The organism is Syntrophomonas zehnderi OL-4 (genome assembly GCF_000983115.1).
Lineage (GTDB): Bacteria > Bacillota > Syntrophomonadia > Syntrophomonadales > Syntrophomonadaceae > Syntrophomonas_B > Syntrophomonas_B zehnderi.
Window position 1 is genome coordinate 1 of record NZ_CGIH01000013.1, and the last position, 57,671, is coordinate 57,671.

Annotated in this window: 55 protein-coding genes and 3 riboswitches (1 of these 58 running past the window's edge); of the genes, 38 read left to right on the forward strand and 17 right to left on the reverse strand. The window is 45.8% G+C overall.

What is annotated here, in order from left to right:
• Positions 1–428 precede the first annotated feature (428 nt).
• From AAV90_RS04200 to AAV90_RS04215, 4 genes are all read left to right on the forward strand, one after another.
• Positions 429–1,577 (forward strand): aminotransferase class V-fold PLP-dependent enzyme, encoded by a 1,149-nt coding sequence (locus AAV90_RS04200; protein ID WP_198142810.1) that lies wholly within the window; start codon positions 429–431, stop codon positions 1,575–1,577.
• A 171-nt stretch (positions 1,578–1,748) separates the two neighbouring features.
• On the forward strand, positions 1,749–2,516 hold the full coding sequence (locus tag AAV90_RS04205) for an SDR family NAD(P)-dependent oxidoreductase (RefSeq protein WP_046496209.1): 768 nt from the start codon (positions 1,749–1,751) through the stop codon (positions 2,514–2,516).
• Positions 2,517–2,740: 224 nt separating this feature from the next.
• Positions 2,741–3,298, forward strand: a complete 558-nt coding sequence (locus AAV90_RS04210) for a response regulator transcription factor (protein ID WP_046496211.1) — start codon at positions 2,741–2,743, stop codon at positions 3,296–3,298.
• Positions 3,299–3,333: 35 nt separating this feature from the next.
• Complete coding sequence (locus tag AAV90_RS04215) at positions 3,334–4,206, forward strand: methionyl aminopeptidase (RefSeq protein ID WP_046496213.1); 873 nt, start codon at positions 3,334–3,336, stop codon at positions 4,204–4,206.
• A gap of 82 nt (positions 4,207–4,288) precedes the next feature.
• Here the strand turns inward: AAV90_RS04215 and AAV90_RS04220 are convergent, their stop codons facing one another.
• Both AAV90_RS04220 and AAV90_RS14000 read right to left on the reverse strand, forming a co-directional pair.
• Positions 4,289–4,516, reverse strand: a complete 228-nt coding sequence (locus tag AAV90_RS04220; RefSeq protein WP_046496216.1) for a small acid-soluble spore protein Tlp — start codon at positions 4,514–4,516, stop codon at positions 4,289–4,291.
• Between the two features lie 84 nt (positions 4,517–4,600).
• Positions 4,601–7,321: a glycosyltransferase gene (locus tag AAV90_RS14000; RefSeq protein ID WP_052729595.1), complete on the reverse strand. Its 2,721-nt coding sequence runs from the start codon at positions 7,319–7,321 to the stop codon at positions 4,601–4,603.
• Positions 7,322–7,537: 216 nt separating this feature from the next.
• Here AAV90_RS14000 and AAV90_RS04230 point away from each other — a divergent pair, with 216 nt between their 5' ends.
• From AAV90_RS04230 to AAV90_RS04250, 5 genes are all read left to right on the forward strand, one after another.
• Positions 7,538–8,608 carry a pyridoxal-phosphate-dependent aminotransferase family protein gene (locus tag AAV90_RS04230; RefSeq protein WP_046496219.1) on the forward strand — a complete coding sequence of 357 codons (1,071 nt, stop codon included), beginning with the start codon at positions 7,538–7,540 and terminating at the stop codon, positions 8,606–8,608.
• A gap of 68 nt (positions 8,609–8,676) precedes the next feature.
• Entirely contained in the window at positions 8,677–9,921 is a 1,245-nt protein-coding gene (locus AAV90_RS04235; RefSeq protein WP_046496222.1) for a DUF1015 domain-containing protein, read from the forward strand.
• Between the two features lie 422 nt (positions 9,922–10,343).
• Positions 10,344–10,859 carry an NADH-quinone oxidoreductase subunit NuoE gene (nuoE, locus tag AAV90_RS04240; RefSeq protein WP_046496348.1) on the forward strand — a complete coding sequence of 172 codons (516 nt, stop codon included), beginning with the start codon at positions 10,344–10,346 and terminating at the stop codon, positions 10,857–10,859.
• Entirely contained in the window at positions 10,847–12,703 is a 1,857-nt protein-coding gene (gene nuoF / locus AAV90_RS04245; RefSeq protein ID WP_046496224.1) for an NADH-quinone oxidoreductase subunit NuoF, read from the forward strand. Before nuoE ends, nuoF begins: the two co-directional genes overlap by 13 nt.
• A gap of 21 nt (positions 12,704–12,724) precedes the next feature.
• Complete coding sequence (locus tag AAV90_RS04250) at positions 12,725–14,452, forward strand: NADH-dependent [FeFe] hydrogenase, group A6 (RefSeq protein WP_046496225.1); 1,728 nt, start codon at positions 12,725–12,727, stop codon at positions 14,450–14,452.
• Positions 14,453–14,551: 99 nt separating this feature from the next.
• Here the strand turns inward: AAV90_RS04250 and lysA are convergent, their stop codons facing one another.
• Both lysA and mntR read right to left on the reverse strand, forming a co-directional pair.
• The gene (lysA, locus tag AAV90_RS04255; RefSeq protein ID WP_242847480.1) at positions 14,552–15,766 is read right to left on the reverse strand and encodes a diaminopimelate decarboxylase; all 1,215 of its coding nucleotides are present in this window, start codon (positions 15,764–15,766) and stop codon (positions 14,552–14,554) included.
• A gap of 109 nt (positions 15,767–15,875) precedes the next feature.
• A complete protein-coding gene (gene mntR, locus AAV90_RS04260; RefSeq protein ID WP_046496230.1) occupies positions 15,876–16,379 on the reverse strand; it encodes a transcriptional regulator MntR in 504 nt (167 codons plus the stop codon).
• 369 nt (positions 16,380–16,748) lie between these two features.
• Between mntR and AAV90_RS04265 the strand changes: the two genes are divergently transcribed.
• Positions 16,749–18,428, forward strand: coding sequence for an ATP-binding protein (locus tag AAV90_RS04265; RefSeq protein ID WP_052729596.1), 1,680 nt, complete (start codon positions 16,749–16,751; stop codon positions 18,426–18,428).
• A gap of 45 nt (positions 18,429–18,473) precedes the next feature.
• Here the strand turns inward: AAV90_RS04265 and AAV90_RS04270 are convergent, their stop codons facing one another.
• Entirely contained in the window at positions 18,474–19,496 is a 1,023-nt protein-coding gene (locus AAV90_RS04270) for a glycosyltransferase family 4 protein (protein WP_046496232.1), read from the reverse strand.
• Positions 19,497–19,619: 123 nt separating this feature from the next.
• A complete protein-coding gene (locus tag AAV90_RS14005) occupies positions 19,620–20,696 on the reverse strand; it encodes a VanW family protein (RefSeq protein WP_052729597.1) in 1,077 nt (358 codons plus the stop codon).
• 319 nt (positions 20,697–21,015) lie between these two features.
• On the opposite strand from AAV90_RS14005, the gene AAV90_RS04280 reads away from it, so the two are divergent.
• The 4 genes from AAV90_RS04280 (at position 21,016) to AAV90_RS04295 (ending at position 26,210) form a co-directional block, all read left to right on the forward strand.
• Positions 21,016–22,374 (forward strand): acetyl-CoA hydrolase/transferase family protein, encoded by a 1,359-nt coding sequence (locus AAV90_RS04280; RefSeq protein WP_046496233.1) that lies wholly within the window; start codon positions 21,016–21,018, stop codon positions 22,372–22,374.
• A 309-nt stretch (positions 22,375–22,683) separates the two neighbouring features.
• Positions 22,684–24,264: a DEAD/DEAH box helicase gene (locus AAV90_RS04285; protein ID WP_052729598.1), complete on the forward strand. Its 1,581-nt coding sequence runs from the start codon at positions 22,684–22,686 to the stop codon at positions 24,262–24,264.
• 490 nt (positions 24,265–24,754) lie between these two features.
• Entirely contained in the window at positions 24,755–25,399 is a 645-nt protein-coding gene (locus AAV90_RS04290; RefSeq protein WP_052729599.1) for an ABC transporter ATP-binding protein, read from the forward strand.
• A 16-nt stretch (positions 25,400–25,415) separates the two neighbouring features.
• Positions 25,416–26,210, forward strand: a complete 795-nt coding sequence (locus AAV90_RS04295; protein ID WP_046496235.1) for an ABC transporter permease — start codon at positions 25,416–25,418, stop codon at positions 26,208–26,210.
• A 43-nt stretch (positions 26,211–26,253) separates the two neighbouring features.
• Here AAV90_RS04295 and AAV90_RS04300 read toward each other — a convergent pair whose 3' ends face one another.
• The 3 genes from AAV90_RS04300 to AAV90_RS04310 form a co-directional block, all read right to left on the reverse strand.
• Positions 26,254–26,499 (reverse strand): spore coat protein, encoded by a 246-nt coding sequence (locus AAV90_RS04300; RefSeq protein WP_046496357.1) that lies wholly within the window; start codon positions 26,497–26,499, stop codon positions 26,254–26,256.
• A gap of 25 nt (positions 26,500–26,524) precedes the next feature.
• A complete protein-coding gene (locus tag AAV90_RS04305) occupies positions 26,525–26,713 on the reverse strand; it encodes a hypothetical protein (RefSeq protein WP_046496237.1) in 189 nt (62 codons plus the stop codon).
• Positions 26,714–26,974: 261 nt separating this feature from the next.
• The gene (locus AAV90_RS04310; protein ID WP_046496239.1) at positions 26,975–28,693 is read right to left on the reverse strand and encodes a methyl-accepting chemotaxis protein; all 1,719 of its coding nucleotides are present in this window, start codon (positions 28,691–28,693) and stop codon (positions 26,975–26,977) included.
• Between the two features lie 651 nt (positions 28,694–29,344).
• Here AAV90_RS04310 and AAV90_RS04315 point away from each other — a divergent pair.
• The 3 genes from AAV90_RS04315 (at position 29,345) to AAV90_RS04325 (ending at position 33,174) form a co-directional block, all read left to right on the forward strand.
• Positions 29,345–31,408 (forward strand): thioredoxin domain-containing protein, encoded by a 2,064-nt coding sequence (locus AAV90_RS04315; protein WP_046496241.1) that lies wholly within the window; start codon positions 29,345–29,347, stop codon positions 31,406–31,408.
• A 93-nt stretch (positions 31,409–31,501) separates the two neighbouring features.
• Positions 31,502–32,062: a nitroreductase family protein gene (locus tag AAV90_RS04320; RefSeq protein WP_046496243.1), complete on the forward strand. Its 561-nt coding sequence runs from the start codon at positions 31,502–31,504 to the stop codon at positions 32,060–32,062.
• A gap of 152 nt (positions 32,063–32,214) precedes the next feature.
• Positions 32,215–33,174 carry a L,D-transpeptidase family protein gene (locus AAV90_RS04325; protein ID WP_052729600.1) on the forward strand — a complete coding sequence of 320 codons (960 nt, stop codon included), beginning with the start codon at positions 32,215–32,217 and terminating at the stop codon, positions 33,172–33,174.
• Between the two features lie 131 nt (positions 33,175–33,305).
• On the opposite strand, the gene AAV90_RS04330 is transcribed toward AAV90_RS04325, so the two are convergent.
• Positions 33,306–34,919: an acyl-CoA carboxylase subunit beta gene (locus AAV90_RS04330; protein ID WP_046496245.1), complete on the reverse strand. Its 1,614-nt coding sequence runs from the start codon at positions 34,917–34,919 to the stop codon at positions 33,306–33,308.
• Positions 34,920–35,266: 347 nt separating this feature from the next.
• On the opposite strand from AAV90_RS04330, the gene AAV90_RS04335 reads away from it, so the two are divergent.
• From AAV90_RS04335 to AAV90_RS04360, 6 genes are all read left to right on the forward strand, one after another.
• Positions 35,267–35,407: a hypothetical protein gene (locus AAV90_RS04335; RefSeq protein ID WP_046496247.1), complete on the forward strand. Its 141-nt coding sequence runs from the start codon at positions 35,267–35,269 to the stop codon at positions 35,405–35,407.
• 114 nt (positions 35,408–35,521) lie between these two features.
• A complete protein-coding gene (locus AAV90_RS04340) occupies positions 35,522–36,634 on the forward strand; it encodes a sodium ion-translocating decarboxylase subunit beta (RefSeq protein ID WP_046496250.1) in 1,113 nt (370 codons plus the stop codon).
• 61 nt (positions 36,635–36,695) lie between these two features.
• Positions 36,696–36,908 carry a biotin/lipoyl-containing protein gene (locus AAV90_RS04345; protein WP_046496252.1) on the forward strand — a complete coding sequence of 71 codons (213 nt, stop codon included), beginning with the start codon at positions 36,696–36,698 and terminating at the stop codon, positions 36,906–36,908.
• 263 nt (positions 36,909–37,171) lie between these two features.
• The gene (locus AAV90_RS04350) at positions 37,172–38,188 is read left to right on the forward strand and encodes a ketopantoate reductase family protein (protein ID WP_242847481.1); all 1,017 of its coding nucleotides are present in this window, start codon (positions 37,172–37,174) and stop codon (positions 38,186–38,188) included.
• 197 nt (positions 38,189–38,385) lie between these two features.
• Complete coding sequence (yedF, locus tag AAV90_RS04355; RefSeq protein ID WP_046496255.1) at positions 38,386–38,976, forward strand: sulfurtransferase-like selenium metabolism protein YedF; 591 nt, start codon at positions 38,386–38,388, stop codon at positions 38,974–38,976.
• Positions 38,977–39,274: 298 nt separating this feature from the next.
• Positions 39,275–39,550 carry a DUF4342 domain-containing protein gene (locus AAV90_RS04360; RefSeq protein WP_046496257.1) on the forward strand — a complete coding sequence of 92 codons (276 nt, stop codon included), beginning with the start codon at positions 39,275–39,277 and terminating at the stop codon, positions 39,548–39,550.
• 281 nt (positions 39,551–39,831) lie between these two features.
• On the opposite strand, the gene AAV90_RS04365 is transcribed toward AAV90_RS04360, so the two are convergent.
• The 7 genes from AAV90_RS04365 to AAV90_RS04395 all read right to left on the reverse strand — a co-directional run bounded on the left by AAV90_RS04365 (position 39,832) and on the right by AAV90_RS04395 (position 45,275).
• Positions 39,832–40,257 (reverse strand): Fur family transcriptional regulator, encoded by a 426-nt coding sequence (locus AAV90_RS04365; protein WP_046496258.1) that lies wholly within the window; start codon positions 40,255–40,257, stop codon positions 39,832–39,834.
• A 14-nt stretch (positions 40,258–40,271) separates the two neighbouring features.
• The gene (locus AAV90_RS04370) at positions 40,272–41,111 is read right to left on the reverse strand and encodes a metal ABC transporter permease (RefSeq protein ID WP_046496260.1); all 840 of its coding nucleotides are present in this window, start codon (positions 41,109–41,111) and stop codon (positions 40,272–40,274) included.
• A 2-nt stretch (positions 41,112–41,113) separates the two neighbouring features.
• Entirely contained in the window at positions 41,114–41,911 is a 798-nt protein-coding gene (locus AAV90_RS04375) for a metal ABC transporter ATP-binding protein (RefSeq protein WP_046496262.1), read from the reverse strand.
• Positions 41,911–42,858 carry a metal ABC transporter substrate-binding protein gene (locus AAV90_RS04380; protein WP_046496264.1) on the reverse strand — a complete coding sequence of 316 codons (948 nt, stop codon included), beginning with the start codon at positions 42,856–42,858 and terminating at the stop codon, positions 41,911–41,913. The genes AAV90_RS04375 and AAV90_RS04380 overlap by 1 nt, the downstream gene beginning before the upstream one ends.
• A gap of 201 nt (positions 42,859–43,059) precedes the next feature.
• Positions 43,060–43,719, reverse strand: a complete 660-nt coding sequence (locus AAV90_RS04385; protein WP_046496267.1) for a formate dehydrogenase subunit gamma — start codon at positions 43,717–43,719, stop codon at positions 43,060–43,062.
• 11 nt (positions 43,720–43,730) lie between these two features.
• The gene (locus tag AAV90_RS04390) at positions 43,731–44,090 is read right to left on the reverse strand and encodes an iron hydrogenase small subunit (RefSeq protein ID WP_046496269.1); all 360 of its coding nucleotides are present in this window, start codon (positions 44,088–44,090) and stop codon (positions 43,731–43,733) included.
• 15 nt (positions 44,091–44,105) lie between these two features.
• Positions 44,106–45,275, reverse strand: coding sequence for a [FeFe] hydrogenase, group A (locus AAV90_RS04395; protein ID WP_046496270.1), 1,170 nt, complete (start codon positions 45,273–45,275; stop codon positions 44,106–44,108).
• Positions 45,276–45,514: 239 nt separating this feature from the next.
• A riboswitch (molybdenum cofactor riboswitch) is annotated at positions 45,515–45,636 on the reverse strand.
• A 315-nt stretch (positions 45,637–45,951) separates the two neighbouring features.
• Between AAV90_RS04395 and AAV90_RS04400 the strand changes: the two genes are divergently transcribed.
• The 15 genes from AAV90_RS04400 to hypF all read left to right on the forward strand — a co-directional run.
• Positions 45,952–46,377 (forward strand): DUF3842 family protein, encoded by a 426-nt coding sequence (locus AAV90_RS04400; protein WP_046496272.1) that lies wholly within the window; start codon positions 45,952–45,954, stop codon positions 46,375–46,377.
• Positions 46,378–46,425: 48 nt separating this feature from the next.
• Complete coding sequence (locus tag AAV90_RS04405) at positions 46,426–47,013, forward strand: FmdE family protein (RefSeq protein ID WP_052729601.1); 588 nt, start codon at positions 46,426–46,428, stop codon at positions 47,011–47,013.
• An 18-nt stretch (positions 47,014–47,031) separates the two neighbouring features.
• Entirely contained in the window at positions 47,032–47,835 is an 804-nt protein-coding gene (locus AAV90_RS15585) for a CooT family nickel-binding protein (RefSeq protein ID WP_076982605.1), read from the forward strand.
• A gap of 323 nt (positions 47,836–48,158) precedes the next feature.
• Complete coding sequence (cbiM, locus tag AAV90_RS04415) at positions 48,159–48,881, forward strand: cobalt transporter CbiM (protein ID WP_046496274.1); 723 nt, start codon at positions 48,159–48,161, stop codon at positions 48,879–48,881.
• Positions 48,874–49,188, forward strand: a complete 315-nt coding sequence (locus AAV90_RS04420; RefSeq protein ID WP_046496276.1) for a PDGLE domain-containing protein — start codon at positions 48,874–48,876, stop codon at positions 49,186–49,188. Before cbiM ends, AAV90_RS04420 begins: the two co-directional genes overlap by 8 nt.
• Before the next feature lie 26 nt (positions 49,189–49,214).
• Entirely contained in the window at positions 49,215–50,099 is an 885-nt protein-coding gene (cbiQ, locus tag AAV90_RS04425) for a cobalt ECF transporter T component CbiQ (protein WP_046496278.1), read from the forward strand.
• A 64-nt stretch (positions 50,100–50,163) separates the two neighbouring features.
• Complete coding sequence (locus AAV90_RS04430) at positions 50,164–50,940, forward strand: energy-coupling factor ABC transporter ATP-binding protein (RefSeq protein ID WP_341363010.1); 777 nt, start codon at positions 50,164–50,166, stop codon at positions 50,938–50,940.
• Between the two features lie 213 nt (positions 50,941–51,153).
• A riboswitch (molybdenum cofactor riboswitch) is annotated at positions 51,154–51,275 on the forward strand.
• Between the two features lie 112 nt (positions 51,276–51,387).
• Positions 51,388–51,508, forward strand: a riboswitch (molybdenum cofactor riboswitch).
• A 123-nt stretch (positions 51,509–51,631) separates the two neighbouring features.
• On the forward strand, positions 51,632–51,985 hold the full coding sequence (locus AAV90_RS04435; RefSeq protein ID WP_052729602.1) for a hydrogenase maturation nickel metallochaperone HypA/HybF: 354 nt from the start codon (positions 51,632–51,634) through the stop codon (positions 51,983–51,985).
• Positions 51,985–52,650 carry a hydrogenase nickel incorporation protein HypB gene (gene hypB / locus AAV90_RS04440; RefSeq protein ID WP_046496282.1) on the forward strand — a complete coding sequence of 222 codons (666 nt, stop codon included), beginning with the start codon at positions 51,985–51,987 and terminating at the stop codon, positions 52,648–52,650. The genes AAV90_RS04435 and hypB overlap by 1 nt, the downstream gene beginning before the upstream one ends.
• A gap of 90 nt (positions 52,651–52,740) precedes the next feature.
• On the forward strand, positions 52,741–53,799 hold the full coding sequence (locus AAV90_RS04445) for a hydrogenase small subunit (protein ID WP_046496284.1): 1,059 nt from the start codon (positions 52,741–52,743) through the stop codon (positions 53,797–53,799).
• Positions 53,799–53,990 carry a nickel-dependent hydrogenase large subunit gene (locus tag AAV90_RS15705; RefSeq protein WP_242847487.1) on the forward strand — a complete coding sequence of 64 codons (192 nt, stop codon included), beginning with the start codon at positions 53,799–53,801 and terminating at the stop codon, positions 53,988–53,990. Before AAV90_RS04445 ends, AAV90_RS15705 begins: the two co-directional genes overlap by 1 nt.
• Complete coding sequence (locus tag AAV90_RS04450) at positions 53,904–55,238, forward strand: nickel-dependent hydrogenase large subunit (protein WP_278279295.1); 1,335 nt, start codon at positions 53,904–53,906, stop codon at positions 55,236–55,238. Before AAV90_RS15705 ends, AAV90_RS04450 begins: the two co-directional genes overlap by 87 nt.
• A gap of 11 nt (positions 55,239–55,249) precedes the next feature.
• Positions 55,250–55,891: a Ni/Fe-hydrogenase, b-type cytochrome subunit gene (cybH, locus tag AAV90_RS04455; RefSeq protein WP_242847482.1), complete on the forward strand. Its 642-nt coding sequence runs from the start codon at positions 55,250–55,252 to the stop codon at positions 55,889–55,891.
• A gap of 20 nt (positions 55,892–55,911) precedes the next feature.
• A complete protein-coding gene (locus AAV90_RS04460; protein WP_052729603.1) occupies positions 55,912–56,379 on the forward strand; it encodes a HyaD/HybD family hydrogenase maturation endopeptidase in 468 nt (155 codons plus the stop codon).
• Between the two features lie 222 nt (positions 56,380–56,601).
• Positions 56,602–57,671, forward strand: partial view of a carbamoyltransferase HypF gene (gene hypF / locus AAV90_RS04465; protein WP_046496286.1) — the 5' end (the start) only. 1,210 nt of this gene lie beyond the right edge of the window; only the first 1,070 of its 2,280 coding nucleotides appear in the window; its start codon is at positions 56,602–56,604; the stop codon falls past the right edge of the window.

A 57,671-nucleotide genomic window follows, 5' to 3' on the forward strand; every position in this document is an offset into this window, starting at 1 on the left:
GCTTACCTTTGTGCCATAACTATGATTGCATCTGTTATCGCAGTTAACCAAGATAGCAATACGCAGTCGCTGGCTGCATAACTTAAATCTATCGGGTTTTAAAAGAACAAAATACTTTGAAGGGGGTACTATGTCCTTTTTCGGAAATTGTCATAGTCTGACTGTTATATCTTAGCCAACATGGTAATAAATGTTATTGCTAATTATAACAGATAGCTTTGACTTATCTTTTTTCGAATATTTTTTTGAATTATGCAAAAGTCTCAATCAGCATGGCAACCAAACATGTATAACTTTTTTTCATTTCTATTATAAACAGTATAGTGATATACTTTTACTATATAGACTATTAGGAGAAGACATTAGCCTGCTTATTTGGCGATGGATGTCAGCCCCGTTGTTTTTTGAAATTAGAAAGGATAATACCAGTGACAGCTATTTATATGGATAATGCCGCAACTTCTTTTCCCAAGCCGGAAAGTGTTTACGAGGCAGTAGATCATTTTAATCGATACATGGGGGGCAATCCTGGACGGGGCAGTAATCAGCAGACGCTTGAGGCAGGGTCGGTTCTGCTTAATACCCGTGAAACCCTGGCCCGCTTTTTTAATATTAAGGATAGCGCTGATATCGCTTTCACATTAAACATTACCGAATCCATCAATACTGGCTTAAAAGGGATGCTGCGGGCAGGTGATCATGTGATAACCAGCAGTATGGAGCATAATGCCGTTGCCCGACCTCTTAATGTGTTACGCCAGCATGGCATTGAATGGACCCAGGTGGCCTGTAGCCAGGACGGCAGCTTAGATCCCGAGGACGTGCGCCGGGCTATAAAAAAGAACACCCGTATGATCTGTATCCTGCATGCTTCCAATCTCACCGGCACTATCATGCCCATTAGAGAGATAGGCCATATTGCCCGGAATGCAGGGGTCACATTTTTGGTGGATTCCGCCCAAACCGCCGGGGTACTACCTATTGACGTGGAACTGGATAATATTGACATATTAACTTTTACCGGCCATAAAGGATTACTAGGTCCGCAGGGAACCGGGGGAATCTATATAAGTCCCCGTATTCAGGTCAAACCATTAAAAGAAGGGGGTACCGGCTCCCTCTCCGAATACCTGGAGCAACCCGATTTTATGCCGGATATTCTGGAAAGCGGAACCCTGAATACACCTGGTATTGCCGGACTTGGTGCAGGCCTAGATTTTATTGCAGAACAGGGATTGGAAAAAATAAAAGCCCGGGAACAGCTTTTAACCAACCAGCTCCTAGATGGGTTGCAGCAGATACCAGGTGTCACCCTGTATGGTCCAGCAGATAGCAACCGGCGTACAGCTGTACTGGCATTTAATCTTGATAATATGGACTGTGGGGAGTTAAGTACTTATCTGGATTATGAATTTGGCATCACCACCCGTTCCGGATTGCATTGTTCACCATTGGCCCATCAGACCATAGGTACTCTCGCCCAAGGGGCCTGTAGACTTAGTCCGGGATATTTTACGGAGCACGCTGACGTTATTAAAGTATTAACGGCCATCGACCAACTGTCCAGACGGCTATAAAATTGGCTTACCGGTAATAACTCAAAGATTTGCACCACAACGAAACCTCGTTGGTGGTGCTTTTTTTGACCGGGTAAAATTATGAGCAAAAAGAAAATAGCACTTATCTTTTCTGGCATATATTGGTATAATATATATAGTTTTCCAAATACGTTAAGAGGGGGATTTAATATGGATATTAATGGATTGGTAGCACTGGTAACCGGGGGTGCATCCGGACTGGGTGCTGCGGCGGTGGAAATGCTGATTGAAAAAGGTGCTAAAGTTGTTATTGCGGATATGAATGAAGAAAAAGGCCAGGAACTGGCTGCCAAATTTGGAGACAAGGCCGTGTTTGTTAAGGATAATGTAACCGTAACCGCTGAAAATGAAGCTGCTGTAGCTGCCGCTATTGATAAATTTGGCAAACTGGATGTACTGGTTAATGCTGCCGGCGTAGGCAGTGCGTCTAAAATAATAGGCAAGGATGGCCCTACCGTGTTGGATTGGTTCAAGATGGTTATCGATATCAACCTGGTAGGTGGCTTCGATGTTATGAGACTGGCAGCCTGGCAGATGAGTAAGAATGAACCCAACGACAAAGGCGAAAGGGGCGTTTTGATTAACGTAGCTTCCGTAGCTGCCTTTGATGGGCAAATGGGACAGGCGGCTTACTCCGCCTCCAAAGCCGGTGTCGTTGGCATGACCCTGCCTATTGCCAGGGATCTTTCCCGGGAAGGCATCCGGGTTCTGACTATAGCACCTGGTATATTTGATACGCCCATGATGGCATTACTGCCTCAGGCGGCCCGCGATTCTCTGGGTGCTCAGGTACCGTTCCCGAAACGCATGGGTGATCCGGTGGAATTTGCTTCCCTGGTATGTCAGATGGTTGAAAACTCCTACTTAAACGGCGAAACCGTTCGTCTGGACGGAGCCATCCGCATGGGTATTAAGTAATCAATATAAGCTTAGCTTGTCAACGGTCGGGTGTTATACGCCTGGCCGTTTTTTATTGGTTTTAAAAAAAATAAGCGAATCACTTATTTTCCAAGCGGGACAGTCTCCTTAATCGCCTTTAATGCTATAATTAAACAGATCAGGTTTGCCGAAGTAGGATTTTGGGACTTTAAACCGAATATAAGGTTTAAGGGAATCAGCATTTTAAACGGAGGCTGGTCATCATGAGGAAAGTACTTATTATAAATGATTCTGGTTTTGAAAGGGTAGTATTAAGGGATCAGGTACAGAACCTGGGCTTTGAGGTTAAGGCAACCGATGAATTCGAGGGATTAAGGCTGATAAAAAAATATCAGCCGGACATAGTTATTGCCAACCTGACCATGACCGATATTACCGGAGAGCAGTTAATCGAACAGATTAAGTCAATCCAGCCTGACATTCGCTGCCTGCTTTCCACCTGCAGCCGAAACCGGCACGTAGCGAGCCAAGCCGTTGATGGGTTATTGGAAACCCCGGCAACGCTGGAGCAGCTCAGCAGGCTGCTAAGTGATCAACCTGATTCCGGTTCGATTCAAGTCAAAGAGAAAAAACCGGTAGTTAAACTAAACAATTCTCGCCGGGGAGATAGCCCGGATGAAAAGGAATTATACAATAAATCAGATATTGGGGAGCATAATATTATAATAAACGATTTTGCCTTTTGTCCTTATTGCGGCAAAGGCTTAGAAAGCAGCAAAACCAAGTATGTTTTTTGTCCATTCTGCGGAAGCCGTTTATAGATGTCAAGGGTCAGCCCTTTTGTAAAGAGAGGTAAATGAAAATTAGCAAGATTAATCGCAATGATCTCTGCTGGTGCAATAGCGGGAAAAAATATAAAAAATGCCACCTGGAACAGGACACCAGATTGGAAGAACTGGCCTTGGCCGGATATGAGGTGCCAAGCCGGGGAATGATTAAGACCCCGGAACAGATCGAGGGGATTCGCCGATCCAGTCAGTTGAGCAAGACAATATTAGACAACCTGGAGGAAATAATCCGTCCCGGTATTAGCACCGAGGAGATAGATCGTTACGTGCATGAATACACGCTAAGCTGCGGTGCCCACCCGGCACCCCTGAACTACAAAGGCTATCCGCGTAGTGTGTGCACTTCCATTAATGAAGTTATCTGTCATGGTATTCCCGATGACCGCCAGCTTAAGGATGGTGATATCGTTAATGTAGATGTCACCTGTATTTTAAACGGTTATTACGGAGATACCAGCCGCATGTTTCTAATCGGGAATCCATCTCCTAAAGCTCAGGAACTGGTAAAGGTGGCCCGGGAATGCCTTTATCTGGGAATAGAACAGGTAAAACCCTTTCATCGCATAGGCCATATCGCTTATGCGATCGAACAACATGCCAACAAATATGGCTTTTCAGTCGTTCAGGATTTTGGCGGCCATGGGGTAGGGATTGCGTTTCATGAGGAACCCTTTGTACAGCATTTTGGCAGCCAGGAGGATGGCATGGTTTTAGTGCCGAATATGGTGTTTACGATTGAGCCTATGATCAATGCAGGCAGTTATAAAACGAAAATTTTGGCAGATGGCTGGACCACAATAACCGTGGATGGATCACTGTCAGCCCAGTGGGAACACACCGTTCGGGTAACAGATACCGGCGTTGAGGTCTTAAGCTTATAACCCAGGGTATTACACAGGGGGACGCTTTTCTTGCAGGTCATTTAAATAACCTACAAAAAAAGCGTCCCCCTGTCTGGATTATTTATTCATATCCTTGCTCCCGGTCTTGGGCTTCATCTTGAATTTCTACACGCATGGAATTTAGTGCTTCTTCACGCCGTTCATTTTTTCTGGCCAGATTTTTTATCATAGCGGGATTGTCGGTTTGGGAGATGGCTTCTTCGGTTAACTCAATATTACGGATGGTGTTAGTAATATTTCGCTGGATTTTCTCTACATTGTCACTGCGGTCATCGGCTTGGCGTTTCATTAAAATCCCTCCTTTAAACTAACATAGAATTGCTTTGGCATAATTATTGTTTGAATATCGGGATAGTTTTATACGGCCAGGCTTTTACTCTGAGCAGCCCAGATCCAACACATAGACCTTGCGTTCTCCCTTATCCGTGGGATGCAAAGTCAGTTGGCAAGAAAAAGCCTCAATCCCCTGCGGTGACAATTGCGATTTTAGGGTTTTGTAGTTACTGGCACTGACAATACCTACAACTTTTTTGCCCTGATAGTCGGCGGGCAGGGCTGGGGCACCAGACGAGGAAAAAACCAGCAAATCAGTGTTGCTGACCAGATATGGTTGTTCCGCTATTGTAAGCAGATAGGGGAGAGGATCGTTTTCCAGCATCAGGTTTTTATCCAGTACTACCAGGGTAGAACGACGGTCACTTAGCTCCATGGCTTTTTGAAAGACCTGTAAAGCCAAGCGGTTGGATTGGTTGGTACCCGCTTTCTGGGCGCAATAGCTATAGAAGGGGATTATCTGTACTACCACCAACAATAAGAGGGCTGCATAAGCAGGAATCGTCAGATTACGTTTGTTGCCCATAAATTCGTAGATTTGTCGGCAACTGTGAACCAGTCCCAGGGATATCATCAACAAGGCACAAAGAATGACCGGCATAATATAACGGGTAGACAGGAAAAAGGAATAGCGTGCATTAATCCAGGGCAACACCAGAAAAGAGGCAGCCAGGATGTATAGGGGCAGATGTTTTTTACTCTTAAAAGCCCGGTAAGCACCCAGCAAAAGCAGCAACAGGGCCAGAGTAAACCAGGGATAACCCAGGTAATGCCAGGGTATATCTTGATGGGCATAGGTTGAACTTACTGAGCGCACCAGATCAATAAACATATTCTGAGTGTTTTTCAGATAAGACATTAATCCAGGGTCTTTCTCCAGCGCATATCCTTTGTATCTGAGCCACGCCAAACTGCCTCCCCGCGAGACTATATTGTAATAAATCATGTTGCTGTAAGCTGTCAGGAAACAGATCACGGCTGCCCAATAATACCTGGTCTTGATGGCAGTTTGACAACGAAAGTACGGGCGCAGAACATAGATGCTTACTGCCAGTACATAGATAATAGCCGAGGCATGGGTTTGCAGGGTTAAAGCCCATAGAATACCTGACAGTATCAACCAGGCTCCGCTCTTTTTTTCTTCAGCTTGCCCAAGAGCCAACCAGGCCAGGCAGAAGAAAAATGGAGTCGTGCAATTGGACCAGGCCATATGCGTGACCAGGATGTGCATACCATTGCCCAGCAATAGCAATGCTGCAACCATCCCCACCCAATGACCAAACATTTTTTTGGCAATGTAATAAAAAAGAACTACGGTCAAGGCAGAAGTAATCGCTACATATAGCCGGGGCCAATAGACGCTCACCCCCGCCAGCTTGAAAATTCCTGCCAGGATATAATTATGCAAAGCGCCAATATCATGGGCAGTATTATGAAGCGGCAGAACCTGACCCTGATAAATCTGATAGGCTAGCTGAACTTCCTTTAATTCATCAATATAACGGGGGATTTCCCACAGCCAGGGAATTCGCACCAGCAATGCCAGGATAAACAGGCTGCCTGCCGGTATCAAGCGTTTTGGCAAACTAACCATGTCGGGCAGGCCGTATAGGTTTAAAAACAAGGCTAATCTGATTCTAAGTATATCCCGAGCCATGGTCAAAGGAGCCAATATTCGATGTACCGTGGAACCGGGGCAATCCTTGGCGGTTACCGCAATTTGAGCAGTCGGCAGCTTAAGTGATTTAATTAGTGCCAGGAGTTCAACATCAAAAGCAAATCCCCGTATGCGCTGACGTGGAAAGATCTGGGCTGCAACCTGCTGATTAAAACCCTTTAAGCCGCACTGGGTGTCTTTGATACCGGGCAAGAGCAGTATTTGTACCAGTAAATTAAAGGCTTTGCCCTGTAAAAAGCGCCCAAGCGACTCACCAGCAACCCGTTTTCCGACCGCACCTTGACGGCAGGCAATAACGGCGGCATCTCCCTGAAGAAGTTTTTTGGCAAGCCTGATGATATGTTCCGGGGTAAATGTTGCATCCGCGTCAGTAAATATCAGATATTCACCGGCCGCGTGGCACATACCGGTGCGAACCGCCGCACCTTTTCCTTGATTGGTTTTATGCTGCAGGTAACGGATAAATGGGTATTGCTGCGTCAATTCCTCAACTATCTCCCGGGTGCGATCCTGGCTGCCGTCATCTACCACGACTATTTCTAAGAGGAAGTGCTCTAAAAGGGCGGGTGCCAATTGGCGCAGCCTTTGTGGCAAACGGTGTTCTTCATTATAGGCGGGAATTATTATGCTGACCATTCCGGGCTGGTAACCGGCGGGTTGGAAAATAGTTCTAGCTTCCCGATTGGCAAAAACCCAGTGGCGATAGGTCAGGAAATTCCAAGTAATGGATAGGATAGCCCCCATTATTTTGGCCCCATTTAAAAACAGATATGGTGACTGGGATATTAAAATAGGCAACGCGGTGATCAGTGCCACCGTACTGCTGTTGATGGCAATACCTATTAAAGAAGCGGTGATGAAACGTGTTATCTGACCTTTTCTATCAGGCGAGGTTGGAAAAGTCCAATTTTGGTTTAAAATAAAACTATTACACATGGCCAGGCTTACGGCCAGGGTATTGATCAACCCGATGCCTAATGGGCTTTGTGCCCCGGTTAGGTATACTAAAAAATTAAATACCCCGAAATCAATCAAGGTGTTTACTAATCCGGTTAGGGCAAATTTAGTAAATTGGGTCAGCAAAATAAAACATCATTCCTTATAAGCAGATAAAAACAGTTTTCCCCAAAAGTCATAAAATAACGGTGTGTTTTTAAAAACAGCCGGGCTAGTTATTCTTTTTGGGGCTTGATTTAAGCATGGAATTAAATTTGCTGGGTGAATTAAAAATGTTTTGATACAATGATGCTTAGGCCAAGTTGATACTCTATATCAGACAAAGTAATGGAGGTAAAAAAAGTGCATAAGAAGTTATTTATTCCCGGTCCGGTAGAGGTTAGACAGGAAGTGCTGGAAAAAATGGCTACCCCTATGATAGGACATCGGAGCAAGAATGCTTCCGATTTGCAGCACCGGATTAGTGATAAAATACGTCAGGTGTTTTACACTCAGGAAGAAATATTACTCTCCACCAGTTCGGGCAGTGGTTTGATGGAAGGAGCGGTGCGTTCCTGTACCCTAAAAAGGGCGGCGGTTTTCTCCGTGGGGGCTTTTGGCAAGCGCTGGTTTGAAATGGCTCAGGCCAACAATGTTCCGGCTGATCTGTTTGAAGTTGACTGGGGTCAGGCCACAACTCCCCAATTGGTGGAGGAAGTGCTTTCCACCGGTAAATATGACCTGATGACCATTACCCATAATGAAACCTCTACCGGTCTGATGAACCCGGTTGAAGAAATCGCGGACGTTGCTAAAAAATACCCCGAGGTGGTCTACTGCCTGGATGCGGTTAGCTCCATGGGCGGGACTAAAATTCAAGTCGACCAACTGGGTGTGGATATTTGCATTACCTCGACCCAGAAAGCCCTGGGTTTGCCGCCGGGACTGGCGATCTGCTCCATGTCAGCCAAGGCCGTAGAAAGAGCCGGGCAAGTTCCAAACCGGGGGTATTATCTAGATCTGCTGGCCCTGTATGATTACATTCAAAAGAAGGATTACCAGTATCCCTCGACCCCTTCCTTATCCCATATGTTTGCCCTGGACTATCAGTTGGATCTGATACTTAAGGAAGGTCTGGATAATCGTTTTCGCAGACATCAGGAAATGGCCGACTATGTACGCGATTGGGGACGCCGCCATTTTGGGCTTTTTGCTGACGAAAGATATCTTTCCAACACCGTGACCACTTTTAACAACAGCCGGGGAATAGATGTCGCTGCCTTGAACCAGGAATTGGGCAGGCGGGGTTTCCAAATATCGAACGGGTATGGCAAATTAAAAGACCAGACCTTCCGTATTGCCCATATGGCAGATTGCACCCTGGAGGAAGTAAAGGAACTGATTGCCCATATCGATGATATTTTAAAACTATAATTAGTGAATGCGTACAGGGGGATATCTCTTGAACGCAGCAGAACCAAGGGACAGGAGGATAAAAAAAGATGGCAATAATCAGACCATTTCGGGCCATCCGGCCCAGACCGGATCTGGCCCGACAGGTTGCGGCTTTGCCTTATGATGTAATGAGCACGCAGGAGGCCCGGGATATGGTTGCGGGTAACCCATACTCTTTTTTACATGTTGACAAGGCAGAAATTGACCTTGATCCCGGGATTGATTTATATGATCCGCAGGTATATCAGAAGGCCAAAGAAAATCTGCAGCAGATGATAGACGAGGGAGTTCTGCAAGAAGACCGCCAGGCTTGTTTATATATTTACCGTCAGACTATGCAGGGCAGGAGCCAGACCGGCATAGTGGCCTGCTGCTCCATAGACGAATACCTACAGAACAAAATAAAAAAACATGAATATACCCGCGCAGATAAAGAACAGGATCGTATCAATCATGTCAATATCTGTGACGCTAATACCGGCCCCATTTTTTTGACTTATCGAGGCCAATTTAAAATCAATCAAATCATTGCTGAATGGACTGAAAAGCTACCGGCCAACCATTTTGAAACAGAAGACGGGATTTTGCATACGGTTTGGTTGATAGATGAGCAGTCTACCCTTTCAAAACTTCAGCAGTTATTCCTTGAGGTTGAAGATCTTTATATCGCGGACGGTCACCACCGCTGTGCGTCAGGAGTAAAAGTAGGCCAGCTGCGGAGGGAAGGAAATCCTGATTATACCGGTGAGGAGGAGTTTAACTTCTTCCTGGCAGTAATTTTCCCGGATGAAGATCTGTATATAATGGATTACAACCGGGTCGTCCAGGATTTGAACGGGCTGACCCAGGAACAGTTTTTAAGTAGGCTAAAGACAGATTTTATTGTTAGCAGGGTTCAAAGCGATAAGCCGTACAGACCTCAGCAAATACATACCTTTGGCATGTATTTGGGTGGGCAGTGGTACAAACTGGAATCGCGAGCAGGCAGTTTTGATCAAAATGATCCCGTTGCCCGCCTGGATGTATCCATATTGCAGAATAACCTGCTTAAGCCCATCCTGGGCATTGATAATCCGCGAACCGACAAACGCATTGATTTTGTAGGAGGAATTCGCGGCCTGGGTGAACTGGAAAGAAGAGTGCAGGAGGGGATGCAGGTAGCCTTTTCCATGTACCCAACGACAATTCAGGAACTGATGGACATTGCCGATGCCGATCAGATCATGCCCCCTAAATCCACCTGGTTTGAGCCCAAATTACGCAGCGGACTGTTTATCCATAAGTTATCTTAGGACTCATAAAAAGACCGTTTAATAACGGCATAAAATATAATATGCCCCCCCACAGGCCGACATCAAAAGATGTTGGTCTGTTGTATTATGACATTTTAAAACTTCATTAGATCGAGCTAATTCTTTCCCGTGCAGATATTAGCGACAATCTAACTGTCCTTACCGGTTGAAAGAAAAAAATGTCGAAAAATGTTGACGCACTTAGTGAAAAAAGGTACAATCAAAACTGTAAAAAGCAGTGCATGGTTTCTGGTCAGACAGTATCGTGTAATTTATTCTCCCCTGTGGAAAATAAATATGAATGAAATAATTTGTGATTATTTTCACAGAATTTAATAAATCACCGGTTGGGAGCCAACCGCAGGAAAAATGCCGAGGAAAAAATAATTTATTAAGTCGGTTGAGGACGAGGAGGTAAAAAAATGTGCAGTTGTGGTGAAGGGATTAAGGATCTGCGATACACGGCCCTGGAAAAAATGTTGGAGAATTATCAGCATTGCCCAGAGAAAATAATTCCTGTTTTACAGGAGACTCAGGGTATTTTCGGATATATCCCGGCAGCGGCAATTCAGCAAATTTCAAACGCTCTGGATATGCCGTCCAGCGAAATTTTCGGAGTGGTTACTTTTTATGGTCAATTCCATCTTCAGGCTCGGGGAAAAAACATTATTCGTATTTGCAGTGGTACTGCCTGCCACGTACGGGGCGGAGGCCAGGTGCTGGACGCTATTGTTAAGGGGTTAGGTTTGATGAATGGCAGGACTACTACCGAAGATTTAATGTTTACGCTGGAACCGGTAGCTTGCCTCGGGGCCTGTGGTATGGCCCCGGTTATTATGATTAATGATGATACCTATGGTCGGATCAGTCCGCAGGAAGTTCCTGCCATATTGGCTCACTATAAAGAAAAAGAGGGTGGCCAGGTATGGGTAGCCTGAGTGAAATCAAAAAACAGTTTCAGGCCGAGCTCAAGGCGTCCCCAAAGCGGATTAAAGTGGTTGTCGGTCTGGGGACATGCGGAATTGCAGCGGGCGGAGAAAAGGTGTTTAAGGCCTTGGATAAATATATAAAGCAAAATGAACTGCAGGCAGATATAATGAGCACCGCCTGTATCGGTATGTGTTATGCGGAGCCTATTATGGAGATTCATATTCCGGACGGCCCCAGGATTATTTATGGCAATATGAAGCCGGAGACGGCAGTTGAGATTTTAAAAAACCATATTTATGAAGGTAAAATCAATGTCGGTTATGCTATTGCTCAGGAAACGCGGGGGAACCAGGTCATTGAGGATATTCCTGAACTAAAAGATATCCCATTTTATAGCAAACAGGTAAAAACAGTCTTGGGTCGCTGCGGTGTTATCGATCCCGAGCGGATTGAACAATATATTGCTGCAGACGGTTATGAGGCCCTGGAAAAAGCCCTGACGACAATGAGCCCGGTTAAACTGATTGAAGAAATTAAAATATCAGGTTTAAGAGGGCGGGGAGGTGGAGGCTTTCCAACCGGCCGTAAATGGGAAGCTGCCTATCAGTCAAACGACAGCAAAAAGTATGTGATCTGCAATGCTGACGAGGGGGATCCGGGGGCCTTTATGGATCGCAGTATACTGGAAGGCGACCCACATGCTTTGCTCGAAGGTATGGCCCTTTGCGGCTATGCGATTGGTGCTGATGAGGGATATATTTATGTGCGGGCGGAGTATCCGTTGGCGATTAGACGTTTGCGCAAAGCGATACAGGATGCAGAAAAAATGGGCCTTCTAGGCCAAAATATAATGGACAGCGGTTTTAATTTTAAAATAAACATTGCTGCCGGGGCGGGCGCATTTGTATGTGGTGAGGAAACCGCTTTGATGCATTCCATTGAAGGGAAACGGGGTATGCCCCGGGTGCGTCCTCCTTATCCAGCCCAATCGGGTTTATGGGGACATCCCAGTAATATTAACAATGTTGAGACATATGCTAATGTACCTGCAATAGTGCGCGCAGGCGGCTCTTGCTTTGCCGAAATTGGAAGCGCTAACAGCAAGGGCACGAAGGTATTTGCCTTGACCGGCAACATAAATCATACCGGGCTGGCTGAAGTTCCAATCGGAATATCGCTGCGGGAAATTGTTTTTGAGATCGGTGGCGGAATCCAAAATAACCATTGCTATAAGGCGGTTCAGATTGGCGGCCCATCGGGAGGCTGTATCCCGGAAGATTTATTGGATACGCCGGTTGATTATGACTCCCTTTTGGAGTTGGGTGCCATGATGGGCTCAGGGGGATTGGTGGTAATGGATGAATCCACCTGTATGGTTGATGTAGCCCGCTATTTTTTACAATTCACCCAGGAGGAATCCTGCGGGAAATGTACTCCTTGCCGGGAAGGTACCCGACAGATGCTTAAGATTTTGGAGCGTATATGTGCCGGGGAAGGAGAACCGGAGGATATCCCGACCCTGGAAAGACTATGTCGGGTGATTAAGGATACTTCCCTGTGTGGGTTAGGTCAGTCGGCCCCGAACCCGGTAATGGCAACTCTGCGTTATTTTCAGTCAGAATATGAAGCCCATATTTATGATAAAAAGTGTCCGGCGGGTGTATGTACCAACCTCCTTAAGTTCTGGATTGATGAAACCAAATGCAAGGGTTGCGCCTTGTGCGAGAATATTTGCCCGGTAAAAGCGATTAGCGGGGAACGTAAGCAAGTGCATTATGTTGATCAGGAAAAATGCATCCAATGTGGCAACTGTATGGCTGCGTGTAAGTTTGATGCAATCGTTAGAGCCTAGAACCGGGAAGGAGAATTCGATTTGGATAAAATAACTCTATCAATAAATGGAAATGCGGTTAGCGTTGCACCAGGTACCAGTATTTTAAGCGCTGCTCAGCAGGCGGGGGTTAATATTCCTACCCTTTGCCATCATCCGGATCAAGAGATCAAAGCCAATTGCCGAATTTGCGTGGTGGAGGTCAAGGGGTATGTCAATCTGTTGCCGGCCTGTGCCACATTGGTAAGCGAGGGCATGGAAGTTAAAACAACTACCGCCCGGGTTTTGGAAGCTCGAAGAACGATTCTGGAGCTAATTTTGGCGCGCCATCCCCAGGATTGCTTGCACTGCATGCGCAATGGCAACTGCGAACTGCAGAATCTGACCAGCGCCTATGATCTGCGCCAGACCGCTTTTTCCAAGGAACCCAGGCGACTGCCCGCTGACTTTTCCAGTCCGGCCATCGTTCGAGATCCTAATAAGTGTATTTTGTGTGGCCGCTGTACGGAGGTTTGCAGTACAACCCAGACAGTTCATGCTTTGGGTATGGCTTATCGTGGTTATGATGCTCTGGTCGTCCCTTCCCTGGGGCAGGATCTGCTGGCTAGCCCCTGTGTAATGTGTGGGCAGTGCATTCATGCCTGCCCTGTAGGCGCGATTGGTGAGCGTGAGCAGATCGGTGAGCTGTTAACGGCACTGGCAGACCCGCAAAAAATTGTGGTTACTCAGATAGCTCCGTCTGTTAGGCTGGCAATAGCGGAGGAATGGGGACGGGAGAGTGGATCTTTGCCCATGGAACAATTGGTAGCCGGCATACGAAACATAGGCTTTGATTACGTTTTAAATACCAATTTTACAGCCGATCTAACCGTAATGGAAGAGAGCCGGGAATTGCTGGAGCGTATCACCACCGGCGGCACTCTGCCCATGTTTACTTCTTGTTGTCCGGCATGGATAAGATTTGCGGAGATATTTTTTCCGCAGCTTTTGGGGCATATCTCAAGCTGTAAATCACCTCAGCAGATGTTTGGCGCTCTGGTGAAAACCTACTGGGCGGAGAAAACGGGTATTGACCCAGCTCAAATCTATTCGGTTGCCATCATGCCCTGTACGGCAAAGAAGTATGAAGCCCTGCGCCCGGAAATGAAGGATAGTGATTATCCGGACGTTGATCTGGTACTGACCACCCGGGAATTGGGGCGGCTCTTTCACATGACGGGAGTTAATCCATTTAACCTGGAGGGCAGCGATTTTGATTCCTGGATGAGCGAATACAGCGGAGCAGGAGTTCTTTTTGGAGCCAGCGGCGGTGTAGCCGAAGCAGCTCTGCGCACTGTCTGCCAAGCCGCTACCGGGCAGGAGCTGCCTCCTCTTGATTTTCAGGAACTAAGAGGGATGCAAGGTGTGAAGACAGCCGAGTTGAATCTAAATGGGGATATAATTAAGGTAGCTGCCGTGCATAGCTTAAGTAATGCCCGGGAATTGGCGGAAGCTGTAAAAGCCGGAGAATCACCCTATCATTTTATTGAGGTTATGGCCTGCCCGGGAGGCTGCATAGGCGGCGGCGGTCAAGCCTTTACGTCCAGTAATCAATTAAGGGCTTGCCGTATAGGTGAGTTATATAACGAAGAGAAAGGCAGGATTCTGCGTAACGCTCATGATAATAACGAAGTGAAGCATCTGTATGAGGACTACTTGCATAATTCCGATGAGTCAGCAGTTCATGAGTTGCTGCACACCCACTATAGCCCCCAACCTAAAGTATTATAAATTAGGCACTCTTTGCTATTACCTCCTGTAAGACAGCCTGGATATCATAACAAGATTACAGGCTGTCTTTTTGGGGTTAATGAGCCTTTAAACATCTGACTAGAGGTCTTTGAGGGATTGGGCTTTGCGAATGATGCGTATCTTGCCGTCTTTTTGTATCAGAACCTCAGCCGGCAAGGGACGGGAATTGTAATTGCTGGCCATGGCAAAGCCATAAGCCCCGGCATCATGAACAATTAAGCCATCACCCTCCCGGCAAACCGGCAACACCCGGTCATGGGCCAGTATATCTCCGCTTTCACAGATGGGACCTACCAGGTATACCGGTTGTTCATACTCCTGGTACTCACGATTTTGAGCCGGAACTACACTGATTTCATGATAACTGTCATACATAGCTGGACGTATCAAGGTATTAAAGCCGATATCACAGCCTACAAAATACGTATTATAATTATTTTTGACCGCGGTTACGGTTCCCAATATGATGCCGCATTCGGCCACTACGTAGCGACCCGGCTCAATGCGCACCATAATAGGCCAGTGCTTTTCAACCCAGGTGGCAATCAAATCATCCAGTTCCTGACCAAGTTTATGCAAATCCAGGCGGGTTTCCTCTTCGTGACGGTAAGGGATTCCCATGCCGCCTCCGAAATCCACAACTTGAACAGTCGGCAGAGTCGCAGCTATGTCTAAAAGCTGTGCCGCGGCCGCAACATAGGCTTCAGTCTCCAGAAAGAGGGAGCCGATGTGCTGATTTAGTCCGGTGATCGTCATGTCATAGCTGTCCGCAATCTTCTGGGCTTTGGGCAGATCTTCAATGGCAATGCCGAATTTGGCTTTTTTACCGCCGGTAACTACTTTCTCATGATGTCCAGCTCCAATAATCGGATTTATGCGCAGACAAACCTGACCGCCCCGGTTTATTTCGCCCAGTAAGGCCAGTTGGGAGAGGGAATCTACGGATATATAAATATTACGATCCACTGCGTATTGTAATTCGTCCCGGGAAACATTATTGCCGATAAACATTATGCGATCCGCTGTAAAACCAGCCTTCATCTCCAGGTACATTTCTCCGGGTGACATGGCGTCTACGTCCAGGCCTTCATCTTTTATGATTTTTAATAATTCCACATTGGTATTGGCCTTGGCAGAATAGTTCACTCTGAAATGGGGATATTTGACCAAAGTGCGCAACTCCCGGCAGCGGTTTCTTAATACTTCTTCATCGTAAACATACAAAGGGCTGCCATATTCCTTTAATAGCTGCAGTACATCTGCCTTGGCGAACGCCTGTTTTTCATACCCCACTTTATCCACTCCTTCTTAATTACGGCCTATCTATAGCTGATTTCTTATTTATATTATAAAATGCCTAAGCTGGCAAGGGGGGTGGAGTTATTTAGACACTGAGCGGCACTCAGATGTTATCGTCTGGTCGTAAAAAGGCTCGATTTTTAGAATACCGGGCGAATTGGTCTTTTAAGTGCGGCTGTTCTTCAAAAAAACTTAGCAGATGACTAATTTTAGTCACTGTTTCTTTGCTTAAACTGTGTTCGATCTTTTCGGTTGCTTCTAAAATTCCTTCTGTAACCCCTAACAGTTTAAGGAATCGTTCGATTGTAGCATGGCGGTACAGCAAATACTCGCCCAGTGTCTTGCCTTTTTCAGTCAGTTTAATCAAACCATATTTCTGGTAATGCACCAAGGAAGCATCTGCTAATCTTTGCACCATCTTACTGGCTGACGGTGGTTGCACATTCAAAGCAGCGGCAAGGTCACTGATACGGGTATAGCCTTTGGTTCCAACCAGACGGCAGATCATCTCTAAATAATCTTCCATGCTGGAAGTTAGTATTTTATCTTCCTGCCCAATCAATTCATAGCCGCGTACGGTATAAAACCTTCCCTGTTCATCCCCCATAATGCTCTCCTATTTTGCTTCTTTACTATTATCTTATGCAGGCAATAAGCGGGGATTGTCATTTAATAGCTGACATATTATGCGGGGCGTTGAATTATTTAAATTGACGATCGGTGGAGATGACACTATAATTTTACTTAACGGTAAGTAAAATACCTTTTTTTTCTATTAGCAAATTATCCTAAATATCGGATCCGGCTATTATTGGGCAGCAAGTGCCTGCCAGCAGTGAGAAATCCAATCTAATTAAAGGGGGGTGGTGTGGCAGGCGTTTAAAGAATTTTAGACGTTACAAGAAAGATCATTAATAAAGCAGGAAATAAAATTGATGTGTTATTTTGCGTGACCTTTAGACAAGGAGGGGAGGAAATGAGAATGAAAAATATACTGATCGCCAACCGGGGGGAGATAGCGATTCGTATTGCCCGGGCCGCAGCTGATCTGGGTCTGGGGGCCGTAGCCGTGTATTCGGCTGATGATGATCGTTCTTTGCACCGGCGGATAGCCGACCGGAGTTATGCTTTAACAGGCAGGGGAGCAGGAGCCTACCTGGATCTGGAACAGATTATAATTGCTGCCAAGGACACAAACTGTGATGCGATTCATCCCGGCTACGGATTCTTAAGTGAAAATGCAACTTTTGCCCGACGCTGTGCAGAAGAAGGATTAACCTTTATCGGACCGAGGCCCGACCTGCTGGAACTGTTTGGAGATAAAACCGCGGCCCGTTCATTTGCTAAGCGGTGTGGGGTACCTTTGCTCCCCGGAAGTGCAGGGCCGGTGAGTCTCGAGGAAGCCAGGGAATTCTTCTTAACGCTTGGCAGAGATGCGTCTGTAATGATTAAAGCCACCCTGGGTGGCGGTGGACGAGGCATGCGGCCGGTCTATAAATTGGCTGATCTTGATGAAGCCTATGCCCGTTGTCAATCGGAAGCCCGTTCGGCATTTGGCCTGGGTGATGTATATATCGAAAAGCTTATTCGCCAACCCAGGCATATTGAAGTTCAGGTTATCGGCGATGGTAAGCAGGTGATACACTTAGGCGAACGCGATTGTACCATGCAGCGGCGTAGTCAGAAAATCATTGAAGTGGCCCCGTCTAAGGCCTTAACGCCGCAGCTCCGGGACAAGATTACCACTGCTGCCCTACGTCTGGCTCAGGAGGCCCATTTCCTCAGCCTGGGCACTATTGAGTTTTTGTTGGAAGGAAACGGCGGGGACGAAGCGTTATTCGCTTTTATGGAAGTCAATCCCCGCCTGCAAGTTGAGCATACTATAACTGAAGAAATAACCGGGATTGATCTGGTTAGAGCGCAGATTGAGATTGCCGCCGGAAAATCACTGGCAGAACTCGGCTTAACAGATGACGTTCCCCGACCTCGCTGTTATGCAATGCAACTGCGTATCAATATGGAAACAATTGATTCAACCGGCCTCGCCAATCCAACGACCGGTACCTTGAATAGCTACGAGATACCCTCGGGACCGGGGATCAGGGTAGATGGATATGGTTACAATGGTTACACCAACAATCCGGCTTTTGATTCGTTGTTGGCTAAATTAATCGTTACTTCACGCTCACCGCATTATCAGGACGTGGTCACGAAGGCCTACCGGGCTCTGCAAGAATTTAAGATTGAAGGTATTGAAACCAATATCCCTTTCCTGCTTAACCTATTACGCAGGCCGGAGATGCTTGAAAATAATTACCATACCCGCTTTATAGAAGAAAATGCCAGTGAACTGGTATCTGCTGACAGGCCGGTCGAGGATTTTTCTGCCTCCAACCCTTCGACAGCTCCTGAGGGGACAGTTGCGCTTAAAGCCCCGGTGTTGGGGCGAATCGTTGATATCGCTGTAAATGTCGGGGATCTGGTGACTGAAGGGCAGATTGTTGTTGTAATGGAAGCGATGAAGATGGAATACGAAGTTCAGGCTGAGCAGAGCGGCTATGTAATGGCAGTCAATGTGGTTCAGGATGATGTGGTCTCCTCCGGTGATCCGCTAATTTTTATTGCGGCGGCGGATAGATTCAGGCATGTAAGCTGAATCCTTCCCGGCTGCTCCCCGGAATACCGGTTTGCGGGGGGCAGCTTAGGGGTGTTTTTTCTGTTCAAGTATCATTTGATAAACTTTAATATATTCTTCAACCATATGTTCCTGGCTGAAGTTTTTTTCTACCCAGCGGCGGCAATCGATGCGTTGGAGCAGGCTGATGCTGGCGAGTCGATTAACGGCTGCGTTAACATCTTCTACCAGGAATCCGCTCATACCGTCCTGAATAACTTCCGGCATGGAGCCGCGGGGGAAAGCTATGACCGGGGTGCCGCAGGCCTGGGCTTCTATAACACTAAGCCCGAAAGGCTCGTTAAAATTTATGGGATGCAGCAAGGCATAGGCTCCTCCCAAGAGCTTATTTCTTTGTTCAGGGCCGACTGATCCCAAATAAACAATTTTATCTTCTTCAAGATGTGGGGCCACAAAATGATTATAGTAGTCCTGATCTTGTATTATCCCGGCTATCAATAAAGGCATGCCGCAGCGGCGGGCTATTTCAATGGCTTCCGCCGTGCCCTTGTCCCGATGGATACGCCCCAAATAGAGCAGATATGAACCGGTCTCAGGCTGAAAGGTGAATTTATCAAGATCTATGCCGTGGTAAACATTGGCTATATAATCAAGTTCGGGATGACGGTCGGCATAACTGATGGACACATAGTGGGTATAACCGTTATATCTGCGATAAACCGGAATGATACGTGGTGAAGAAAAACCATGGATGGTGGTAACGAGCGGGGTTTTAACTAAACGGCTGTATGAAAGCGGCAAAAAATCATAATTGTTATGGATTATATCAAATTTATGCGCACTCTCAAAAAGATGCGCAATATGCAGGCACTCCCATACTTTAGGATCCAAATCCCGATCTTCTTCATAGGCATGCGGACAGACCCATTCCAAATGGCCGCTGGTGTAGGAATCGCCGGTTGCAAAAAGGGTAACCTGAAGCCCCTTTTGGGTTAAACCTTCCGCCAGCATGGATACAATCGTTTCCCAGGGCCCGTAATGCAGGGGTGGGGTTCGCCAGGCGATGGGGGAGAGAAGTGCTATTTTCATCTATCAATTATTCCTTTCCTGATAATCCCCGGCTTGCCCAAACGTTATGGGATACTAACCCCAGGTGTTGTCTATACTTTTGCCAAAAAACAGTTTTTCTATACCGAGCGATTATTGGGTGTATTAAAGGTTGGAAGGTATGGATGCCTGCTTTTCGGGTTCTGCCTTGACCATTGCTGCAAATACATAGCCTCCCTCTACCTTTAACATTAGTTTAATAGGAAAGTCTTGATTGTTTCGGAATTTAAAATCAGCACTGCCCCAGGAGATGGTAGCATCCCGCCCCGGAGGTGCATATGCCACCCGCATGGAATGGGGATAGCGTTCCAGAACCTGCAGGCCCGCTTCCAGGACTGCATTATAGATGGTGCTGGAGGTCTGGCATATGCCTCCCCCTATACCTGTGACCACTTTTTGACCGGCAAATATTTTGGCATCCCGGTAGCCGCTTTGAGCAGTGCGAGGCCCAACGGTTTGGTTAAAGGAGAACACCCCACCCGGAGGCAACACCGTATTGTTTATTTTGGATGATGATAACAAAACATTTGTTGTTCTTCCGGGCGATTTATCAATCAGACGGGTAAAATAACCCGTTATGACAGATTCTCCTTTCCATAATTCAGTCAATCCAGGTACGGTAAGTATATTTCCCCAGGTGGGCAAAGAATTATAATCAACCGTAACGGCTGGTTGGGCAGGGATTGGCTGCCCCGGGGCCAGCGGCTCATAACCGGGACTGTTAAGATACACACAGCGTCCGGCTTCATCATATATCACTGTGTAATCCAGGATTTCTGCAAGCGAGCGCAGGGGCAAAAACAGGGTGCCGTCCGCAGCTGTAAAAGGAGCTATTTCAAGCTCCTGAGGTAAGGAGTTGACCAGCATGATATCTTGAGCGGGGAAAAGCTGGATACGCTTTCCTTCGCATATCAAAACGAGTTCGCCTGCCGTTCCCCATTCACTCTGGCAGGGGAAGATGGTCTGCGCGGTTGGCAGGGAAATAACGGCACGACCCGAGACTAATTGGAGAGTGTTTTCTTCTGGATTAGCCTCTGCTCCATCAACAATCAGTCGGATAGGAGGGTGGCTGTTCAAGGCATCAATGCCATTGGCAACGTCCTGCCCATAGGCAGATGAATTTGAGAACCCAAGCAGGCATACCATTAAAATTAAAGAAACTAAAAAAGTTAAAATACGCACGATTATCTACTCCACTCCTTAGCTTGAAATTGCAGCCAACCCTGCAAGACAGATGGAGACAATCAGCCACAAAGACTGGATCTTTTCGGGTCAGCTGCTGCTATATTCATATGCCCGGAGATAGGAATTGATTACTGATAAGGTAGAAATAAAAACGCCAGCAGCCTGCATAGATGGAAATATCTTATAGGAAACGCTAAACTAATAATAGTAACAGGGTATCGGAACCGGAATCAGCTGGATCGTACATTCAAATCGTATTTTTATTTTCTGCCCGGTATTTTAATAAGCAGCGGCTTTTTTAAAAGGAGGAATTACTTTGGCCAGAACATACCATCAAGAGTATCAGGAAAAACTGATTAGTGCTGAAAAGGCAGCGGGATTAGTTAATAGCGGGGACAAGCTTCTTTATGCGGTTTTTTTAGGACGGCCGGTCGATTTTGATCTGGCTCTGGCTCAACGCAAAGAGGAACTCTGGGATGTACAGATAACGCAGTCGGCGGGCAATGTTCCCGGCAGCAGTAATAGTCCCTGGGTTGATCCCAGTAAGGAGCATTTTATCTCCAATAGTTGGTTTTTCGATGGAATCGACCGCAAATTACACGATCAGAACCTAATGTATTATAATCCGGTTCAATTCGGGCAACTGCAGGATATAATCGCCAGTGATCTGTTTCCCTACGATATTTATGTTCAAAAGGTCAGTCCCATGGATGAACATGGATTTTTTTCATTTGGTCTGGCCAATGTGAACAGTCTGGAATCCTGTCTGGGTGCGAATACGGTTATATTGGAAGTGAATGAGAATATGCCCCGGGTGCCGGGCGGATCGGAGGATTCCATACATATATCCATGGTAGATTATATAATAGAAAGCAGCCATACGCCTTTGTCGGTTTTGCCGCCTGCGCGTGAAGCCTCGGCAGCTGATAAAGCGATAGCCGAGTTACTGCTGCCGGAAATTCCAGACCGGGCCTGCCTGCAGCTAGGTATTGGGGCTCTGCCTAACCTACTGGGAGACCTGCTCTGTGAATCAGATCTTAAGGATCTGGGTATTCATACCGAAATATTCGTTGATTCAATGGTAAAACTATTTGAAACCGGGATTGTCACCAACAAATATAAAACAACGGATCGCTGCAAAATGGCCTTCACCTTTTCCCTAGGTTCGCGGGAGATGTATGATTTTATGCATGAAAATCCATTGATGGCTAGTCACTGCGGCCGTTATACTAATAATTCCCGTATAATTGCCTTAAATGATAATTTTATTTCCATCAATAATACCGTAATGGTAGATCTTTTCAGCCAGGCCTGTTCGGAAAGCAATGGTCCCCGCCAAATATCGGGTACCGGAGGACAACTCGATTTTATTAACGGTGCTTGGCATTCCCGGGGCGGCAAGAGTTTTCTGTGCCTGAACAGCTGCTATACCGACAAAGAGGGCCGGATTAAATCTCGAATCGTGCCGACCCTACCGCCCGGAAGTATCGTTACCACTGCCCGTACCTTCATTGACTATCTGGCTACAGAGTACGGCAAGGTACAGCTGAAAGGCAAATCGACCTGGCAGAGGGCAGAACTGTTAATAAGCATTGCCCATCCACAGTTCAGAGATGAATTGGTCCAAGCAGCAGCGGCTATGAAAATATGGCGCAGAAGCAATAAAATTGAATAAATAAGCCCTTATATTTTATATTGCTTTTTTGGAACTCAAAAGAAGCTGATTTTATAAACGAGATTAAATCAACCGGCACTTAACTTGCATAATGATCATGAGTACAATATATAATCTACTGATTGGAAATGTTAATTAACCGCAAGCATCGCAACTATATGGTATAATTATTAGAATTGCGTTAATGCGGTAATAAGGATTTAAACCGTGGCTTAAATCTCTGCTTATTTATTCGTCCACCGGGCAATGAGAACTCATCTACCGCCATTTTAATATATAGTTACGCTCAATCAAAGGAGGAAAACATTTTTGCATACCCATACATTCAATAGCATGGGACTTAAGCCCAGATTGCTGCAAACGATAGCAACCAAAGGATTTGAAAAACCGACTCCAATACAGATTCTGTCTATTCCCTCGGCACTGGCCGGACGGGATGTTATGGGACAGGCGCAGACCGGTACGGGTAAGACGGCCGCATTTGGGATACCGATGTTGAACAATATGGTTCCAGGTGGTGGATTACAGGGATTGGTAGTCTGTCCTACCCGGGAATTGGCTGTGCAGGTGGCCGGGGAAATAAACTCCCTGGGCAGAGGCATGAATCTAAAGGCTATGGCTGTTTATGGCGGGCAATCCATGGAACTGCAAATCAGGGCTTTAAGCCGAAAGCCGGAAATGATAGTCGGGACTCCGGGACGACTGATGGATCATATGGAGCGTGGTAATATAAATCTTGCCCAACTTTCTTTTGTGGTTCTGGATGAGGCAGACGAAATGCTGGACATGGGATTTTTGCCTGATATAGAAAAAATCCTGGAGCAATGTCCTAAGGAGCGCCAAACCTTTCTTTTTTCTGCGACTTTGGACGAAGATATTCAAATACTGGGCAGAAAATTCATGGTTGATCCTGAACTTATAGTGGTAGAATCACCGGAGCTGACCGTACCTCTAACCGAGCAATATTATTATGAGGTCAGCCCTCGCCATAAAATTGAAACCATATGTCGTATCATCGATGTAGATCGTCCTTCGGTTAGCTTGATATTCTGCCGAACCAAAAAGGGTGTAGATCAATTGGCCGGGGCTCTTAACCATCGGGGCTATGCTGCGGATGCCCTGCACGGTGATATGTCTCAGCGCGAACGGGACAGCGTAATGGAACGTTTCCGCAAAGGACATATCTCCATACTGGTAGCAACCGACCTGGCCGCCCGGGGGCTCGATATTGATATGGTAACCCATGTGTTTAATTTTGATATCCCCGAGGATCCGGACAGCTATGTGCATAGAATTGGCAGAACCGGAAGGGCTGGTCGGGACGGGGTTGCCATCACAATGGTGGAGCCCCGGCAGATCAAACAACTAAGGGTTATCGAGCATCACATCGGTAAAAAAATCTGCCGCCGCTCCCTCCCCTCCCTGAAGGATGCCATGGCAAGCAGACAGAGATTGCTTACCACCCGGCTAATGGAAGCAAGTCACGGGGATTTGAGTATCTATCAAAGTATTGCCGGTGAATTGATTCAACAAAACGATCCGCATACTATGTTGGCAGCTGCACTAAAACTGCTGGCGGATGGGGAGCCGGCCTTGGAATTGGCTGAGGTTGAAATCATTAATGCCGACACGGCTCATGTAGAATTACCGGTAGGAAAAATGCAGGGCATGCATCCACGGCGGCTGGTAGAATTCCTGACCGCAAATACTTCGCTGACCCCCAGGCAGGTAGGGGATATCGAGATTCAGAGTAATACCACTTATGTGGAAGTGCCTGTGACAAAGATAGATGAGGTTTACGAAGCATTCAAAAAATATGAGAGTAAACGTAAAAACAACCGTTCCCGCTTAGGCCTGCCCAAAACCGATCGTAATAAAAGGGCCAACTAAGTTCGGTTAATGAAAAATAGACACAGATAAATGCGGCAGCCTAAATTTTGCCCCGACAATTTGCAGGGAAGGCCTTTGCAGCTCCGATGCAGCGGAAGCTATAGCTTCCGGTGGGAAACTAAAGCTTCCCCATTTGCCAGCACGTAACCATTTTCATGTGTGTTTGTACCCTGCGGGCATGAGGGGTTGGTAGTATAATGAAATTAAGATATTGCATAATTCAAAAAACAACAAAAGATGCTTTGGAAAGCACAATATATAGCTCTCTCATATTCCTGAGGCTACTATATATTGATCGTCTTTTTGGAAAGAGTTAATTATGCAAAACTCTCAAATACAAATTTAAACAAGTGCTTATGGCACTTGTTTATTAATTCTGGGTTCTAAAAACCCGCCGGGCCAGAGAGGTTATGAAAACATCATTTTTTTAAAAAATTGGGATAATAATAAAATGCTCCCATAGGTAAATAAAGAGAAAGGGGAGAGGAATATGCAGTTACTAATGGAATTCAAGGATCTCACCCGTCGTTTCGAGCGGGACGATTATTTTTTGCAGGCATCAGGTTCACTGTCAGAGAATGAGACCCTGGCTGTACGGGGGCCTTCCGGTTCGGGAAAGTCCACCCTTTTAAAAATTCTGGCGCGCTTGCTGGCTCCAGATACCGGAAATATGTTCTATAAAGGAGAAGCCTATCGACAAATACCCCCGCAAAAATGGCGTCGGGAGATTCAGTATTTATCCCAAAAACCAGTCGTTTTTGCCGGGAGTGTACAGGATAATTTACGATTGCCCTTTAACCTAAACTGCAGCCCTCCCCAAATTAATTATTCTCAGGATCAAGCCTCAAGTTACCTGGAAGCGGTAGGATTATCCACAGCAATCTTACCACAATCGGCCTCAACTTTGTCTGGAGGAGAAGCTGCCCGCATCGCCCTGATCAGATCCCTCTTGGTACAGCCTAACATCCTGCTTTTGGACGAACCTACGGCTTACCTTGATGATTCTAGCGCCGGGCAGGTAATTAATTTACTTAAAACCTGGCTGGTGGAAAAAGACCAGCGGGCCTTGGTGATCGTATCCCATAAACAGGAGGATATTAAAGGGTTTAACCAGGTAAAGTTTTTGGATTTATAAAACAAGGGGTGTTAAGATGGATTATTCATATATTCAAATATCCAATACCCAGCTAATTTTCAGTGTCATTCTGGTGTTGATAACCGGCGGGATCGCCACACTTTTGAAACTGGGATTGCTGAAATCTTTATTATGGGGAACTATACGGGCTTTTCTGCAGCTTACGATAATCGGTTACGCCCTTACCTTTATTTTTGCCGTCAATAAGCTGTATATCATAATACCCATTTTGCTCTTGCAATGTTATATAGCTGCCCGTGAGTCCACCAGAAGGATTCACAAAGCCCCGGATAACCCCATGCTGTTGTCATTTTTAGCCTTAACCGCCTCGACCTTTATCGTAGGTCTGATTGTGGTGATGCTGATTATAAGTCCTCAACCTTTATATTCAGCTCAGGTTATGATCCCTATTTTTGGCATGATACTCGGTAATTCTATGAACGGTATTGCTCTTTCTTTAGATCGTATGCTGGCAGAAATCAATGGGCATATAGATCAGGTGGAACAGCTATTATGTCTGGGGGCTTCACCTTGGGAAGCAATAAAAACCGATATGCAAACGGCTGTTAAAGCAGGTATGACACCAACTATTAATGCTTTGATGGTGGTAGGGCTGGTAAGCCTTCCGGGAATGATGACCGGACAAATATTGGCGGGAATGAACCCCCATAGTGCGGTGCGCTATCAATTTGTGGTCATGGTTATGATGACCGCTGCCGTAGCTATAGGCTGTCTGCTCATGGTCGGTTTGTATTATAAAAAAATCTTTACAGACGATATGGCGATCGTGGAACAGATGCGCAAAAATTAAGCCGGAGCTTTTATTAAAGCCCCGGCTCGTTCATAGCCAGGCGTTATTGGCCTACCTGTGATTTAACAGTCTGTATGTCAGAATGGTCGGCCTGGGCAGCAGGCTTATAAAAGCCCTTTTGTTCGGCTAGCTGAAAAAGTTGATATTGGAACTGTTCATCGGAATTTCTGATCTGTTGAATAGTTGAACGCAACTGCGGATTTGCCGTTTCACCAATAAAGTTTGCATAGGTGGTCAGGCTGCTTTTGGTCATGGAGAGTATATCATTAACCATTTCTTTATCCTGCATAATCTGTGGCAAAATTATTCACTCCTTACGTTAAAAATGACATCAGTTTGTTGCGGGTATTAACGGCTGATTGGGCGCCCTGCTCAAACATCTGTTTTATTTGGGCATCCTGGCATTGCTGAGCATAAAAACGGAGTTTCTTTTCGGCATTAGCATGACTGCCGATTAAATGTCTGAGGTTCTGCAGTTCCATTTGGTTAACCGTCACTATCATTAACTCCTTTCCTGGTTTTAAACTTCATTTTTAGGATGAACTAAATAATAGAAAATATGATCGGAAAATTTATCCAGGCAAGGAGTTATAATAGCGCAGATTTTAATATTATTAACACAGCAACATAAATAGCTCCCCGGCACTTTGTGTTTAGTGGCGGGGAGCATCGGCAGTACCCGAAGGGTGACGCAGACTATCCCCGATAATAAAAACAATTTAAAAGCAAAATCAGCGTAAATTCGTTATCTGCGTCTATAATATTTAAACTGTGAAATAGGCAATGGCTACATTTAATTCATCAATTATTTCGGTCATTTTTTCCACGGAAGCTGCTACTTCCTGCATCTTCGCCATCTGCTCGGTCGCTACTGACTTAACGTTTTGAGCGTCAGCAGCATTCTGATCGGCAGCCGTATAGGTTTGCTGAATCGAATACAGGGCAGTTTCAGCACTGGCTGCCATTTCCTGACTGGCGGCCGACATCTCTTGCACCTGCTGATTGACTGTGCTGAAGGCTTGAATAATCTGTTCAAAGGCATCACCAGTACTGGCAACAATCTTAGTGCCATGACTGACCTCTCTGGTTCCATCCTGCATAGCCGATACGGCTCGGTTGGCTTCGTATTGTACTTCATTAATCAAAATGGCAATACGTTTGGCGGCCTCACCTGATTCTTCGGCCAGCTTGCGTACTTCCTCAGCCACCACCGCAAAACCACGTCCCTGTTCTCCGGCTCGGGCTGCTTCAATGGCGGCGTTTAAGGCCAACAAATTAGTTTGGTCGGCGATACTGGTAATGAGATCTACAATCTGGCCGACTTCCTGAGATTTATTGCCCAAATCTGCAACGATACCGGCGGTAGTATTAACCGTCTGGTTGATAACCCCAATCTGTTCAATGGCATCACCGACCTGTCGCTGGCCATTCTCGGCTTTGTTGTGAGCAGTCAAAGCTGACGAAGCAACTTCCTGCGCATTTTGAGCCAGTTGTTGAACTGCGGCTGACATTTCATTAATAGCCTGGCGGGATTGATTGGTCATATCAGCCTGGTTGCCAGCATTGGCACTCATGATACCGGAAAGATCTGTCATATTCTGCATCATGGCAGAACAGTTTTGGGAGTTATTTAACAAGAGCGTATTGGACTGTACTATCGTGGATATTAAATGCTGGGTCTTGCCAATTAGTTCCGCCATTTTGGCCATCATCTTATTTACGCGGTTAGCCAGCCTGCCTAATTCATCATCGCTCTTTTGAGGAATCATAATGCTAAGATCACCTTCGCTGGCCCGCTCGATTCCTTGGTTAATCCTTCTAAGCGGTGCATGGACTGTATATGCAATCAGAACCGCCGCTAGAAATCCAACTAATATGCCAACTCCAGAGTAACCAATCATACTCCAACGAAAATGGTTAACCATATCATCATAGGGTGTAGACGGTACTCCCACAAACCAGATACCGATAATATTACCGGCCGCATCTTTTATAGGCTCATAGGCAGTTTCATTCCATACCCCTACGACATCAGCCCGGCCTATATAAGTTTGTCCCTGTTTTAAGACGGTTTGCACGACCTGGGCGGAAGCCTGGGTGCCAACCTGACGCTGCCCATTTTTAGTAACGTTGGTAGCTACGCGGGTATCCCCACAAAATATCGTAACATTATCACCGGTGCTCTTGCCGATTAAATCAATAATCTGGTAATTATTTTCAATCAGGGTCGAGCCTTTATATAGCTTACCATTTTGTATATGCCAGTCTCCGGGGTACTGCTCGTTAATAATCTCTTTACCCAGAGCTAGGTCAGATTTTAATTTCTGATGAGATGCTGTCAAGATCTTCTGGGACATAATCGATGTGGCGTAAATACCCATGACTCCAGTAACTAACATCAATATCAGGGTAAACGCAATGATCAAACGAAACTTTACATTGATACGGCGAGCCAGTAGTTCAAACTTATTCAGAAAATTCAATTAATTTATCCCCTCTCCCTATACAAACATCTGCCTGTTCCCCTAATGATTCTAGTTTTATATTATATATAGTAGTCCTTAATTTTCTAGATAATTACTTATTTTCGATTATACCAGAATTTATTAACATGGCAACATTTACTGCTTAAGAGGAAATATGGTTAATTTTTAGTCGAGATTAAATATTCAATTAATAATGGCAATTAATCATGAAAGGTATGGTTTAGAGAGGTATTAGTAGTAATTTTAAAATAAAACAACTTTATAAAAATGCTGCAGGTTACCCAACAGGAATCCCTGATGTGTTATAAAGGGCACGGTTTTTGAGGACGTTATCATGAGAACAAAAGTATTACCCCCACCATGGAAAAATAACCAATAATAACTGTCGATATAGAAACCAGCATGGTTTGAATAAACTCTTTTTTAGTAAAACCTGTAAACATAATCCCACCGCTTTCCGAAATTTTAGAACACAAGTTCTAAAAACATAGTATAATAGGAACACCTGTTCTGTCAAGATGTTTGAAGAACATTATTTGAATTTCTGCAGCGATAACGACCCAAAATGTAAATCGGGTCTATAATTTTTATTTAGCCGTTTGGGGAATATTATTGTCTAAGGCATCAAACATGATATGAGGTGAAAAGATGGAAAATACAACAGTGTCTAACAGATTGGCAAATGAAAAATCCCCCTACCTTCTACAGCATGCCAAAAATCCGGTAAACTGGTATCCCTGGAACGAGGAAGCTTTTAAAGCGGCTCAAGAAGAGGAAAAACCCATTTTTTTAAGCATCGGCTATTCGACTTGTCACTGGTGCCATGTTATGGCTCAGGAGTCTTTTGAGGATGAAGAGGTAGCCGAACTGCTGAACCGGCACTTTATTTCCATAAAGGTGGATCGGGAGGAACGGCCTGACATAGATAATATATATATGACGGTCTGCCAGGCCTTAACCGGCAGCGGGGGGTGGCCACTTACGGTTATTATGGATGCCGACAAAAGGCCTTTTTATGCAGCTACCTATCTGCCGCGCAACCAGCGGGCCGGGCTACCGGGGTTGTTGCAATTATTGCCTCGGGTTGCCGAACTCTGGGAAAATGAACGTAATTCTCTACTGGATTCAGCTAAACAGATCAGCCTGTCCCTTAAGGAAACCGACCGTAAAGTTAAGGGTTCCCCACTTACCCAGGGGGTGCTTGACCAGGCGTTTGAATACTACTGCCGTATATTTGACGATCAGTGGGGAGGCTTTGGGTCGGCGCCTAAGTTTCCTTCACCGCATACCCTGTTGTTTCTCATGCGCTACTATTATTTTCAACAAGAAGATAAAGCACTGGACATGGTAAAAATAACCCTGCAGAAGATGTACCGAGGGGGAATTTATGACCATATCGGTTTTGGCTTTGCCCGTTATTCAACTGATCGCAGGTGGTTGGTGCCTCATTTTGAAAAAATGCTGTATGACAACGCTCTTTTGGCTATGGCTTATTTGGAGGCCTATCAGCTCAGTGGGGAAGAATTCTACGCCCGGGTGGCGCGGGAGATTTTTATTTATGTTCTAAGAGACATGACCGACCCGCAAGGAGGCTTCTATTCGGCGGAAGATGCTGATTCCGAAGGGGAAGAAGGCAAGTTTTACCTGTGGACCCGGGAGGAAATAGAAAAAGTACTGGGTGATGAATCGGCACAACGCTATTTTAAAGCTTATGATATCAGCCGCGATGGCAATTTTGAAAACAAGAATATCCCTAATCTAACCCATACCACTGACTTCCTTAATAAAGGAACTGAATTTAAAGAAGCTCGCCGGAAACTATTTGACCAGCGCGAAAAAAGAATCAAACCTCTAAAGGATGACAAGATATTAACCGGCTGGAATGGGTTGATGGTAGCAGCGCTGGCCATGGGCGCACGCATCCTGAAAGATGATACCTATCTGAGCGCGGCACAAAATGCGGTTGATTTTATTCTTGCTAATCTGCGCCGTACGGATGGCAGGCTGTTGGCCAGTTATCGCGCTGGAAGGGCTGAATATCCGGCTTACGCAGCGGATTATACTTACCTTATCTGGGGACTGATTGAGCTCTACCTAGCCGGATTTAATAATAAAAACCTTTTGGCGGCGTTGGCTCTAAACGATGAGCTTATAAAATATTTCTGGGATGAGCAAAGTGCGGGCTTGTTTTTCTATGGTTTAGACGGAGAGCAGCTGTTAAGCCGTCCCAAGGAACATTACGATGGTGCACTGCCTTCAGACAATGCGGTGGCAGCATTTAACTTTTTAAGGCTGGCTCGGCTAAGCGGCAACGTTGATCTGGAGGATAAGGCACAAAAAACCCTGGATTATTTTACCGGCAGCATCCTGGAAAATCCCGTGGCGCATTCCTTTTGGCTGGTCGCAGTTTCTTACCAGATTTTTCCCGGACGTGAAGTGGTGGTCGCCGGTAATTCAGACAACGCCGATACCGTGGATATTTTAAATTACCTAAATTCACGCTTTGATCCCAATACCCTGATCGTCTTAAAGGACGAAAAGATTAACCAGGAGTGGGGGGGGAAGGCTCAGTATCTGCAGCCCATGCACAGCGTAAATGGCCTGACAACTACTTATATTTGTGAAAATTATTCCTGCCGCGAGCCGTTGGTGGGGTTTGACAAGTTGTTAGAATATGACCAACGATCTGACCGGGCAGAGCGTGTGCTATAATAATGGTAACGTCAGAGATTTCCCATTGGCTAGCTACAGGCGTTGATGAGGCACGTACCAACTTAAACTGCAAGGAAATAGGGAGGTAATAGAATGGAAACGAGGGATTGTATTAAAAGCCGCCGAAGTATCCGGCGTTTTACCGGGCAACCCGTAACAAACGAGATGATTAGTGAGCTGCTGGAAGCGGTTCGCTGGTCACCTTCCTGGGCCAATACCCAATGCTGGGAAGTCGTTGTGGTGAAGGAAACCCCGGTTAAGGAAAGCCTGGTCAAACTGCTTTCTGATAATAATCCGGGTGCCAAAGGAATTATGGAGGCCCCGGTAGTAATGGTTTTATGCGGTAAAAAAGGGATATCCGGGGCCAAAAAAGGGGTAATGCAGACCGACAAAGGTGACTGGTTTATGTTTGATCTGGGAATTGCCTGTCAAAATCTTTGTCTGGCTGCACACGACCTGGGGCTGGGAACCGTACATATTGGCAGTTTCAATCACCAGGGGGTTGACCGGCTATTGGAACTGCCCGAGGATATTGGTTCAGTTGAGATAATCCCGGTAGGATTTCCGGCCAAAGAAGTAAACGCTCCTCCCAGAAAAGATCTGGAGAGCTTCGTGCATGCGGAAAAATATGGACAGAAGCCGGACTTCATATAGAAGTCGGCGAGGCATGAAGTGTTTAAAACTTCGCCTTGTCTTGTACAAATAAAGTGGCCAACCTGAAAAACCATAAATGCTTTTTGAATTTTTGGGGAAAATATGTACTGACAGATTAGAAGAATTCTCAAAAAACATGAGGAGGTAGATCTGTGGTACGTAAACCCTTAATTATTATTATTGTCAGTATCTGTTTTTTTCTTCTGGTTTCAAACCAAATCGAAGCGCGGTCTGAATCAAACCAGCCATCGACCCCACCCATTCGGGTTGATAATACCGATTATCCGGTTCTGTACGTAGGGGAGCCTTGCCTGGAAGGTGAGGCTGTTTGGATGGTGCAGGCGCGGTTAAGGGATCTTGGCTATGAAATAGTACCGAATGGCAGGTATGACTTGAAAACGAGTGAAGTGGTAAGGCTTTTCCAGTTGGCCCATCATCTAAAGACGAATGGCGTTGTATCTAAATCGGAATGGGAATGTTTGATGTATGATGAACCGGACACATCCTGCTTAACCGAAGCAACGAAAAACCAACCGAAAGTTATGATAGAAATAGATATTGGAAAACATAATTTAAAGGTATTCCATGATCGGGAATTGATCAAAGAATATCCGGTTGGAGTAGGTAAATGGAAAACCCCGTCTCCCCTGGGAGAATGGAAAGTTGTAAATAAGGGAATGGGATGGGGCAATGGTTTTGGAACCCGGTGGATGGGGCTTAACGTTCCCTGGGGAATCTACGGTATCCACGGAACCGACAAACCGTATTCGATAGGTGCCTCCATGTCACACGGCTGTATCCGTATGCGCAACCGGGATGTCGAGGATCTCTATCCCCGTATACCGGTGGGCACAACGGTTAAGATTGTGGAGAACGGTCAGATCTTTCCCAAGAACTTCAACGGACGTCCGTTGAAAAAGAAGCAGAGCGGGCAAAATGTTGTCTACCTGCAAAGCCGACTGAAGGAAGTAGGTATTATTTTTGACAGGGCCGATGGACGCTTTGGTAGCATGACTGAATTGGCGGTAAAATATTACCAGATCTGGCATGGCTTAGAACCGACCGGCATAGCCGATGAAGCTACCTACCGGTCTTTAGGAATGATTAAATAAGCCGAAGAAAAGTCTAAACGTTTTAAAAATATCGAGAATAATCAAGCAGGCCCGAACCATGCAGCGGTTACAGGCCTGCTTTTTTAATTAGAGTTTTGGTAGCTTTTAGAGCAACTACGTCGAACTACATCTTACCAGGTATCAACATAGGCATGTTTAGCATTGGCCTCATCACGAGCCGCTGCTGATTTCAGACCTCGCAGAATCCAGCGGCGGGTGTCCGCAGGATCGATAACGGAGTCTATTTCCAGATAAGAAGCCATGTTGACCGCTTTACCTCTAGCATATAATTGATCTACCAGTTTATTATACAGGGCTTCACGTTCCTGAGGATCTTCAACCGCGTTAAGCTCCTTTCGGTAACCGCTCTTAACCGCGCCTTCCAGCCCCATGGCTCCGAATTCACCTGTTGGCCAGGCCGCCGTAAAGAAGGATTCATGAAAACCGCCTCTGGCCATAGCCATTGCTCCCAGACCATAGCCGCGCCGTAACGCAACGGAGAAATATGGGACAGTAAGATGGGAGCCTATTACGAACATACGGCATACATGGCGTACCTGAGCACGTTCTTCTATATCAGGGCCGACCATGAACCCCGGGGTGTCGATAAGGGAAAGAACCGGCAAACCATGCGCTTCACAAATCTGCATCAAACGAGCCGCTTTGTCAGCCCCCTCAGCTTCTATAGCTCCGCCCATGTGCATACAGTTATTGGCAATTAAACCAAAAGGCTTGCCTTCGATACGAATGAAACCTGTAATCATACCGCAGCCAAAATCACGTCTTAATTCCAGGAAAGAACCTTCATCTGCCAAGGTTTCAATTACTTTGCGGACGTTATAGACCCGGCGCCGGTTTTCCGGGATCAAATTACGTAATGCCTTTTGATCCTTGACCTGCCATTCAGTTGTAGACCCTTGAAAATACGATAGGTATTGGCGGGCAACGGCTACCGCCTCGGCATCATCTTCAACGAGAATATCCACTACGCCGTTTTTAGTCTGCACATCCATAGGGCCGACTTCTTCCGGGGTAAATGAACCCAGACCTCCGCCTTCGATCATTACCGGTCCGCCCATGCCGATATTGGAGTTTTTAGTGGCGATAATCACATCGCAGCAACCCATTAAAGCAGCATTGCCCGCAAAGCATACGCCTGACAAGATACCTACCATGGGAACTTTGCCGCTAAGACCACCGAATAACCCAAAAGTGGACAAGTCCAGGCCAGAGATCATAACTCCGGTAGCATCAACATCCCCCGGTCTTCCTCCGCCGCCCTCGCCGAAGAAAACCAGAGGCAGGTGTTGTTCGTGGGCCAGTTTCAGCATGCGATCCATTTTTTTGTGGTTAAAAAATCCCTGGGTGCCGGCTAAAACTGTGTAATCATATGCCATCACAAAACAACGGGCTTTCTCTTCCCCAAATTGGTTACTGTTGATTGTGCCCACGCCAGTAATCAAACCATCAGCTGGGGTTCTTTCAATAAGGTCATCGACAGAACGCCGCTGACGTTGTGCGGCGATAGTTAATGCCCCGTATTCGATAAAACTGTCATCATCACATAGATCATAAATATTGGTGCGGGCAGTACGCTGGTTGCTTTTCTCTCGCTTGGCTACTGCGTCAGGGCGGTTTTCATCCAGACCATAGGAGTGACGTTTAATAACTTCGGCCAGCTCGGGGCGAAGTTTTTCGGTACCTGGTTCAGAATTGGTTTCATTAGTTTGGTTGGGGTTTACCACAGAATCACCTTCCTATATTTTTTGTTCGTTAAGGATAAAAAAGGAGTTACAGGTATTAAACGTAGCTGTAACCATTGTTTGCTGGAAAAACATACCACCTGCTTTCATTAACCATAATTAAATCATGAACGGATTATTTGAGCAAATCCGAAGCCAACCGTAAAAAGTATATTGACAAAAAACGATATTTTACTTAACGTTAAGTATACAGGTAGTGAAGTTTCCTTGCAAGTGATATAAAGGATATAAAACAGTATTATTGCTATTTAAAACCATTATGGGGCATACTTGCTGGTAATATTGCCAACGGACAAAATCAAAATACATTATGGAAAGGCGGTGAATTTATGTCATTGCCATTGCTAGTATTACTATCAGGAATTACCGGAGTATTTCTAGTTATGATTTTCTTACAGCTTATGGTCACCTTAAGCTCCAAGCTGGCCATTTTCCTGGAGAACAAGGCTCAGTCGAAAACGGATCAGTAATTTAGAAAAAAATATTATACAGATATCACCCTAAAGCCAGGTTAATAAGTCAACTATCCTTCGCAGCAACGCAAAAAATAAGCAAAATTATACCTAAGGGGGTAATAGAAGAATATGGAGTTTTTAACCAATATGTGGTCAACCATGGGCATTGGGAGCCTTTACTGGGGCAACGTTGTAATGTGGCTCATTGCTTTTCTATTTATCTACCTGGCTATTAAAAAGGAGTATGAACCTTTATTATTATTGCCTATTGCTTTCGGTATTCTCTTGGTAAATCTTCCCTCGGAGATTATGACCCCTGGGGAAGGACTGCTTTGGCGTTTTTACCACTATGGAGAAGAATGGGCAGTAATACCTCCCTTGATTTTTCTGGGTATTGGGGCCATGACTGATTTTGGACCGGTTATAGCTAATCCCAAGACATTGTTGTTGGGTGCCGGAGCCCAGGGAGGAGTATATATTGCCTTTCTTGGCGCACTGGCACTGGGCTTTTCCGTATCCCAGGCAGCGGTTGTCGGAATTATCGGCGGTGCTGACGGGCCCACCACGATCTTTCTAGCTTCCAAGCTGGCCCCTGAGATGATGGGGGTGTGTGCAGTTGCAGCCTATTCGTATATGGCCTTGGTACCTGTGATACAGCCGCCTGTCATGAAACTGCTTACTACCGAAGAAGAACGCAAGATCCGCATGAAGTCTCTGCGCAAGGTATCCAAGCTGGAGAAAATATTTTTTCCCATCATTACCGCTATCATTGTAATTCTTATTGTGCCGGATGCTGCGTCTTTGATGGGTATGTTTTGTTTAGGCAACCTGTTAAGGGAATCGGGAGTAGCAGATCGCTTGAGCAATGCTGCCCAAAACGAGTTAATGAACATCGTTACCATTTTCCTGGGGGTATCAGTCGGGGCCACTATGTCGGCCGAGGTATTCTTAACACCCAAGGTTATCTTCGTATTTATTTTAGGTATTGTAGCTTTTGCTTGTGCCACTGCCTGCGGGGTATTGCTGGCCAAGTTTATGAACCTTTTCTTAAAGGAAAAAATCAATCCTTTAATTGGGGCAGCGGGGGTGTCGGCCGTGCCTATGGCAGCCAGGGTTGCCCATAAAGTCGGTTCGGAAGCTGACAAAAAGAACTATTTGCTAATGCATGCTATGGGGCCTAACGTAGCAGGTGTTATTGGCACTGCAGTTGCAGCCGGAATGTTTTTAAGTGTGTTAAAATAGGTCATTATAACAGGCCTGATTAAAATTATAATAGACTAATAGACTAAAGGAGGAAACGATCATGGCAGCTTTGGAAAGCCCGATGGCAGGAAAGGTATTGGAGATTCTGGTACAAGAAGGACAGAAGGTAGCTGAAGATGATGAAGTTATCATTCTGGAAGCAATGAAAATGGAGAATCCAGTGTTTGCACCTGCGGATGGAGTTGTAAAGGAAATCAAGGTTAAAGTAGGTCAGCAGATAGCAGAATCGGAAGTTATTCTGGTTCTCGAATAAGACAACCTATCGGTTGGATTAAGCAGATACTATTTGGATTGGCTTTGATTAAGCTAAGCTGTTTTACCTCAACCGCATTTTAAGTTCCGTATTTAAATGAAACTGGGCGAAAAACCGCTTGGAAGTTGAAGATCAGATTCAGCTTTTAAGCGGTTTTTTATGACAATGTAAATTTCGCAATCTGTAAAAGCGGGGAAAAAACACGCCAAGCGGCTTTTCAAAGCGCAGCTTTTTAATATGTGATTATTTATTTGAGATTATCGGTGCAGTATTTTAAACTTAAGAGTATCATCACACTGTCTGGTGGGAAAGGCGGAAGTAAATTGAGGATTCTGGTGTTAGGGCTGGGCGCATTGGGGACGGTTTATTCCTGTTTATTAAAAAACAGAGGGCATGAGATTATTGGTCTGGATCTGGAGCCGGTTATCGCAGCTATAAACGAGCAGGGCGTAAAGGTTGAAGGTATATGGGGCGAACATGAGGCCCGTCTGGATCTGCTGGTGACCAATGCGGCCGAGTTGCAGGACGAGCAGTTTGATATGGTCATTCTGACTGTAAAATCATACGAAACCGGTGAGATATGCAGGCAGATCCAAGATCTTATCGGGCCGAATACCTATCTGCTGTTGGCCCAAAACGGATACGGCAACTATGAAGCCGCCTCCGAATATATTGCTGCCGACAGGATTGTTCTGGGCAGGGTTATATTTGGCGCCGAAACAGTTAAGTGGGGTCATTCCCGGGTGACGGTTATTGCTGATGATGTGTTGCTGGGTTCCCCCGACCAATTAATCGACCTGCGCATCCTGGAGGATTTAGCCCAGGTGTTTAATGCAGCCGGCATTCCTACCCGAGCATCTGCGCAAGTAATGCAATACGTTTGGGCTAAGATCATATATAATTCAGCCTTGAATCCCTTGGGGGCCATCCTGGAAGTACCCTATGGTCAACTGGCGGCCAATTATGATTCCAAGTCCTTAATGGATGAGATTATCAAAGAGATATTTGCGGTTTTAGAGGCCAGGGGACAAAAAACTCCCTGGGCGGATGCCCAGGAGTATATAGAGGCGTTTTATAGTCAAATGATACCTCCCACCGTTCTGCACCATGCTTCCATGCTGCAGGATATTCAAAGGGGACGCCGCACTGAAATTGATGCTTTAAACGGCGCAGTAATTAATTTGGGGAGAGCCTGCGGAGTACCAACTCCGGTTAACGAGGTGATTGTTTCCCTGCTTAAGGCGAAAGAAGCCTTAAGAGCCAAAGCCATGCGGGGTTAGTGAGAGAATAGACACAGATAACCCGATTAAAACGATTTAAAAGATATAGCCGATTTATGAAAAACTACTAAACACCGCAGCGGATGCTTTACTTCCGCTGGTAAACGAAGGTTTTGTTTCACCCCTTGCCCCTTACATTTTGTGGTTGTGATCTGTGGCCATGGGGGGATAATACATTTAAAGGAGTTGATTAACGAATGAAAAAAGTTGTCGATGCGCGGGGATTAAGCTGTCCCCAACCGGTGGTTCTGACTAAAAAAGCCCTGGATAGCCATGAAATAAACGAGATTTTAACAATCGTGGACAACCCCACCGCCCTGGAGAACGTGGTGCGGATGGTTAAAACTTTAAATCTTGAAAGCATGGTCGATGAAAAAGAGGGCCAGTATTATATCAGAATTTATAAAGAGGAAGGGCTGGCTGAAAAAGATGATGATAAGGAAATATTAGAGGGAAATACGGTTATCCTTATAGGCAGCAATGTTTTAGGGAACGGTGATGACAAGCTGGGGTCACTTTTAATGAAAAGTTTTCTATACACCCTGACCCAAATGGAAGGGGAAATACAATGCGTGATCTTTATGAACAGCGGCGTACTTTTAAATACGGCCGGTTCGGAGCTAGCAGACCATATCCAGGTGTTAAGCAACAATGGAATTGAAGTCCTGTCTTGCGGTACCTGTCTGGATTATTATAATGTCAGGGATAAATTAATGGTGGGATCTGTTTCCAATATGTATACGATTACGGAAAAAATCCTGCATGCCTGCAAAGTGATTACGTTATAACCTAAGTCCGGCTAGGTATCCTAACAAGGGTCTGGGGGTGTTCCCTTTAGTACTCTATTAATGACCCGGCAAATATCTTCAACCAGGAAAGGTTGGGGAAGAACCTCCAGAAATCCCTAGTTTTTATAATTGGCCATGATCGGATCATTGGAATCGATTGACAGCTAGTGTAAGTTCGTTCCATTATTTAACCTTGGCTGCATAAATAGCCACATTTGTAACCTCGTAACGATACTTAAATAATCTAGGTATATATGGGAAAAGTATTAAATGAATATGACAAATGGAGGGTTGGATTATGAAGTGGAAAAATCAAGGCAGTAGCTGGGCCGAAGAGATTGAGATAGCAGTTGAAGGACTTGCTGAACGTGTAAAGGAACTTATCCAGGAGGGTAATGTCAGGCGTCTGATTATCCGCAAGATGAATGGTGATTTATTGTTAGAAATTCCTCTTACCGCAGGAGTAGCAGTGGGTGCGGTTCTAACCTACCTATTGCCGCTATTGGTTGGATTGGTGGCTGTCACCGGTTTGCTGACCAGAGTAAAAATACAGGTAATACGCGATGATGGGTAATAAAGCAAAGCAGCCCATCTTTTCAAGACCGGACGATAACACTATTTGCAAAAGTGAGAGGTAAGGGGTGAGGCGGAACCTGCGGGGACTACAGATGCTCCCTAACGGTCGCTATTAAGGTGGCACCTTCAGGCACTACTGATGCTCCCTAACGGTCGCTATTAAGGTGGCACCTTCAGGCACTACTGATGCTCCCTAGCGGTCGCTATTAAGGTGGCACCTTAATTTTGCCGGAAGGGTCAGTTTTATTTGTGCCTACTAAAACTGCGTCAGCTTTCTTACTAATCTTTCCGTCTGCACTTTCCGCAGTAGCCGTAAACCTCAAAGTAATGTTCCAGGGGTTCAAAATCGTGGCTTTGAGCCAGGTTTCCTATGTCTTGGGCCATCGGACAGGCAGTCAGGTTTTCAATATCCTGGCAATTAATGCAGACCAAGTGGTGGTGATGCCCTATTGTGGCCGACTCATAACGGGCTTTGCCGTCTGCGAAGCTGTTTCTATATATGCTGCCCAATTCAGTCAGTATCTCCAGGTTACGATAAACAGTGCCCAGGCTGATTCTAGGCTGCGTTATTTTTACGGCCTGGTAAATTTCTTCGGCTGATAGATGTGATTGTTGCTTGGTCAATATATCCAAAATAGCTTGCCGTTGTTTCGTGGAGCGGACAATTTTTCCATTTGCTGTTTTGGGTTTATGATCACCTGGCACATAAATTGCTCCTTTTAGTTAAATTTTGCGTATCCCCACAGGGTTAAAACATAAAACAAGCTGGCACACAGCACGATGGTAGCACCGGTAGCCGTACCCCAGTAATAGGATAGGATTAAACCGGTTAATCCAGAGATGATGGCAATCAATACCGCTATTACATGATACTGGCGCATATTGCCGGCAATATTGCGGGCTGCAGCAGCAGGCAATATTAACAGGGAATTGATAATCAAGATACCAACCCATTGTATGGATATGGTTACGACTATGGCCATAATGACGCTGAAGATTATCTCTATATACAGTACCTTTATTCCCCGGCTGCCGGCCAGGGAAGGATTGACGCTTACTAAAAGCAGTTGATTGAAGAATCTGGCCCAAAAAAGCAAAACGATGATTAAAACGATTAAGAGCATTAAAATCTCTTGTACGGTAATGCTTAACAGATCACCTATTAGGAAATTGGAATATCTGGCAAATCCGCCTCCCCGTGACAGGATAACGATTCCCAGGGCAACCGCGGTAGAGGAAAATACCCCTATTACGGTATCAGGCGAAGATTTGCCGTGGGCTTTCACCAGAGAAATACCAATCGCCAGCAATACCGAAAATGCTAACATGGCAGCTAAGGGATCCCGCATTCCCAGCAATACTCCGATGGCAATCCCAGTCAGAGCAGAATGGCCGATGGCATCAGAGAAAAAGGCCATTTTATTATTGACTACCATAGTACCCAGTATACCAAAGAGCGGACTTACCAGGAAAACCGCCAGGAGTGCGTTTAACATAAAAGAATATTGAGCCCATTGGAAAGGAAGCAGGTTTTGTGCCCAAGCATAGTATGCGGCCATGGTCAGTCTCCTTTCCCGGAGTGGTCGACATCTAGGGGACATAGCTCTATTTTGCCAAATTCCTTAATTACCTGATCATTATTAAATACCTCCGCCGGTGTACCGCTACAGATTACGGTTTTATTTAGATAGACAATACGATCCGCATAACGAGCCATGAGGTTTAAATCATGGGATACCAGAATTATGGAAAGATCGTAGCGGTGGCGCAGATCGGAAACCATTTCATAGAAGATTTCCATACCGCGTTGATCAACCCCTGATACCGGTTCGTCCAGAAGCAGCAGGTCAGGAATGGGGGTTAGAGCCAGTGCCAACAATACCCGCTGCAGTTCGCCTCCCGAAAGTTTGCCCAGGCGTCTGTCCAGGAGATGGCTGGCTTGTACACGCTTAAGGGCCGTCTGACAATTTAACCGCTGAGCCTGACGATGTGACCAGCATACGGGCCAGCGGGAGGTGCTGGCTCCGAATAGATCCATTACACTAATCGGTGCACCGGGATCAAAATCCAAATGTTGAGGAACATAACCAACCAGCGGTGCAGATGTACTGCGATTGGCGGCATCCAGAAATCTTAATTCACCCTGGTGCGGTATTTCTCCCAGGATAGCTTTTAACAAAGTACTTTTGCCAGCCCCATTGGGGCCAATTATAGCTGTTAATTCCCCGCAGTGGATGTGTAGATTGACATCCTGCAGGATAACGGTATCGGCCAAATTTACTGCAAAGTTATTAATTTTCGTGCAACATAAACCACAGGCAGGGTTCTCAGTTGCTTTACAGGAGTTCGGGGCAGCCATTAGCGAAGTGCCTCAGTCAAGGTTTTTAGATTCTTACGCATAATCTGCAAATAAGCATCCGGATCATCGGGCCCGTTTACGGCTGGATCGAGTATATAGATTTTAGCCCCTGTATCCCGGGCGATTGCCTGCGCTGCTCCGGTTGGGTATTGGGGTTCGGTAAACAGAGCCTTTGCCTGGGATTTGCGTACCAGTTGAATCGTTTCAGCCAGTTCGGCGGGACTGGGATCAGAACCAGGCTCGCGCTGTACCACGGCCACAACATTAAGGTTAAATTCCTTAGCAAAATAGGGAAAGGCTTCATGGAAGGTCACAATGTTACGATTATCAATCCCATCTAGTTCACGGTGCATATCCTGCTGCAGATTCTCCAGTTTGGCGGTATAGACCGCAGCATTTTTGCGGTATTGAGCAGCCCGATCCGGATCCAGATCAGCTAATTGGGTGGCTATATTATTTACTTCTTTAATAGCACCGTCTATGCTGACCCAAACGTGAGGATTGCCCATTTCTTCGCCGTGTCCATGTTCATGTTCATGTTCATGGCTCTCCATAAGCTGGATACCTTGGCTGGCCGTTATTATTTTAAGCTGCGGCTGTTGTTGGATAGTTTTATCCAAAAAGCTCTCCGCCCCGGCTCCATTAACGATAAAAAAATCCGCTTTTTGCAGGGTTTTTACGTTATTCGGGGTTAATTGATAATCATGCAAACATCCGGTCTGGGGGCCGGTCAGATTGACTAACTCAATTTCGGGGATACCGGCGGTTATGTTCAAAGCCATGATATACATCGGGTAAAAAGAGGTTACGATGGTCTTTTTGTCCTTCTGAGGAGCATTAGCTGAGTTGGGGCTGGATTTAAGGTTGCAGCCGCTAAAAAGCAACAGACAGAAAATAATTAAGAGTGCCCAACAGCGTTGGAGGGGATGTTTTGAAATTAGATTCAAGGTAGTGCCTCCCTTTTTTATCAGTAATCATTCCTATTAACGCTTATTTTTATACATTCATTTATTAATGTCAAGCAAATTCCGATTTCAGTAGAAAAAGAAGCTGCCCCTTTTGGGGACAGCTTCTTTTTCTACTGAATGAAGTATGGGTAATAAAATTATATAGTAGTATTAATAATAAGCGGGTGTTATTAAACTCCCTTATTCCTTCACTTCCTCCAGAGTATTAAACCATTTTTCGTTATGGTGGGCACTGATTTCAGCATCAATATACCCATCGATCATCATGGAAGCAAATTCAACCCTGGATTTGGGGTGAATGGCGGCCAGGAAGAAATGACCGCACACAGCCAGTATTAAAATAGCTGCTACCCAGAAATGAACACTGTAGCAAAAGGCCAGGAAAGCAGGTGGAACTACAGCCCGCCAAAGCCACATGGGAAATCCGGTCAGGATAAGCAGGAGACAGCCAATTATAATAATGAGGCCCAGCATTTTCTGGCCGGCATTGTATTTATCCTGAGGAGGAACTTCACCTTTCAAAAAAGGAATATAGCCTCCCATGGTTTTCAGCCAGCCGATATCGTCCTTGGTAATGGTGGTAATAGTATCAACGAAACGGGCAAAGCGTTCGAAGTTTAACAGGATATATAATGCCGGACCGACAACGAATACGACTCCCGCCCAACGATGAACCATGGAGGCATTAGCGCCCCCGCCGAACATATTGTTAATAAACCCGATATTAAAATAGAAACCTATCCCGGTCAGGGCCAGAATGATAAATGCTACCAGGTGCACCCAGTGCATGGTGCGCGTTTGTTCGCCGTGTTTTAGAACTTTCCCTCTTACTTCGCTCATATAAATCCCTCCTACGCGGCGTCATGCTGGTGAGCATGCAGTTCTTTGATCAATTCAGGAATGTCCTGGCCGTATTTGGTGTGCAGGAGATGATGAGCTTTTTCACTTACAGGCTTAACTTCTCCCGGAGACAGAAAATCCTTGTAAATTTGCAGTATTTCTGGATTCTGATGAGATTTTCTGATCGCCATTTTTTCATCCAGGGTATAAAGACCACTGATACGTTTTTCTATGTATGCATCGCTGGCTGCCCAGGCATCGTAACCAAATTTAGCGAAAACGCCGCTTATTACGATGGTTGCTGCCAGCATGCCCGAGCCTTTGAAAAACTGCCTGCGGGTGAAGGTGCCTTTTTCTCTAAAAATACTCATTTACATCCCCCTCTCTTAATACATATCGCGGCGTATAGGCTGCCCGCCGCCATTTATGCAACCGCCCGGACAGTTCATCACTTCGATAAAGTGGTATGAGCTACGTCCGGCCAGAACATCCTCAATTACCCGTCCTACATATTTGGTTCCGGTAACGACACATACTTTTACCGGTAACGTAGTTCCCAGATCTTTAATAGGGATCTCTACAGTTGCTTCGCGAATAGGTTTTTGGCCGCGTACGGATTTGAATTCGACTTTCCCCAGTGATTGGCCGCTGAGCAGTTCATAGGCCGTCCGCAAAGCAGCTTCCATGACCCCGCCGGTTACCCCAAAGATAGTGGCAGCACCGGTAGAAGCTCCCACCAGGCGATCGGCTTCTTCATTGGGGAGACTGTTAAAGTCTATGCCCTTTTCTTTGATCATATCTGCCAGTTCGCGGGTAGTTATTACATAATCAACATCCTGATATCCGCTGGCTATCATTTCCGGCCGGTTACATTCGTATTTTTTAGCCGTACAGGGCATAACCGAAACTGAAACCATATCTGCCGGTTTGACTCCCAGCTTTTCAGCCACATAGGTCTTGGCTACAGCGCCAAACATCTGCTGCGGGGATTTAGCTGATGATAGATTGGGTAGAATAGCCGGATAGTGATCTTCTGCGTATTTTATCCAGGCCGGGCAGCAGGATGTAAATTGGGGCAGAGGGCCGCTGGATTCGTAACCGGGAGCGCCAACCGCCTTAAAAACCCGGTGGATTAATTCAGTGCCTTCCTCCATAATTGTCAGGTCGGCAGCAAATTCCGTATCGTAGACTTTATCAAACCCCAGCTTGCGTAAAGAAGCGTACATTTTTCCCTTCACATTGGTGCCGGGATCCATGCCAAATTCTTCCCCTAAAGCCACTCTGACTGCCGGGGCTTCCTGAACCACAACATATTTGCTGGGGTCTGCCAGGGCCTTTTTGACCTCTTTTACCATGCTGGTGTCAGTTATCGCCCCGAACGGGCAATTAATCAAACATTGTCCGCAATTAATACATAGTTTGGGATCGATATGATGTTTTTGTCCCAGCTTCCCATGAATAGCACCGGTTGGGCAAATAGACGTACAATGATCACAGGACTTACACTTTTTAGTTACCTGTATTATCCCTGTATTTGCCAATGTAGCTGTGCTCAAACCATTTCCCTCCTCCATATACTTCCTAAGAAAAACCATTCCCATTTAAAATAATCCCAATTGATTGCTAAGAGTAGCGTCCGCATTTTCACCTCCTCACATTTGCCTTAAGCGCACCCTTAAAAATATCCGGACAGGCTATCAAAAGGCTTCTGCAGCGGCATTTTATAAAAAAATGACCGGCAAAGAAATGCCGGCCATTAATTTACAATACTTGCAACCTAGCTACGCTAAGCAGTGTATCCATATGAGCATCCCCTTTTCACCCTGGAAGGCCCGCAAGTTTCCTGTCGAACCCTAATGGCCAGAAAATCATAACGTTATACGCCTTAGATTAACCGGCTCGGAGCATAGTATATGCTGTTGTCTGCCCCCTGTATCCTTCATGGATAAATTAGCGGATAGCCCGTCTGCATCTACGCAGGCTATAATAAGGTATGGCTGTATTTGATTTATAAAAGCAATTCCTACTGATTTTCAGGTGTTATAAAGGTGGATACTGGCCCATATTAAAAGATTAATTATTTGATGTTAGTTTATCATCAAATATATATGCTGACAAGCAGTTGCCAACAAATGCTGATAGTATTATTCTGAACGTAGAACCCATCCAAAAACAAAACAGGTAAAAACTACACCAGGCTATACGGTTGGCAAAAAGAATGGAGGGGATGATTTGAGGATCGCGGTGGTTGATGGACAGGGGGGAGGGATCGGACGACTTATCGTTGAAAAGCTGCGTCAGGAAATGGGAACAGGCATTCAGATAATCGGCTTGGGAACCAATGCGGTAGCTAGTTCGGTTATGTTAAAAGCGGGGGCCAATGAGGGGGCCAGCGGTGAAAATGCCGTCATTTTTAACGCAGGTAAGGTGGACTGTATAACCGGCTCAGTATCCATAATTGCGGCCAACTCTTTTGCCGGGGAGCTTACCGCCCGAATGGCAGAAGCTATTGCTACGGCAGATGCGGTTAAGGTCTTGATCCCTTTAAACCGCTCAGGGATACAGATAACCGGGACAATAGGCGAATCTTTGCCTATACAGGTTGATCATCTGGTGCAAAAAGTACGTGAACTGCTGGAAACGTATAATGAAATTTAATTGACTATAGTGAAACTCCAAGAATGTACAAGAAGGGTGGTAATTGTTTTGTGCAAGAATATGCCGCCATTGGAAATGGCTATTCAATTTCACGGTCATATATGCCCGGGTTTATTGATGGGCGTAAGGGTGGCCGAATTTGCCCAAGAAAAATTAGGAATTAGCCAGGCTGCTGATGAGGAATTGCTGGCTGTGGTAGAAACGGATTCCTGCGGAGTCGATGCCATACAGGCGATACTAAGCTGTACGTTCGGCAAAGGAAATCTGATATTTAAAGATTACGGCAAGAATGTATACACTATTGCCAGCCGGGAAAAACAACGCGCGCTGCGCATTGCTCAGAGATACAATAATCAAAAAAGCCCTGAATCCATGCGCTATCGTGAGCTTGCTCAAAAGGAGTATCTGACTGATGCTGAGACAGCGGAAAAAGAGAACCTGATTGGAATTATATTTGAGAAAATCATGAGTACGCCTTTTGAAGAAATATTCAGCTGGCAGGAAATTGATTTCGATTTCCCCCCCCGGGCTCAGATACGTGCTACGCTGCAGTGCGCGGTTTGCGGGGAAGGGGTTATGGATAGCAGGGCTACCGAAACCCCCCACGGTTTTATTTGCCCGACCTGCTTGTCTTAAAGAAGGAGGTAGAGCTTAATGTGTGAATCTAATGTCTATATAGACCGGGAAGGTAAGGAAGAACTCCTTTTGGAGAGTGTGGATCGGATCATCCCGGGCGAAGATGGCACTATATTTCTGGAGAGTATTTTCGGGGAACGCAAGGTGGTAAAAGCCCGTATTCGGGAAATGGAACTGGTGCATCATCGTATCATTCTCGAAGAAGTTCGAAATCCAGTTTTAAGTGATTATAGCCAGGAAATTTGGCTGGAACCAATGACCGACCATGGTCATTTTCACGGCGGTGAGGAAGTAAGGTTAGAGCTTTTTAAAGGCTACAATATGAAACCTGACTGCAAAGCATCCTTTGATGAACTCAAGGCCTTTGTGGCCAACGATGGATTAGTCAGTGAGGTGCAAATTAAAGAGCATCATGAAAACCTGGAAATTAATCTGGGTCAGGAAGCCGATGGACTTTTGCAGATTTATGTTAAGGAAAGCGGCGCGAAAGAACTTTATGCCAAGGTAGTAATGGAGATCGGGCACCATCATCATCATGGCCTTAAGCCGCTGGGGTTGCCGCTGGAAATAATACCTGTAGATTACAGCCATGCCCGTATGGGAGAAAACTATGAAATCCAGGTTCTAAAGGATGGTCAGCCTCTGCCGGGAGCTAATGTGAAAGTAACTTATGCCAGCACCAAGAACCGAGAATATCCACATCGCTTAACCACGAACGAAGACGGTCGCGCCAAGATTTTTCTGACCGCCCGAGGAAATTACCTTTTTACAGTTCAAGAAAACAATATCAGCAGTACTTATACACTCGTTAAGAGTTTTTAAAAACCGGTGCGGAAATTTAATGAGAAAAATTATATTACGGGGATTAATTATAACCAAAAAACAACTATTTTTATAATTTTAAGCAGGAAAAACAGAGTAACTGTTGAATATTTCGTTTAATTAGCACCATGAAGGCGCAACGTTGGATTTATTCCCTATTTACCGAATGTCAGATTAATTTATATACAATATATAACGTGTACCATGAAGGTATTAACCCGTCATAGATAGGTTGAGCTTTTCATGGTTTTTTATTTTCGGTTGAGGGAAGTGTTTTGTGCTGTTGCGGCAGGTTTGTTTACAAAAAAGGGGGAGGTATTTAGATGCATATTCCGGATGGTTATTTAAGTCCACAGACAGCTATTCCTTTTGTTGCGCTTATGATCCCGGTTTGGGGTATAGCGGTCAAAAAGGTGCAAAAAACGCTGAAAAAAAAGGAAGTGCCCGTATTAGCTATCGGGGCAGCTTTTTCATTTACGATTATGATGTTTAATCTGCCGATACCTGGCGGCAGTTCCGCACATGCGGTGGGGGCGGTATTACTGGCAATTCTGTTAGGGCCTTGGGCCGCCTGCATAGGTGTGTCCGTGGCCCTTATAATACAAGCCCTGATTTTTGGGGACGGCGGGGTACTGGCTATCGGAGCCAATTGCTTTAACATGGGATTTGTTATGCCTATGGTCGGTTATTATGTATACCGGCTTATAAAAGGCCAGGCCGAATCCCTGTCAACCCGTTCCCTGATAGCTGCTTTCATGGCTGGATATCTAGGCTTAAATGCTGCGGCGTTAATAACGGCAGTAGAATTCGGCTCCCAATACCACTTATTCCAGGCAGCCAATGGCATGCCGCTATATTTCCCGGTTCCTCTTAAGGTGGCAGTAGCCGCTATGATGAGTGAACACTTGATCCTGGCCGGGCCGGTTGAAGGTCTGGTAACAGCCCTGGGGGTATGGTTTGTGGGGAAAAACTATCCGGCTATTATGGCGGAACGTATGGAAATTGGCGGCAGGTTAGATGATTGGGGGGTTGGCAAGCATGTTTAAGAGTTTTCGCAAGTTGTGGCTGGTACTGGGTGTATTAATTGTTCTCTCACCACTGGGATTGATTGCAACCGGAACTGCATTTGGGGAATGGGGTTTGGATGAGTTGATGGAAGAGGTGGGTTTTATCCCGGCCGGACTAGAGAAACTAGCTGACTTTTGGACCAGAAGTCCCCTGCCGGATTATGCCATACCTGGTCTGGATGCCACTTTGGTTCAATCTGCGGGCGGCTACATATTATCGGCTGTAGTAGGAGCGGCTTTGGTTATAGCAATTCTGAGCCTGCTCGCCAAAATCGTTAAGGACTAGGGAAAAGAAAGAAAGGGAAGAAATACATGCTGCTTCCTGAGTGGATGATTGACGAATATGACATCGATCCTCCCGTAACCTTGGCTAAAGGCCGCTCCAGCAATTATCTAACTAAGAGTATTCGCAATATGCGCTCAGTAATATGTGAGGATTTGCAAACCGAGCGTTTTGCCAGACAGGCTGGATTGTTGCAACGGCTTAAACCTGGTATAAAACTGCTGGCAATGATCCTGCTAATACTGGCGGCCAGTTTGTGCCGACAGATATCTTTTTTGCTGCTACTTTGGCTGGTCACTTTAGTATTTATGCGAATGTCTCGTTTACCGGTATGGGTTCTGCAAAAACGTATCTGGGGCTTTATTCCCTTGATTACCTTGCTTTTTACCTTGCCCATGACCCTCAACGTATTCGTTGATGGCACCCCTTTGGTAACGCTTTATCAATCAGCCCGGGCCGATAACTGGCTGGGTATTACCTGGCCAACCGTACTGTTTGTCAGTCAAGAGGGAGTCCTGGCCGTAACCTTCCTTTTTTTAAGAGTGGGGAATTCTTTATCCCTGGGGGTCATACTGGTTATGACTACACCGGTGGCAGATATTTTTAATTCCTTGCGTTTGCTGCGAATACCACCGCTATTTATAATGATTATTGAAATGACTTATAGGTATATAATCGTGCTCTTATCTGTTTCGATGGAAATGTTTGAGGCTCGCAGGCTGCGTACTGTAGGAGATATACCGGCCAAATGGCAACGAGCGCAAATAGGTTCCTCCATCGCCTCCCTTTTTGCCCGTAGCATGACGCTTGCCGAGGAGGTCTATCAGGCGATGTGTGCCCGGGGTTATACGGGTGAAATAACTGCAAACCAGCCGTGTGAATTTCCCCGTCTGGATCTGATGGCGCAAATATGATAAGCTGTGTTAATAATATCAGCTTGCTATCGGGGGGCTTATTCTGGCCGGTACAATCTTAGAGTTGGATTGCGTATCATTTAGTTATGACGGTTACGAATACTTGTTTGACGATTTTAGCCTGAAGATATCATCCGGGGAGAGTGTTTGTATCCTAGGGGCCAATGGTTCAGGCAAATCTACGCTGTTAAAAATACTCTGCGGTTTGGCTTATCCGTCTAAAGGTAGTTTTTGGGCTTTTGGTCAGAAAATTACGGAAGATTTGCTGGAAGATAATCGCATTGCGCAAAAATTTCACCGCCGTATAGGATTTATTTTTCAAAACTCTGATGCCCAGTTATTTAATTCCCGGGTATGGGATGAAATAGCCTTTGGCCCGTACCAGCTCGGCTTAAGTAAAGAAGAAGTCAGGGCCAGGGTCGAGGATGTATTGACGATGCTTAATCTAAAAAACCTCGCCGACCGTTCCCCCTATCGCCTGAGCGGAGGAGAGAAAAAAAAAGTCGCCGTTGCTTCTGCTCTGATTCTTAATCCAGAGGTTTTAATTCTGGATGAGCCTACCAACGGGTTAGATCCCAAAACCCAACGCTGGCTGATTGAGTTGTTGCTGGAGTTAAATAAACGCGGTCGTACGATTATTACGTCTACCCACAATCTGGATCTGGCGCATGCCATCTCAAAACGGGCTCTGGTATTGTCGGAAGACCATCGGCTGGTATACGATGGCCCCTGCCACCAAGCTCTGGCAGACAGTCAATTGCTAATGTCGGTAAACCTGATTGACGAATACCATCATGTGCATGATGCTAAAGAACATAGACATCGTTATACACATGGTTAAGATTTGTAAATGCGCAGATTGCGGAGAGAATTACCTTGGATATTTCTAAATCCCCGTTATGTTTACTTTTTCTAAATCATATAATTGAAAATGGCTTTTTAATTACTACATCTTGCTATGAGGGGCATTATGTAATAAAAAAAATATAATATTTTTCTGCAGGATTTTAGCTATTCCGCATAGAATGTAAACTTTGATATTGCCCAAAAAAGCTCCTGTTCTATTCTCCGAGCCTGCGATTCTATCGGCAATGAATGCTATGATGACCAGGTCTAAGGGTTCATTGGGAAACGAATGAGCCTTCCATTGTGAAAAGGAGATGCTTGAGGTTAGGCAACGAATAAGCGTATCTATGAAAGATACAGGCTTATCAATGTGCGCATTGCTGCCCAGCATTTCTAGGCTGGGCTTTTTTTATGGATGGGATAAGACATATTACATATGTATAAAGATAAAAATCTTCGAGTTTGATAGTCTACGGCGATGAACGCTATGATGATCAGGCCTAAGGGTTCATTGGGAAACGAATGAGCCTTCCATTGTGAAAAGAAGATGTTGAGGTCGGACACGGCATAAGTGTATCCAGGAAGGATACTTATTGCATGTTTTTGAAAACCCAGCATTTCTTGGCTGGGTTTTTTGGCCTTTAGGTATTTGAAAATAACCGGATTTTTCAAAAAGGATGTTTTGGATGCATGAGTTATCTCTAATGGAAGGCGTTATGGAAATAGTAAAAGATAGTGCCGCCCAGAACAATATCAAACGGGTTAAACATTTAAAGTTGGTAGTGGGCAAATTTTCCATGGCCCTGCCCGACAGTCTGCGATTTGCCTTTGATGCTTTGGCGGGAGTTGAGGAACTATTTCAAGGGGCGGTTTTGGAAATCGAAGAAAAAGATATAATATGTCTCTGCCAGCAATGCCAGCAGAGAACTACCATTGAAGATGGTTTCCATTTTGTTTGTTCCAGTTGCGGATCAATCCGGTTGGAAATAGTCCAGGGTCGGGAACTGTATTTGGATTACTATGAAGGGGACGAAAACTGATGGTACAAGTTCGTTTGGAAAGCAATCTATTAGGAGCCAATGAAATGCTGGCCAGGAAAAACCGGGGTGTTTTTCAGAGTCAGGGTTTGCTGGTAATTAACCTGATGAGTTCTCCGGGTTCTGGTAAAACAACGCTTTTAGAGAAAACCATTGAATATTTGGGTGACCGGCTGAAAATTGGGGTTATTGAAGGAGACCTTTATACCGATCAGGATGCCCGGCGGATCGAACAAAAAGGGGTGCGGGTAATCCAGATTAATACGGAAGGTGCCTGCCACCTGGATGCAGGGATGGTAGGCAAGGCTTTTGCAGAGCTTCCCGGTGATGATTTGGATTTGCTATTTATTGAGAATGTCGGCAACCTGGTATGTCCGGCTGAATTCGATCTGGGGGAGGATTTCAAGGCAGTCGTCATCAGTACTACCGAAGGCAATGATAAACCATTAAAATACCCGCTAATTTTCCGTGAGGCCCGGGTCATTTTGCTGAACAAAATAGACCTTTTACCTTATACAGATTTTAGTTTGGAAAGGTTCAGAGAAGATCTGGCCCAGATTAATCCAACGGCTCCCGTATTTTTAGTTTCCGGTCGTACCGGCCAGGGAATCAAAGAATGGAATGAGTGGTTATTAGGGGAGGTGAGGACGAGAGGGATTAAGGATTGAAAAGGGGTTTGAAGAAGCAGAATTAATTTTAAACGTTAAATCCCGAGGGTAGTAAATTCTTATTAATTTTATTGGGGGGGAATGTTTTAAATGCCTACCAAACTAAGTCGACGCGACTTTGTTAAGCTCTGCGCTGGGTCAGCGGCAGCTATATCCATGTCCGGATTGCTGGCACCGTATTTGGCTCAAGCGGTCGAGGCGGGAGCTCCGCCGGTTATCTGGATTCAGGGGGCTAGCTGTACAGGATGTTCAATTTCTCTATTAAACACTGTTCACCCGGATATCAAGGAAGTATTGCTTAATACTATCAGTGTTCGTTATCATCCTAATCTTTCTGCAGCCTCCGGGGATCTGGCTGTTAACGAAGGTATATTTAAGACCGCCCGGGACAATCCCAAAAAGTATTTCCTGGTGGTTGAAGGTGCTGTTCCTACCGGTGCTGACGGAATGTATTGTATGGTAGGAGAACGCAACGGCCAGCATATTACCTTCCTGGATATGGTAAAGGAGCTGGGCAGCCAGGCCGCAGCTATTTTGAATTTCGGAACCTGTTCGGCCTATGGCGGACTGCCGGCTACCCCACCTAACCCAACCGGATGCAAGGCGGTGGGTGATGTCGTCAAAAACGTTCCGATCGTTAACGTGCCCGGATGTCCTCCGCATCCCGACTGGATGGTGGGAACGATTGCCCACGTACTCCTTTATAAGGACATACCTGAGTTGGACAGCTTTGGGCGTCCGAAGATGTTTTTCAGCCACATAATTCATGATAATTGTGAAAGACGCCAGTATTTCGATAATGCTATTTTTGCCAAAAACTTCGGCGAACCGGGTTGCCTGCTGGAATTAGGCTGCAAAGGCCCCATGGCTTTTTGCGACTCCAGTACCCGTCCTTGGAACGGTGGGGTGAATTGGTGCATACGTGCCGGGGCACCCTGCTTAGCCTGCACAGAACCGCAATTTCCTGGTTGGCCTATTTATGAAAGAATGCCTGAGATGCCTATAGGTCCTGCTATGACTGCTACTGTTGACCAAATCGGCGGCGTATTAGGAGCGGCTGCAGTGCTGGGTATCGGCGGACATCTGGCTGGCAACGTAATGACCGGCCGCATAGGTGGCAAAAATAATGAGAAAGAAGGTGACAACTAATGGCTGAAAGAGTCGTCATCGATCCTGTAACAAGAATAGAAGGTCATCTTAAGGTTGAAGTCCAAGTTGAAGCTGGCTCAGTAGTTGACGCCCACGCCAGCGGTATGCTCTTTAGAGGATTGGAACTGATTATGCGTGGTCGTGACCCTCGCGACGCCATGCAGATCATGCAGCGCGTCTGCGGCGTTTGACCGGTAGGACATGCCAGCGCGGGATCGCTGGCCTTGGACAACGCTTTTGGTATCGAACCGCCTCCCAATGGTCGGATTATTAGAAACCTGATTTTAGGCTCCAATTATATCCAGTCGCACGTTTTACATTTCTTCCATCTGGCTGCCCTTGATTATGTCATGGGTCCGGATGTACCTCCTTTCGTACCCCGTTACCAGGGGGATTATCGTCTGCCCGATGATATTAATAAACAAGCGGTAGACAACTATTTGCTGGCTCTTAACATACGCCGCAAGGCCCATGAAATGACAGCTTTGTGGGGCGGGAAAATGCCGCATCAGCAAGCTATTGTACCGGGTGGGGTAACTGAGGTGCCTAATACCCAGAAGATTTTCGAGTTTGTTGATCGCTTGAATGAGGTAATTGATTTTATTGACAACGTTTATATTCCCACTGTCAAGGCTGTGGCGGGAGCATACCCGGATTATTTTGACATTGGCCGCGGCAGCATGAATATGCTGGCGTATGGTGCTTTTCCCCTGGAGGAGGGGATGGATCACCTGAAGAAGAAAAAATTCTTTCCGGCTGGTGTATATCTGCGTGGGCAATACATGGAACTGCAGCCTGACAAGATTACTGAGCAGGTGAAATACTCCTGGTTTAAGGATGGCATTGCTGCCACGCCTGAGCAGGCCAGAGTCGAGCCGGATGTCCACAAGAAAGATGCCTATTCTTTCCTGAAGGCTCCCAGGTACAATGGCGAAGTAATGGAAGTAGGGCCGCTAGCCCGAGCCATAGTAGCCAAGCAAAAGGACGTAGTCGCACTAGGTGATAAAGCTTTCTCAGTAATGGGTCGTCATTTTGCCCGGGCTGTGGAGGCTTCACAAGTGGCTCATGCCATGAAAGACTGGGTTTTAAAACTGGAAGCAGGCAAACCGGTTGCCACCCCTCATAAGATACCTTCCTCAGCCCAGGGGATAGGTTTGACAGAAGCTGCCCGGGGTGCCTTGGGGCACTGGAATCATATCGAACACGGGCGAACCGCTGTTTATAACGCTATAGTACCAAGTACCTGGAATATGTCTCCTCGCGATGACCGAAGCCAATTGGGTACCATGGAACAAGCATTGATCGGAACACCGGTGAAAGACACAAAGAATCCTTTAGAAGTGGTTCGGGTTATTAGATCCTTTGACCCATGTCTGGCATGTGCCATTCATATTATGACCCCCGATAAAAAGGTGATCAGTCAATTCCAGATTAATTAGGGGGTGAGAAAGTGGTTAAAGAGATGGAAGTTAGACATTCTATCTGGATAAGGTTCTTTCACTGGACCAATATGATAGCCATTACCTTGTTGATGCTGACCGGATACTATATCCACAGTCCGCATGGTTTCAAGATTTTTAGCAATATGGATACTCCCCGGATGCTCCATTTTGCTATGGCCTATTTGTTGTGCTTTGGAGTAGTAGGCAGGGTATATTATGCTATTGTAGCTGATGATGCCAAAAATATAGTTTATAACATAAAAGAAGATACACTTAAATTCCCGAGTATGATCAAATACTACCTGTTTATGTCAGATACCCATCCCTATTACGGCAAGTACAATCCCGGGCAAAAAATGATGTATACCGGTTGGCTGTTTTTAGCCTTGATTCAGATTATTACCGGATTTATACTCTACAAACCGGTTACCTTTGCCTGGCTAGGCGGTGTTTTGGGCGGGATGATTGCTATCCGGGTTGTTCACTATGTGGTGACCTGGTTGTTCTTGTTATCCGTTCTGGCCCATGTCTACCTGGATATTTCCGAAGGAATTCCGGTATTAAAATCGATGTTTACCGGTAAACTGCCGGCTGATTTTGACCATGGGGTTCATGAAGAAATTCCTGCTGACGAAGGTGTCAGTGCCTAAACTAACAAGGGGGATAAGCCTTGAAGAACAAAATAATGGTTGTAGGAATCGGTAACTATATTTTGCAAGATGAAGGCGTTGGAGTTCATGCCGTCAACCGTTTGATGGAAATGAACCTACCGGATTGGGTCGAACTCGTTGACGGGGGAACCCATAGCTACGATCTGGTTGACTTTTTCTGTCAGGCAGATAACCTTATTATTATCGATGCCATCCAGGCCGGGGGAGAGCCGGGTACCATGTACCGGGCTCCCCTGGAGGAAATGGGCTTAAGGCCCGAAGAAAACTGTACCTCCTTGCACCAGATGCACTTTATTGAAGCAGTCAGAATGGTAAATCTTCTGGGCTACTACCCTAACGTTATAGTTTTTGGAGTAGAACCAGAGGTGATTGACTGGGGTATGGAATTGAGTCCTAGAGTGGCGGAAAAGCTGCCGCGCTTAACTGAACTTGTTGTGCAGGAAATAAATACTCTTATGGCCGTATAACAACTCCATGCAAATAGCTTAATTGTGTTACGGACTGAAGGGGCCGGGCTTCCGCTCAAAAAACCAGGTTTTAAAGTATATGCGATGATGCGGCGATAGCGTATTGCTTAAAAACTAAAATTTCCCTACGGGGACTATTGATATGAACTTCGTTCATAATTAAGGGGTCTGCGTCTATTTAAAATTTATTTTCTAGTTAACCTATTTAAAAGCAGGGGTAAAATGCAAACAAAATATGGCAGCTATCAGATCAGGATAAATGGCATCGTACAGGGAGTTGGCTTCAGACCTTTCGTCTATCGTCTGGCCAGCGAATATGATCTTAAAGGGTGGGTTTTAAACTCATCTGCGGGTGTGCTCATCCGGGTAGAGGGGCCTGACGAGCAAATTAACACGTTTGCCCGCCGACTGGTGGAAGAACCGCCGCCCTTGGCATTGATCCGCAGCTGGGATATTAATGCCCAGGATTGGTCTGGCTTCACTGATTTTAAAATTAAAGCCAGTGATGACCATGAGCAGAAGGTGGCAATGATATCGCCCGATATAGCTGTTTGTGCGGAATGCAGAAGTGAAGTGTTAAACAGGGAGGATCGGCGTTATCATTACCCATTCATCAACTGTACCAACTGTGGCCCGCGCTTTACAATCATCAAAGATTTGCCTTATGACCGGTCTATGACTACTATGGCATCTTTTCCGATGTGTCCGGAATGTCAGCGGGAATACGAAAACCCCAACCATCGCCGTTTCCATGCCCAACCCAATGCCTGTCCGGTCTGTGGCCCGCATATCTCCCTTTTAAACCGACAGGGTCAGGAGATTAACCAGGATGTCCGGGAATTGTTTAAGGCGGGATATATTGTGGCTGTAAAAGGACTGGGCGGTTTCCACTTAGCCGTTAACGCACGTGATGCGAAAGCAGTAGCCCGTCTGCGTAAGAGTAAACAGCGGGATGCCAAACCTTTTGCGGTTATGGTCAAGGATGTAGAAACAGCCCATAAATACTGTCTCATAAGCCCCCCAGAGGAGAGATGGCTGCTGGCTCCGCAGGCACCGATTGTGGTATTAAAATGTCGGGAGGGAAACCAGCTTAATTCGGATATTATCCATCCCGGACTTAATACCCTGGGGGTAATGCTGCCCTATACGCCTTTGCATTACTTGTTATTTGATCAGGATCTGGAAATATTGATTATGACAAGTGCCAATATCAGCGATGAGCCATTGATTATTGACAATCAGGAAGCAATCGGCAAGCTAGGCCAGATTGCTGATTATTTTCTGGTACATAA

Excerpts from the sequence above, each read along its gene's own strand:
- AAV90_RS04205 (WP_046496209.1), top strand. The coding sequence starts at position 1,749 with ATGGATATTAATGGATTGGTAGCACTGGTAACCGGGGGTGCATCCGGA.
- AAV90_RS04210 (WP_046496211.1), top strand. The coding sequence starts at position 2,741 with ATGAGGAAAGTACTTATTATAAATGATTCTGGTTTTGAAAGGGTAGTA.
- AAV90_RS04215 (WP_046496213.1), top strand. The coding sequence starts at position 3,334 with ATGAAAATTAGCAAGATTAATCGCAATGATCTCTGCTGGTGCAATAGC.
- AAV90_RS04220 (WP_046496216.1), bottom strand. The coding sequence starts at position 4,516 with ATGAAACGCCAAGCCGATGACCGCAGTGACAATGTAGAGAAAATCCAG.
- AAV90_RS04235 (WP_046496222.1), top strand. The coding sequence starts at position 8,677 with ATGGCAATAATCAGACCATTTCGGGCCATCCGGCCCAGACCGGATCTG.
- nuoE (WP_046496348.1), top strand. The coding sequence starts at position 10,344 with ATGTGCAGTTGTGGTGAAGGGATTAAGGATCTGCGATACACGGCCCTG.
- nuoF (WP_046496224.1), top strand. The coding sequence starts at position 10,847 with ATGGGTAGCCTGAGTGAAATCAAAAAACAGTTTCAGGCCGAGCTCAAG.
- mntR (WP_046496230.1), bottom strand. The coding sequence starts at position 16,379 with ATGGGGGATGAACAGGGAAGGTTTTATACCGTACGCGGCTATGAATTG.
- AAV90_RS04265 (WP_052729596.1), top strand. The coding sequence starts at position 16,749 with ATGAGAATGAAAAATATACTGATCGCCAACCGGGGGGAGATAGCGATT.
- AAV90_RS04270 (WP_046496232.1), bottom strand. The coding sequence starts at position 19,496 with ATGAAAATAGCACTTCTCTCCCCCATCGCCTGGCGAACCCCACCCCTG.
- AAV90_RS04290 (WP_052729599.1), top strand. The coding sequence starts at position 24,755 with ATGCAGTTACTAATGGAATTCAAGGATCTCACCCGTCGTTTCGAGCGG.
- AAV90_RS04295 (WP_046496235.1), top strand. The coding sequence starts at position 25,416 with ATGGATTATTCATATATTCAAATATCCAATACCCAGCTAATTTTCAGT.
- AAV90_RS04300 (WP_046496357.1), bottom strand. The coding sequence starts at position 26,499 with ATGCAGGATAAAGAAATGGTTAATGATATACTCTCCATGACCAAAAGC.
- AAV90_RS04305 (WP_046496237.1), bottom strand. The coding sequence starts at position 26,713 with ATGATAGTGACGGTTAACCAAATGGAACTGCAGAACCTCAGACATTTA.
- AAV90_RS04315 (WP_046496241.1), top strand. The coding sequence starts at position 29,345 with ATGGAAAATACAACAGTGTCTAACAGATTGGCAAATGAAAAATCCCCC.
- AAV90_RS04320 (WP_046496243.1), top strand. The coding sequence starts at position 31,502 with ATGGAAACGAGGGATTGTATTAAAAGCCGCCGAAGTATCCGGCGTTTT.
- AAV90_RS04335 (WP_046496247.1), top strand. The coding sequence starts at position 35,267 with ATGTCATTGCCATTGCTAGTATTACTATCAGGAATTACCGGAGTATTT.
- AAV90_RS04340 (WP_046496250.1), top strand. The coding sequence starts at position 35,522 with ATGGAGTTTTTAACCAATATGTGGTCAACCATGGGCATTGGGAGCCTT.
- AAV90_RS04345 (WP_046496252.1), top strand. The coding sequence starts at position 36,696 with ATGGCAGCTTTGGAAAGCCCGATGGCAGGAAAGGTATTGGAGATTCTG.
- yedF (WP_046496255.1), top strand. The coding sequence starts at position 38,386 with ATGAAAAAAGTTGTCGATGCGCGGGGATTAAGCTGTCCCCAACCGGTG.
- AAV90_RS04360 (WP_046496257.1), top strand. The coding sequence starts at position 39,275 with ATGAAGTGGAAAAATCAAGGCAGTAGCTGGGCCGAAGAGATTGAGATA.
- AAV90_RS04370 (WP_046496260.1), bottom strand. The coding sequence starts at position 41,111 with ATGGCCGCATACTATGCTTGGGCACAAAACCTGCTTCCTTTCCAATGG.
- AAV90_RS04375 (WP_046496262.1), bottom strand. The coding sequence starts at position 41,911 with ATGGCTGCCCCGAACTCCTGTAAAGCAACTGAGAACCCTGCCTGTGGT.
- AAV90_RS04385 (WP_046496267.1), bottom strand. The coding sequence starts at position 43,719 with ATGAGCGAAGTAAGAGGGAAAGTTCTAAAACACGGCGAACAAACGCGC.
- AAV90_RS04390 (WP_046496269.1), bottom strand. The coding sequence starts at position 44,090 with ATGAGTATTTTTAGAGAAAAAGGCACCTTCACCCGCAGGCAGTTTTTC.
- AAV90_RS15585 (WP_076982605.1), top strand. The coding sequence starts at position 47,032 with ATGTGTGAATCTAATGTCTATATAGACCGGGAAGGTAAGGAAGAACTC.
- cbiM (WP_046496274.1), top strand. The coding sequence starts at position 48,159 with ATGCATATTCCGGATGGTTATTTAAGTCCACAGACAGCTATTCCTTTT.
- AAV90_RS04420 (WP_046496276.1), top strand. The coding sequence starts at position 48,874 with ATGTTTAAGAGTTTTCGCAAGTTGTGGCTGGTACTGGGTGTATTAATT.
- cbiQ (WP_046496278.1), top strand. The coding sequence starts at position 49,215 with ATGCTGCTTCCTGAGTGGATGATTGACGAATATGACATCGATCCTCCC.
- AAV90_RS04435 (WP_052729602.1), top strand. The coding sequence starts at position 51,632 with ATGCATGAGTTATCTCTAATGGAAGGCGTTATGGAAATAGTAAAAGAT.
- hypB (WP_046496282.1), top strand. The coding sequence starts at position 51,985 with ATGGTACAAGTTCGTTTGGAAAGCAATCTATTAGGAGCCAATGAAATG.
- AAV90_RS04445 (WP_046496284.1), top strand. The coding sequence starts at position 52,741 with ATGCCTACCAAACTAAGTCGACGCGACTTTGTTAAGCTCTGCGCTGGG.
- AAV90_RS15705 (WP_242847487.1), top strand. The coding sequence starts at position 53,799 with ATGGCTGAAAGAGTCGTCATCGATCCTGTAACAAGAATAGAAGGTCAT.